Annotated in this window: 49 protein-coding genes, 1 pseudogene and 1 riboswitch (1 of these 51 only partly in view); of the genes and pseudogenes, 31 read left to right on the top strand and 19 right to left on the bottom strand. The window is 33.7% G+C overall.

Annotated features, from left to right (window positions below):
- Nucleotides 1-143 precede the first annotated feature (143 nt).
- From SBL16_RS09550 to SBL16_RS09520, 7 genes are all read right to left on the bottom strand, one after another.
- Nucleotides 144-2,108 carry a fructose-1,6-bisphosphatase gene (locus tag SBL16_RS09550; RefSeq protein WP_317953860.1) on the bottom strand — a complete coding sequence of 655 codons (1,965 nt, stop codon included), beginning with the start codon at nt 2,106-2,108 and terminating at the stop codon, nt 144-146.
- 188 nt (nt 2,109-2,296) lie between these two features.
- A complete protein-coding gene (locus tag SBL16_RS09545) occupies nt 2,297-2,911 on the bottom strand; it encodes a DedA family protein (protein ID WP_053016422.1) in 615 nt (204 codons plus the stop codon).
- A 113-nt stretch (nt 2,912-3,024) separates the two neighbouring features.
- Entirely contained in the window at nt 3,025-4,023 is a 999-nt protein-coding gene (locus SBL16_RS09540; protein ID WP_317953857.1) for a ThiF family adenylyltransferase, read from the bottom strand.
- Complete coding sequence (locus tag SBL16_RS09535) at nt 4,023-4,790, bottom strand: thiazole synthase (protein ID WP_037538909.1); 768 nt, start codon at nt 4,788-4,790, stop codon at nt 4,023-4,025. Before SBL16_RS09535 ends, SBL16_RS09540 begins: the two co-directional genes overlap by 1 nt.
- Before the next feature lies 1 nt (nt 4,791).
- Nucleotides 4,792-4,992: a sulfur carrier protein ThiS gene (thiS, locus tag SBL16_RS09530; protein ID WP_037550281.1), complete on the bottom strand. Its 201-nt coding sequence runs from the start codon at nt 4,990-4,992 to the stop codon at nt 4,792-4,794.
- Entirely contained in the window at nt 4,976-6,091 is a 1,116-nt protein-coding gene (gene thiO / locus SBL16_RS09525; protein ID WP_107611499.1) for a glycine oxidase ThiO, read from the bottom strand. The genes thiS and thiO overlap by 17 nt, the downstream gene beginning before the upstream one ends.
- Nucleotides 6,084-6,674 (bottom strand): thiamine phosphate synthase, encoded by a 591-nt coding sequence (locus tag SBL16_RS09520; protein WP_182703538.1) that lies wholly within the window; start codon nt 6,672-6,674, stop codon nt 6,084-6,086. The genes thiO and SBL16_RS09520 overlap by 8 nt, the downstream gene beginning before the upstream one ends.
- Before the next feature lie 63 nt (nt 6,675-6,737).
- Nucleotides 6,738-6,847: riboswitch (TPP riboswitch) on the bottom strand.
- Nucleotides 6,848-7,186: 339 nt separating this feature from the next.
- On the opposite strand from SBL16_RS09520, the gene SBL16_RS09515 reads away from it, so the two are divergent.
- The 17 genes and pseudogenes from SBL16_RS09515 to SBL16_RS09435 all read left to right on the top strand — a co-directional run bounded on the left by SBL16_RS09515 (nt 7,187) and on the right by SBL16_RS09435 (nt 25,759).
- A complete protein-coding gene (locus SBL16_RS09515; protein ID WP_016930787.1) occupies nt 7,187-8,467 on the top strand; it encodes an MFS transporter in 1,281 nt (426 codons plus the stop codon).
- Between the two features lie 241 nt (nt 8,468-8,708).
- The gene (locus SBL16_RS09510) at nt 8,709-8,993 is read left to right on the top strand and encodes a putative quinol monooxygenase (RefSeq protein ID WP_037550272.1); all 285 of its coding nucleotides are present in this window, start codon (nt 8,709-8,711) and stop codon (nt 8,991-8,993) included.
- A gap of 167 nt (nt 8,994-9,160) precedes the next feature.
- Complete coding sequence (locus tag SBL16_RS09505; RefSeq protein ID WP_107611502.1) at nt 9,161-11,098, top strand: FUSC family protein; 1,938 nt, start codon at nt 9,161-9,163, stop codon at nt 11,096-11,098.
- Between the two features lie 71 nt (nt 11,099-11,169).
- The gene (locus SBL16_RS09500) at nt 11,170-11,589 is read left to right on the top strand and encodes a DUF2188 domain-containing protein (protein ID WP_053016436.1); all 420 of its coding nucleotides are present in this window, start codon (nt 11,170-11,172) and stop codon (nt 11,587-11,589) included.
- A 164-nt stretch (nt 11,590-11,753) separates the two neighbouring features.
- Entirely contained in the window at nt 11,754-12,452 is a 699-nt protein-coding gene (locus SBL16_RS09495; RefSeq protein ID WP_037538902.1) for a GTP pyrophosphokinase family protein, read from the top strand.
- Between the two features lie 141 nt (nt 12,453-12,593).
- Complete coding sequence (locus SBL16_RS09490) at nt 12,594-13,469, top strand: alpha/beta fold hydrolase (protein WP_107611503.1); 876 nt, start codon at nt 12,594-12,596, stop codon at nt 13,467-13,469.
- Between the two features lie 92 nt (nt 13,470-13,561).
- Nucleotides 13,562-14,284: a MerR family transcriptional regulator gene (locus SBL16_RS09485; RefSeq protein WP_107611504.1), complete on the top strand. Its 723-nt coding sequence runs from the start codon at nt 13,562-13,564 to the stop codon at nt 14,282-14,284.
- Between the two features lie 137 nt (nt 14,285-14,421).
- Nucleotides 14,422-15,102: a GntR family transcriptional regulator gene (locus tag SBL16_RS09480; protein WP_317953846.1), complete on the top strand. Its 681-nt coding sequence runs from the start codon at nt 14,422-14,424 to the stop codon at nt 15,100-15,102.
- A gap of 21 nt (nt 15,103-15,123) precedes the next feature.
- Complete coding sequence (gene gntK / locus SBL16_RS09475) at nt 15,124-16,662, top strand: gluconokinase (protein WP_107611505.1); 1,539 nt, start codon at nt 15,124-15,126, stop codon at nt 16,660-16,662.
- Between the two features lie 40 nt (nt 16,663-16,702).
- Nucleotides 16,703-18,061 carry a gluconate:H+ symporter gene (locus tag SBL16_RS09470; RefSeq protein WP_107611506.1) on the top strand — a complete coding sequence of 453 codons (1,359 nt, stop codon included), beginning with the start codon at nt 16,703-16,705 and terminating at the stop codon, nt 18,059-18,061.
- A gap of 165 nt (nt 18,062-18,226) precedes the next feature.
- Entirely contained in the window at nt 18,227-18,658 is a 432-nt protein-coding gene (locus SBL16_RS09465; protein WP_223197202.1) for a hypothetical protein, read from the top strand.
- A gap of 129 nt (nt 18,659-18,787) precedes the next feature.
- Nucleotides 18,788-19,654: a UTP--glucose-1-phosphate uridylyltransferase GalU gene (galU, locus tag SBL16_RS09460; RefSeq protein ID WP_011274904.1), complete on the top strand. Its 867-nt coding sequence runs from the start codon at nt 18,788-18,790 to the stop codon at nt 19,652-19,654.
- A gap of 864 nt (nt 19,655-20,518) precedes the next feature.
- The gene (locus SBL16_RS09455; RefSeq protein WP_016930782.1) at nt 20,519-20,914 is read left to right on the top strand and encodes a (deoxy)nucleoside triphosphate pyrophosphohydrolase; all 396 of its coding nucleotides are present in this window, start codon (nt 20,519-20,521) and stop codon (nt 20,912-20,914) included.
- Entirely contained in the window at nt 20,914-23,778 is a 2,865-nt protein-coding gene (locus SBL16_RS09450; RefSeq protein ID WP_142813476.1) for a DUF3427 domain-containing protein, read from the top strand. Before SBL16_RS09455 ends, SBL16_RS09450 begins: the two co-directional genes overlap by 1 nt.
- A 115-nt stretch (nt 23,779-23,893) precedes the next feature.
- Nucleotides 23,894-24,481 (top strand): annotated as a pseudogene (locus SBL16_RS09445) (MrcB family domain-containing protein); the annotation flags it as partial.
- On the top strand, nt 24,467-25,162 hold the full coding sequence (locus SBL16_RS09440) for a DUF3883 domain-containing protein (RefSeq protein ID WP_317953863.1): 696 nt from the start codon (nt 24,467-24,469) through the stop codon (nt 25,160-25,162). The pseudogene SBL16_RS09445 and the gene SBL16_RS09440, both read left to right, overlap by 15 nt.
- A 405-nt stretch (nt 25,163-25,567) precedes the next feature.
- A complete protein-coding gene (locus tag SBL16_RS09435; RefSeq protein WP_011274908.1) occupies nt 25,568-25,759 on the top strand; it encodes a hypothetical protein in 192 nt (63 codons plus the stop codon).
- A gap of 151 nt (nt 25,760-25,910) precedes the next feature.
- Here the strand turns inward: SBL16_RS09435 and SBL16_RS09430 are convergent, their stop codons facing one another.
- Entirely contained in the window at nt 25,911-26,177 is a 267-nt protein-coding gene (locus SBL16_RS09430; protein ID WP_053016455.1) for a DUF1413 domain-containing protein, read from the bottom strand.
- Between the two features lie 189 nt (nt 26,178-26,366).
- Here SBL16_RS09430 and SBL16_RS09425 point away from each other — a divergent pair, with 189 nt between their 5' ends.
- Together SBL16_RS09425 and SBL16_RS09420 are read left to right on the top strand one after the other, a co-directional pair.
- Complete coding sequence (locus SBL16_RS09425) at nt 26,367-27,062, top strand: SDR family oxidoreductase (RefSeq protein WP_037570697.1); 696 nt, start codon at nt 26,367-26,369, stop codon at nt 27,060-27,062.
- Between the two features lie 120 nt (nt 27,063-27,182).
- Nucleotides 27,183-28,415 (top strand): acetylornithine deacetylase, encoded by a 1,233-nt coding sequence (locus SBL16_RS09420; RefSeq protein WP_107611511.1) that lies wholly within the window; start codon nt 27,183-27,185, stop codon nt 28,413-28,415.
- A gap of 56 nt (nt 28,416-28,471) precedes the next feature.
- Here SBL16_RS09420 and SBL16_RS09415 read toward each other — a convergent pair whose 3' ends face one another.
- The 3 genes from SBL16_RS09415 to SBL16_RS09405 all read right to left on the bottom strand — a co-directional run bounded on the left by SBL16_RS09415 (nt 28,472) and on the right by SBL16_RS09405 (nt 34,033).
- Nucleotides 28,472-30,637, bottom strand: coding sequence for an RNA degradosome polyphosphate kinase (locus SBL16_RS09415; RefSeq protein ID WP_107611512.1), 2,166 nt, complete (start codon nt 30,635-30,637; stop codon nt 28,472-28,474).
- A gap of 96 nt (nt 30,638-30,733) precedes the next feature.
- Entirely contained in the window at nt 30,734-32,275 is a 1,542-nt protein-coding gene (gene ppx / locus SBL16_RS09410) for an exopolyphosphatase (protein ID WP_107611513.1), read from the bottom strand.
- Nucleotides 32,276-32,488: 213 nt separating this feature from the next.
- Nucleotides 32,489-34,033, bottom strand: a complete 1,545-nt coding sequence (locus tag SBL16_RS09405; RefSeq protein ID WP_119472128.1) for an AbgT family transporter — start codon at nt 34,031-34,033, stop codon at nt 32,489-32,491.
- Between the two features lie 268 nt (nt 34,034-34,301).
- Between SBL16_RS09405 and SBL16_RS09400 the strand changes: the two genes are divergently transcribed.
- Nucleotides 34,302-35,120 (top strand): SDR family oxidoreductase, encoded by an 819-nt coding sequence (locus tag SBL16_RS09400; protein WP_107611515.1) that lies wholly within the window; start codon nt 34,302-34,304, stop codon nt 35,118-35,120.
- A 192-nt stretch (nt 35,121-35,312) separates the two neighbouring features.
- Here the strand turns inward: SBL16_RS09400 and SBL16_RS09395 are convergent, their stop codons facing one another.
- On the bottom strand, nt 35,313-36,389 hold the full coding sequence (locus tag SBL16_RS09395; protein ID WP_107611516.1) for a M42 family metallopeptidase: 1,077 nt from the start codon (nt 36,387-36,389) through the stop codon (nt 35,313-35,315).
- 167 nt (nt 36,390-36,556) lie between these two features.
- Between SBL16_RS09395 and SBL16_RS09390 the strand changes: the two genes are divergently transcribed.
- Nucleotides 36,557-36,991 (top strand): YehR family lipoprotein, encoded by a 435-nt coding sequence (locus SBL16_RS09390; RefSeq protein WP_317953835.1) that lies wholly within the window; start codon nt 36,557-36,559, stop codon nt 36,989-36,991.
- Nucleotides 36,992-37,094: 103 nt separating this feature from the next.
- Here the strand turns inward: SBL16_RS09390 and SBL16_RS09385 are convergent, their stop codons facing one another.
- On the bottom strand, nt 37,095-38,381 hold the full coding sequence (locus SBL16_RS09385; protein WP_107611518.1) for an O-acetylhomoserine aminocarboxypropyltransferase/cysteine synthase family protein: 1,287 nt from the start codon (nt 38,379-38,381) through the stop codon (nt 37,095-37,097).
- 274 nt (nt 38,382-38,655) lie between these two features.
- Nucleotides 38,656-40,233 carry an FMN-binding glutamate synthase family protein gene (locus tag SBL16_RS09380; protein WP_317953861.1) on the bottom strand — a complete coding sequence of 526 codons (1,578 nt, stop codon included), beginning with the start codon at nt 40,231-40,233 and terminating at the stop codon, nt 38,656-38,658.
- A 188-nt stretch (nt 40,234-40,421) separates the two neighbouring features.
- On the opposite strand from SBL16_RS09380, the gene lnsB reads away from it, so the two are divergent.
- The 4 genes from lnsB to SBL16_RS09360 all read left to right on the top strand — a co-directional run bounded on the left by lnsB (nt 40,422) and on the right by SBL16_RS09360 (nt 43,686).
- Nucleotides 40,422-41,204, top strand: a complete 783-nt coding sequence (gene lnsB / locus SBL16_RS09375; RefSeq protein WP_107611519.1) for a CPBP family lipoprotein N-acylation protein LnsB — start codon at nt 40,422-40,424, stop codon at nt 41,202-41,204.
- Between the two features lie 55 nt (nt 41,205-41,259).
- The gene (locus SBL16_RS09370) at nt 41,260-42,060 is read left to right on the top strand and encodes a CPBP family intramembrane glutamic endopeptidase (RefSeq protein WP_016930767.1); all 801 of its coding nucleotides are present in this window, start codon (nt 41,260-41,262) and stop codon (nt 42,058-42,060) included.
- Between the two features lie 176 nt (nt 42,061-42,236).
- Nucleotides 42,237-42,899 carry an ATP-binding cassette domain-containing protein gene (locus SBL16_RS09365; protein WP_317953831.1) on the top strand — a complete coding sequence of 221 codons (663 nt, stop codon included), beginning with the start codon at nt 42,237-42,239 and terminating at the stop codon, nt 42,897-42,899.
- Nucleotides 42,892-43,686: an ABC transporter permease gene (locus SBL16_RS09360; RefSeq protein ID WP_037550211.1), complete on the top strand. Its 795-nt coding sequence runs from the start codon at nt 42,892-42,894 to the stop codon at nt 43,684-43,686. Before SBL16_RS09365 ends, SBL16_RS09360 begins: the two co-directional genes overlap by 8 nt.
- 54 nt (nt 43,687-43,740) lie before the next feature.
- Here the strand turns inward: SBL16_RS09360 and SBL16_RS09355 are convergent, their stop codons facing one another.
- Nucleotides 43,741-45,117 (bottom strand): sensor histidine kinase, encoded by a 1,377-nt coding sequence (locus SBL16_RS09355; protein ID WP_233641571.1) that lies wholly within the window; start codon nt 45,115-45,117, stop codon nt 43,741-43,743.
- A gap of 79 nt (nt 45,118-45,196) precedes the next feature.
- On the bottom strand, nt 45,197-45,877 hold the full coding sequence (locus tag SBL16_RS09350) for a response regulator transcription factor (RefSeq protein ID WP_107611523.1): 681 nt from the start codon (nt 45,875-45,877) through the stop codon (nt 45,197-45,199).
- A gap of 151 nt (nt 45,878-46,028) precedes the next feature.
- Here SBL16_RS09350 and SBL16_RS09345 point away from each other — a divergent pair, with 151 nt between their 5' ends.
- Both SBL16_RS09345 and SBL16_RS09340 read left to right on the top strand, forming a co-directional pair.
- Nucleotides 46,029-46,259 (top strand): hypothetical protein, encoded by a 231-nt coding sequence (locus SBL16_RS09345; RefSeq protein WP_107611524.1) that lies wholly within the window; start codon nt 46,029-46,031, stop codon nt 46,257-46,259.
- Between the two features lie 117 nt (nt 46,260-46,376).
- Nucleotides 46,377-47,552: an MFS transporter gene (locus tag SBL16_RS09340; protein ID WP_107611525.1), complete on the top strand. Its 1,176-nt coding sequence runs from the start codon at nt 46,377-46,379 to the stop codon at nt 47,550-47,552.
- A 56-nt stretch (nt 47,553-47,608) separates the two neighbouring features.
- Here SBL16_RS09340 and SBL16_RS09335 read toward each other — a convergent pair whose 3' ends face one another.
- Together SBL16_RS09335 and SBL16_RS09330 are read right to left on the bottom strand one after the other, a co-directional pair.
- Nucleotides 47,609-48,958 carry a carboxylesterase family protein gene (locus SBL16_RS09335; protein ID WP_317953826.1) on the bottom strand — a complete coding sequence of 450 codons (1,350 nt, stop codon included), beginning with the start codon at nt 48,956-48,958 and terminating at the stop codon, nt 47,609-47,611.
- A gap of 127 nt (nt 48,959-49,085) precedes the next feature.
- Complete coding sequence (locus SBL16_RS09330; RefSeq protein ID WP_107611527.1) at nt 49,086-50,750, bottom strand: APC family permease; 1,665 nt, start codon at nt 50,748-50,750, stop codon at nt 49,086-49,088.
- A gap of 185 nt (nt 50,751-50,935) precedes the next feature.
- On the opposite strand from SBL16_RS09330, the gene SBL16_RS09325 reads away from it, so the two are divergent.
- Nucleotides 50,936-51,535: a YdeI/OmpD-associated family protein gene (locus tag SBL16_RS09325; protein WP_107611528.1), complete on the top strand. Its 600-nt coding sequence runs from the start codon at nt 50,936-50,938 to the stop codon at nt 51,533-51,535.
- Nucleotides 51,536-51,631: 96 nt separating this feature from the next.
- On the opposite strand, the gene SBL16_RS09320 is transcribed toward SBL16_RS09325, so the two are convergent.
- Nucleotides 51,632-52,675: a 2,3-butanediol dehydrogenase gene (locus SBL16_RS09320; RefSeq protein WP_317953823.1), complete on the bottom strand. Its 1,044-nt coding sequence runs from the start codon at nt 52,673-52,675 to the stop codon at nt 51,632-51,634.
- 431 nt (nt 52,676-53,106) lie between these two features.
- On the opposite strand from SBL16_RS09320, the gene SBL16_RS09315 reads away from it, so the two are divergent.
- The 3 genes in view from SBL16_RS09315 to SBL16_RS09305 are tightly spaced (at most 24 nt apart) and all read left to right on the top strand, a layout consistent with a single transcriptional unit that may run on beyond the window.
- The gene (locus tag SBL16_RS09315) at nt 53,107-54,414 is read left to right on the top strand and encodes a betaine/proline/choline family ABC transporter ATP-binding protein (RefSeq protein WP_107611529.1); all 1,308 of its coding nucleotides are present in this window, start codon (nt 53,107-53,109) and stop codon (nt 54,412-54,414) included.
- A complete protein-coding gene (locus tag SBL16_RS09310; protein WP_037535693.1) occupies nt 54,414-55,049 on the top strand; it encodes an ABC transporter permease in 636 nt (211 codons plus the stop codon). Before SBL16_RS09315 ends, SBL16_RS09310 begins: the two co-directional genes overlap by 1 nt.
- Nucleotides 55,050-55,073: 24 nt before the next feature.
- Nucleotides 55,074-55,472 carry the start of an osmoprotectant ABC transporter substrate-binding protein gene (locus SBL16_RS09305; RefSeq protein ID WP_037535696.1) on the top strand. The gene runs 549 nt beyond the window's last position, so only the first 399 of its 948 coding nucleotides appear in the window; it begins with the start codon at nt 55,074-55,076; its stop codon lies off the right edge, out of view.

The raw sequence follows: 55,472 nt of genomic DNA, 5'->3' as shown, positions 1-55,472 counted from the left end.
TATAATACGGATTTAAAATCCAAGGGAGCCTACAGTCTACTTCTCTCTACAACTATAAAAAATAGCTGTGAAAAAATTTATCGTCATAGATTTCTTCACAGCTAATCTTAGTATGTTTATTTAGGTTGTCATAAATATTTGTATTAATTTAAGTATCTATCATGCATTAATAATTTTAAGATGCGGATTTGTTCTTGAAGTACTTTACCGTCATTGGTATCTCTGATTTTTTTGCGTTGTAATTCTTCGTCTACAACACGACGTACTGATAATTCATCTGCACCGTCTGATAGTACTTTATCTCTTGAGTCAAAATGTTGATGTGCGACTAATTGCATGCCAAATGAATTGTAAAGTAATGTATAACCCGCAATACCTGTCGTTTTTTGATATGCTTTTGAGAATCCGCCATCGATAACTAACATCTTGCCATCTGCTTTAATAGGGTCTTCACCATTTATTTCTTTAACGGGTGTATGACCATTGATAATTCGACCTTCATCTGGATTGAGACCGAAGTCTTTTAACATTTTGCGAATCATATCAACATCTTCTCTTAAATAATAATATGGATTCTTAGGTTCTTTATGAGAAGCCTTATCTTCAATAAAGTAACGTTCAAATGTTGTCATCGCTCTTTTTCCGAAAAGTGAACTATATTTACCAGTCCATAAATACCACACTAAATCTGTTGATAGATCATCAGTGATTTCTTTGTAGTCGTATGCATAGCGTACATGTCTTTCAAACACGTCTAAAAGGTCACGACCTTTATGTTGTTCTCCTTCAATTTCGAATGATTCCATTTCTCCATTCTCATCAACAGGGATACAACCATGAATAAGAAGATTGCCATTATACGGAAGGTAAAGTTTCCCTTTCTTCATCAAGAACGACATGTGACGTTTCAATTTCTCAGATTGCTGGAAAGAAAGTAGCAGTTTGTTCATAACTTCTTCTTCCTCAGGTAATAATTTACCAGGATCTTGTGGGTCCACAGTACTGAAACATGTATCTTTTAAAGGATATGTTTTACCGTAAATTGTGATTTCATTCGTATCATAGTTGACCTTTTCCAAGACTAAACGGTCTTCCATTTCGAAGGTAGGACGACGTTTGATAATTGGGATTTCTAGTTTGAATTGAATCATCGCAATGGCTTGATGAATCTTAGTGATTTGGCTTTCTTCAAGTTTAGATAGCCCGACTGGTTTATCAGGGCGTTTCTTAGGTTTAAATGCAGGATTATCGCCACTATAATGTTCTTCGGCAAGCGTTAATAACGGACGTAAATTAATTCCGTAAGCATCTTCAATAATATCTAAATTATCGTATCGTGCACATATACGAAGTAGGTTGGCTAAGCATGCTTTAGACCCAGCATATGCACCTATCCATAAAACATCGTGGTTTCCCCATTGAATATCAACAGAGTGATAATTGATTAACGTGTCCATAATCTTATCTGGTTGAGGACCACGGTCGTAAATATCACCAACTACATGGAGATGATCAACTACTAGACGTTGGATACTATAAGATAAACCAATAATTAAGTCGTCAGATTGTTCTAACTCGATAATTTGATTTACTAGTGTTTCATAATATGATTTTTTATTGTTGAATTCATTATTCTTATAAAGTAGCTCTTCAACGATATATGTATATTCTTTAGGTAACGCTTTACGTAATTTTGAGCGTGTATATTTTGATGAACAATAAGTAATTAAATCAATTAATTGTTCAATTGTAGTAATATACCAAACATTTAATTTTCCCTTCGAATCGAAGTTATTTTTCACAAGTTTTAATTTTTCTTCAGGGTAATAGACGAGGGCAGCTAAGTCATCGATTTCTTTTTGGGATAATGTCTTTGCATAAAGGTCATTTATTTTTGAACGAACATTACCTGATCCATTACGCAATACATGTTGGAACGATTCATATTCACCATGAAGGTCACTGACGAAGTGTTCAGTACCTTTTGGTAATTCTAGAATAGACTCTAAATTGACAATTTCTGTTGCTAACTTCTCAGGACTATCAAATTGTTGTGATAATAAATCTAAATATTTCTCTCGTAATTCACTTTCAGTCGTTTGTGTCATCTAATTTCACTCCTGTTTGGAATTGATATTCATATGGGTAGATATGTCATAAAACCGCTTACATTAATTATCTTTAAAAAGCACCACTTTTTCAATGCTGATGCTTAAAATGTCAGAATTAATTCTTAAAGTTTAAATATATATAAGATAAAAGCCTCAGTCATCGAATGATTCTGAGGCTTTAAATGTTATTTAACTCGGTTTCTATTTTTAAAGAATATTCTATACAGTAAGTAAAGCACTGCAAGAATAATAATGACATACATAATATATGAATAAGTGTGTAAACCAGCCATTAGGGCATCGAAACTACCACTTAGCATACGGCCTAATAAGATTAGGGCGAAGTTCCAAATTGTAGTACCTAGTAATGATAATACTGCGAACGTTACGACATTCATTTTATTGATACCAGCAGGAATTGTGATTAATACACGTAATACTGGAATGAAGCGACATAATAATACTGCCCATGCACCATAACGCTTAAACCAGTCATTTGCGCGCCTTACATCTTTACCCTTAAGTTTAAACCATTTACCATGTTTATCTACAAAACGATAAATACTTTCTTCGTTAATTAAACGGCATAAATAATATAGGATTAATAATCCAATAAATGATGCGATTGTTGATATAAGGAATAAAATTGGTATTGATAAACCCGACTTAACTGACATTAAACCAGCAAAGGTAAGAATGATTTCAGATGGGACAACAGGTAAAACATTCTCTAATAAGATGAGAATAAAGATTGCTGTATAACCCCACTTACTTATAAAATCAGTGATTAATTGTTCCATTTATATTCAAGAACTCCTTTTATTAAAAGCATTATTTGTGAAATTAAAAATTCATAGTAAATTTATTATAATAAAATTTACTATGAATTGCTTGTATAAACCTATGTGTATTTTTATTTAAGAGCTTTTAAATAAGAATGATACAACTTAAATGCTTCTTCATCATCTTCGATGCCATAAACATTCATACGTCCATCTTTAAATAAGGTAATTTCATAATCGTCATCTTTAATTAATTTTGCGAAAGAAGTGGATTTCACAATTTCACCGGGAAGGTGATGTGCATGTTCAAATATGCTTGATTGATATCTAAAGAGATACGTACGTCCACATAAGCTTTCAATATGCTGCTGGTGTTTCGTTTCTAAGAGTGAGTAGTGTTGATTCGCACATACCTCACACGTGTGATCTTTCAATATATCGACGTTCATCGCTTTATAATCGATATGCCACGTATCAATAGTGATTAATTTTTTTGAAAAGCCTTCCCCAGATAGGTAACGAAGCACTTCTGCAACTTCATAACTTGCAACTTGATTAATAATAGTTGGTAGTACGCCATTAATCGCACAACTTTCGCCACTTGATGGCATTTGTTTTAAGAGGCATTTTAGACATGGTCCTTTGAAATCAATGCCATAAACCGTTCCTTTATTGCCGACAGCAGCACCATATACCCAAGGAATTTGATGTTTGTGACACACTTCATTGATGAGATAACGAATTTTAAAATGATCCATCCCATCGATAACGATATCTGGTTTAACTTCATCTAGTATATCTTCAATATTGTTTGAAGTTATTTCTTGATAATACGTTTGTACGTCTACATGATGATTGATACGTGCAATATGTTCTTTTATTGCGTGTACTTTTGGTACCATATTTAGAGCGTAATCTTCAGTATAAAGCGCTTGTCGATGTAGATTAGACGTTTCAACAATATCCATATCAACAATTGTGATGTGATGTGCCCCCATACGAGCAAGTAGCTCGGCAACATGACTACCTAATGCGCCGGCACCTAGAATAAGTAGCTGTGCATTAGAAAGGGCATGCTGTCCTTGTTCACCAAAAGGAGAAAATCTCATTTGACGATTGTAACGTTGCATTATAAGAATCCTAAACCTTCAGTTGGGCTTGATGCTTGGGCAGTATATTTTACTGGGATTCGTCCAGCTTCATAAGACAAGCGACCAGCATGAATACCTAATTTCATTGCTTCTGCCATCTTCACAGGATCTTTCGCACCTGATACAGCTGTATTGAGTAGAATACCGTCAGCTCCTAATTCCATCGCATGACATGCATCTTTCGGAGAACCAATACCAGCATCAACGATAACTGGCACATTTGAGTTTTTAATAATGTAACTTAAATTAAGTTGGTTGTTTATGCCGCGACCAGTTCCGATTGGAGATGCTAATGGCATAACGGCATGCACACCTAAATCTTCTAAACGTTTAGCTAAAACAACGTCATTAGAAATATATGGACATACAATATAGCCACGCTCTAGCAATACTTTACAAGCTTCATATGTTTCAAATGGATCAGGTAATAATGTTTCATCATCACCGATAACCTCAACTTTAATCATGTCACATACACCTGCATGTTTAGCGATTTCTGCAATACGAATGGCTTCTTCAGCAGTTTTTGCGCCAGCAGTATTTGGAAAAGTTATAAAGTCTTTTAAATTAATGTTTGCGAGTGGATTAGGTAAATTCTTGTCATACAAATTCATACGTCTTACTGCGAAAGTAAGTACATTTGTTTCTGAAGCTTTAATCGCTTCTGTTTGTATGTCTTCATTTTCAAACTTTCCTGTACCTAGTAATAAACGAGATTGTAATTCTAAATTTCCAATTTTAAACATTTTATCCGCCTCCAACAAATTCTAATAATTCTAATTGATCATCTTCACGTACCGTGTGTTGATGATAATCTTCTTGTTTAATTAATGTTTTATTATGTTCAACAATGACACGTTCTGGGTCTAATTCTAGAGAGATGAGCACTTGATGAATGGATTGCTCAGTGTCGAACGTGAATGCATCCCCATTAATAATGCATTTCATGATTTAACCTCCTTGAGACATTGAAAGATTCATAGCGAGTTGGTTTGACTCCAGTTAATAGCCAGTTTGCAATGTCACGACCAATAACAGGGGACAATAAAATACCGTTACGATAATGACCGGTAATGACATATAATCCATCGTCAACTCGGTCCATAATTGGTAATTCACCGTCCGTATATGGACGTACGCCAGACCACTGCTTCATGATACGTGCGTTTGCAAGTTCAGGTATACGTTCTGTCGCATAGTGTTTTAACCATGAGACGCCTTGTTCCGTATTACCCACAGAATAATTATCAAATTCGCTAGTAGCACCAATTAAGTAGCGATTAGGCGCTTTCGGAACTATATAGCATCCATTTGTCATAAATACCGTTTGCTGTAAGTTTAAATCGTCATGTTCCATAAGAAGCACTTCACCTTTAACGCCGACAACCTCACGAGGCAATTGATATTGTTTTAACAATTGAGATGACCACGCACCACCTGCGACAATGACTTTCTTCGCATATAAATCACCTTGAGATGAAACGATTTGATAGTAACCATTCTGACGAATAATATCTGTTACATTTGTATTGAAGTAGCGTGAAATACGACGCTGTTGTAAGGATTTAAACAGTGCTTTCGTATAATGATTTGCATTGATTTGTCCATCATTTGGAATGTAGATTGCCATTTCAGATGCAACCACACTACCACTAGTTAAATCTGCTAATTCATCGTCTGATAGTTCAATTACATTGTTATCTAAGGCATGTAAGAATCGAAATTGTGAGCGCAAATGCTCCACATCTTCAATTTGATTTGCGATTTTAATCAATCCTGATGCTTGATATTGAATATCTATTCCAGTTTCATCTTGGAGTGTTTCGCATAATTCAGGAAAACATTCACGTGACTCTAGAGCGAGACGAAATAAGTCGCTGTCTTCTGTAAATTCATTTTGTGCACCTAACATGCCTCCAGCTTTATATGAAGCATGTTTACCAGGTATATCACGGTCGACAATTGCAATGTCGAGTTGCGTATGACTGAGGTGTCTCGCAATGGACATTCCGATAACACCAGAACCAACAATAAGTACGTCATGCATCTTTCAACCACTCCTTTCGTAGATGTTGAATTTGTTGTAAAGATGCGTTCATAAAATAAGAAATTGCACAAATTCCTGCAAAGCCATTTGGAAGCCGTTGTATCGTATCTTCAGTTATACCTCCTATGGCATAGACTGGAATCGGAACTTGTAACACGGCTTTGATTTCAGTCATTGATCTAGGCTGCTGATTTGGCTTAGAAGCCGTGGTAAATATATGACCATAAAAGACATAATCTAATTGATGTTGATAAGCTTGTTTCACCGAGTTAATAGTGTGCGTCGACATGCTTACTTCAACATCAGGATGTTGTGCTTTATAATCGAACGCTAATGTGTCCATTTCGCGACAGTGCAAGCGTTTAAGTTTTAAGGATTCTAATAAATTAACATCGCTATGGATAATAATTTTGTTTCTTGGAAAGCCAGCAGCAATTAATTTTTTTAAAAAGGAAAATAAATCATCATTAGACATAGGCGTACGAAAGAGTAAACCATCGATGCCTTTACTAATTTCAATGAAATGTTGTAAGTCTGCTTCTGTTAAATGTTTATAAGTTGTTATCGCAATAAAGATGTCTATCACCCCTAATAAATGAAAAAACGCTATCTCCTTCGTATGAAATAGCGTTAGTCTCTATGTAACGATATGTGTAAGCCACTTTCCTACGCCAGTACAAACTGGATCAGGTTCCAGGAATTATAAAGTTCTTTCTTTACTCTCAGCCTTAAACAAAGGCACTTCCAGTGGATAAATTATCTATTTAATTTTAAATAATAATAAGTCGCGTTTCATTTCAAGTTCATTCTACAATTTTTTTAAATGGAGTTCAAATTTTAATGAATATTGAGATTGCAAAGCGTAAATACGAATTTAGTGAATAAAGTAACCAACGATGTACAATTTAATAAAAGAACTTTTAAACAAGATGTTGAAAACGATTTCAAAAACTGGTAATATTATTAAAAATAAATGCTGAAACCTTATGATGGTAAGGGTTTTAAGGGAGTTATTTTTACAAATAGGGAGTCTCGTGATTATATTAGACAACATATTTAGAATCAACAAATTAAAGGAAGTAGGAAAAAGAGGATATGGTACAAAGACAAAAGAAAAGTAGTGTTCGTTGGTTTTTCGCATTAGCATTTTTTATCATAGGTGTTATTGCCTACATGGATAGATCTAACATCTCATATATTGCCCCACAAATGATGGAAGATTTACATATGACAAAGCAACAATTTGGTCTGTTAGCTTCATTCTTCTCATTAGGTTACGCGTTAATGCAAGTACCTTCTGGTATGTTAGCTGAGAAATTTGGACCTCGTAAGATGATTACAATCGCTTTAGTATGGTGGAGTGCTTTCACTATCTTTACAGGTATGATTAAACATCACGGTTTATTATATTTAGTGCGTTTCTTATTCGGTATTGGTGAAGCGCCAATGTATCCATCAAACGCTGTGTTTAATGCAAACTGGTTCTCTAAAGATGAGAAAGGTAGAGCATCTAGTATGTTACTCGCTGGTTCTTATTTTGGACCTGTATTAGCGCCTGTGATTACTATTGCTATTGTAAATGCATTTAATTGGCAAGCTGTATTTTACATCTTCGGTGCTGTAGGTATTTTAATTGCAATATTATGGGGAATCATTGCGAAAGACTTACCAGAGCAACACCGTATGGTTAATGACGCTGAGAAACATTTCATTATGGAGAATCGTGACCTTGTTCAAACAAGTAAATCACTACCACCTTGGAATCAATTCTTCCGTCGTGTAAGTTTCTATGCGATTGCAGGTCAATACTTTGTAGTACAATTCGTTATTTCATTATTCTTAATTTGGTTACCAACTTATTTAACTGAGCAATATCATGTTGAATTTAAAGACATGACAATTAGTTCATTACCTTGGTTTATCATGTTTATTTTAATTTTATCTGCTGGTGCGATTTCAGATAAAATTTTACGTAGCGGACAATCAAGATTCGTTTCAAGAGGTTTAATTGCCATTGTTGGTTTCATCGTGTTCGCAGTTTCAATTTTCTTTGCAGTACATACTGAGAATTTATACGTAACGATTTTCTGGTTATCACTTGGTTTAGGTGGTATGGGTGTATCAATGGGTATGAGCTGGGCAGCAGCGAATGACATTGGTAGAAACTTTGCCGGTACAGTATCTGGTTGGATGAACTTATGGGGTAACATTGGTGCATTATTAAGTCCGTTCTTAGCTGGTGCGTTGGTTGCATCACTTGGTTGGACAATGACTTTCCAATTATTAATTATTCCAGCAGTCATCGCAGCAATTTTATGGTTGTTTGTATCACCAGACAAACCACTGATTAAAGATGAAAGTCGTGAATTAAAATAATTTCATAGAAGCTAGGACATCATTCCTAGAATCTAGCCAGTAAGTGGGTTTTAATTAATTCATTTACTGGCTTATTTAATTACATTACTTGCTAAGTGCTTTGGAACATAGATTCACTAAATGTCTATTTTGACGAATTATATTAAAATGTGATTAAAGCTTAAAGTCACATTAGTGTTTTATGTATGAGTGAAAATGGTAAGATAATATTAAATTAATCACAAAATTGAGGGTGAAATGTATGATTATTATTAATGCCAAACTTAAAGTAAGTGAAGAACATCGTGAAGCATATTTAGATTTAATGACGAACTTAGTTAAACATGCACGTGAAGAGGAAGGAAATACATTTTATAGCCACTATGAAGATGTAACTGAACGTAATACATTCGTAGTCGTAGAGAACTATAAAGATCAAGATGCGGTTGAAGCACATAACCATTCAGATCATTTTAAAGTGTTTAGCGAAAATATCGGCAAATATATTACAGAAAAACCAGTCATCGATGTTGCGGAAGCCAAATAATTAAAGAAATTTGCATAATAATATACATTACTAAGGTAGGATTTGAAATCTATGTCACAGATATGATTTCAATCCTACCTTTTTGTAAATTAGACAATGGTCATCATATAACTTAATAAAAAGTGTTATCATTGAATATGTATGTTTTATAGAAAGGAAAGATAACATTGGGAAATGTTTTAAAATCACTTATCACATTTGACACAAGTAAAGTTGACCCGATGAAGGGTGTCAGACAAGGCTTGTTATTAATTATCCCAGCACTATTAGGTTATTTCCTAGGCAATTTCGCATTAGGATTGCTTGTATCGACTGGGACATTGGCACATATTTATGTGTTCAAGAGTTCACCTCGCTCAATGATTAGAACTGTTATCTTATGCTCATTGTCATTTGCAGTATGTATGATACTGGGCACACTTACGGTTACTGAGCCGATATTATATGGCGTAACATTATTATTAGTTACAGTCATCCCATATTACATCTTCAGTGCATTGAAGATTGCAGGACCATCTTCAACATTCTTTCTTGTAACGTTTTGTTTACCAAGTAACTTGCCAATAGCACCAAATGAAGCGTTATACCGTGGTTTAGCAATTCTTGTTGGTGGTGCGATTGCTACATTAGTAGTCATCTTGACAATACTTTTCCAAAAACAAAAAATCGAAAATAGAGCGATTAATTCGGACTTTAACATGATTAAAGAATTAATGCACAATTATAATGATGTCGATAAATTTAAAGAAAGTGCAAAAACAGCGGTAACACAGTTCAAAAATTCAGATGAATTGTTAATCACTGCAACGGCTGGAGTGAACCAGAAATTGAGTCCGCGTTTCCAAAGACTGTTATTACTCCACACATCAGCACAGGGGTTATATTCAGAGTTATTGGAACTGCATGAAAAAGGTATTCGCCCTATACCAGACGAATTAGTTGAAATGATGGATGTTGCGATACGTAATGCATATCGAACAACAGCCTCTCGTGAAAAGTGGACAAAAGAAGTTCATGTAGATGAAGCGTTTGATGATTTATTACAATATATCTTGAAAATCGATGAAATTACAAACTTAGATTCTAGTCAAATTGAACATGAAGCAAGTGTTCGTAAACCGTTATATAGTCAACGTATCATTCATAATTTAACATTAGATTCAATTGTATTTCGAAATACATTAATTTATGCCGTCATTATGGCAGTAGCAATATTTATTTCGTTAGCCTTTAATATCCAAAAATCTTACTGGATACCATTAACAGCACATACAGTCTTATTAGGCATGACAACTCGACGTATGTTAGACCGTTCTGTTGCTCGTGGACTAGGTACTATCTTAGGAACACTTGTCTTATCAGCTATATTGTATTTCAATCCACACTTAATCATTGCCGTTATCATAATGGGTATTGCAGCAATGGTCACTGAAACATTTGTAGGTTCAAACTATGCGTTCGCAGTTATATTTATCACGATCCAAGTTATATTATTAAATGGTTTAGCATCAGATAACCTTTCAATTTCAATTGCCTACACACGTATCTTTGATGTATTGATCGGTATAGCAATCGCAGTTGTCGGAATTCTTCTTATTAACCGTCAAACAGCGTCTGCCATGTTGCCACGAACGATTGCAGAAGTGGTTCGTAAGGAAGCGGTCATCTTCCAATATTTATTCTCAGAGAATCACTACCAAGATGATTTACGTGAAAGAGATGAAAGTTTAGCACTTTCAGTGAAAATGAGTAACATGACTCAAATCAACAATTCAGCAAGTGGTGAATTGTTCTCTAATCAAGAAGTGATTCGTTATTATTATCCAAGTATATTTGCCTTAGAAGAAATTAACTTTATGTTAATGCGTGCGATGCAAGATCATCAACGTCAACGTATTTCAGATCAGCAAATGGGGGAATACCTAGTTACTTTTGAAAATTTAGCGAAACATTTCGAACTTCAAAGCCGACTTGAAATTAATGAACTTTCCGATTTACCTCAATATAATTACATTAAATCGGCATTAATGAGACTTCAAAACAATTGCGTGCATACGCGTAAAGATATAGACGATGTTGAAAATGGTGTGGCGATTAAAGCATAGTCCGATAAACAAGTTTCACTCGGAACGATAGTGGTAAAGCAAACTATCAAGTTAAAAAGGAGTTTGATAGGATGCCTTGGACGATGGATGATTATCCGAATACGTGGAAGAACTTCGATGAATTAGAACGTAAGAAAGCAATTGATATTGGTAATGCTATGTTAAAAGATGGTTATAAAGAAGGCGATGTTATACCGATTGCTACACAGCAAGCTAAAGATTGGTATAAAGATGCGACGAAAGATGAGCTAGATGAATTAAAACATAAACACATTACCCAACACCAAAAAGATCAATCCGCAAACCCAAAACTAAATGACGAAAATGTACATGTCTATTTCGAAGATGATGAATGGAAAGTGAAAACAGAAGGTGCGAAACAAGCGTCTGATACGTTTGAGAAGAAAGCAGACGCCACTAAACGCGCACAAGACATCGCTGATAATCGTGGTACTAAAGTCATCGAACATAATAAGAATGAAACATCATAATTAATAGTTGCAAACCTTTATGTCTGGACGCATTGTTCAATATAAAGGTTTGCATTTTTAATTATAAATTTAATTGTTAAAAATAATGTGAAATCAAAGAGTATTATTTTTAGTTCATTTTGCAATTCGCTATAATATACAGTGATGATTAAGGAGGAAATACTATGTATGTAGAAAGAAAACCATCATTGTATATAGAAGAATTACGAAGTGAATTTAAAGATAACTTACATCATTTTAAAGATGGAGACGAAGCCTTCGATAGACTTATTGGCTTCGTAGAACTGGACCACTTATACTCCTCAGCCTTAAAAGAAATCAGTACAAAATTAGATATTCTAGATGACAACTTTAATCACGTTTATAAACACAACCCTATTCACCATATGGAACGCCGTGTGAAAGAGATGAACAGCTTAATTAAAAAGTTGCACCGCAAACAACTAGATATTAGTGCAGAAAGTGCTCGTGAACATATATTAGATATTGCAGGTATTCGCGTTGTTTGTAACTATTTAGAAGATATTTATGTCATTGAAAAGATGCTATTAAAACAAGAGGATGTCAAACTTCTTAAACGTAAAGACTATATTAAAAATCCAAAAGACAACGGTTATCGTAGCTTACATATTGTTGTGTCTATCCCAGTATTCTTATCAAATAAAGTTGAAAAGCTTCCCGTGGAGATTCAAATTAGAACCATTGGCATGGATATGTGGGCAAGTTTAGAACATAAAATTCGCTATAAAAATAATGCGAGTACGGATGATTATAGCGATATGTTAAAAGACTGTGCACTTGAAATTGCAGATGTAGAATCTAAAATGCAATCGATACATTCTGCGATTTCAGATAATAACTAAGCGATTAGTTTAGAGTATAACTTGATGAATTGTACGTAACTTGCAACAATTCTATAAGTTATACTTTTTTAATTTGACTCAGTTTTGATAATTTTGTGATAAAATAATAATTTAGTAATATAGCAATTTTTGAGGTTGATTATGAACAGAAAACATTTCAAAACACAAATTTATCAATTGAAAAATTATCATAACGAACAAGTCGAAGTAGCATTTGCCGGGAATCAAACTTCAAACAGGGCAATTGTCTTTTTACATGGGGCAATCATGACCTATCGCATTATGACGATGTTTGAACCGTACTTTAGAGAATATAAGATGATCTTTATTAACTGTCCAAGTCGTGGCAAAAGCTCAAGTATCGATCGCAATAATCACACATTAGATGATTACTCTGAACGAATTGAAGACGTTTTGGAACAAATTGTTTCGTCACAACATCTTGAAAAGGTCATGGTCATTGGTTACTCGATGGGTGGTATGATTGGTACACGTTTGTTGAAATATAATACATTGCCCATATCGCACCTTGTTTATTTAAGCAGCGCAGCTAAAATTACGCCAAACACAAGTATGCTAGCACGTTTGTTCTCGACAGATAGTAAACGTGATCACTTTAAAGATGAAATTACCGCAATTAAAAATTTGCCACAATATATATTAAAAAAGACGGTCTACGCACGAAAAGAAAACGGACTAGATATCTTATCATTTGTCGCCCCAATTAAAACTATCATTACAGATTTAATATATACGATAAAAGCTGATTATCTTCCAGATATAGAAGAAATTGAACAATTTCCTAAGTTACTATTTATCTCTGGCAAAGATGATGAAATCATTCCGTATACTGATTCACAAGCGACAATGGAGCAGTATAAACGCTATGGAGGAGAAACGAAAGAAATCGTCTATCCAGGTATCGGCCATATGGACTTTCCTTCTGTCCTTGAACAATTACCAAATGGTACGGTAGGCATCGTAGATCATATTAAAGATTGGATAGAAGACAAATAAGACATCCTTCAGACTTACTTTAAACTATATGTAAAAATGTCTTGCTCGTGACGTAGCGTCATGAGGTAGATTCAATGTAGGAGGTGGACACTATGTCACATTATACAGTTGGAGAGCTTGCCAATCATTTAGGAGTTACAGTTCGAACACTACAATATTATGATCGTAAAGGCTTATTGACAGCTGAACGTGCATCAGAATCAAATCGTAGATATTACAATGATGATCATATACAGCAACTACAGTTGATAGTTTTGTTGAAGCAATTTGGTTGTACATTGGATGAAATTAAAACGCTACTTTACGAAGATAGCGATATGAAGACGCTTAAAGCAATGTTGCAACTTCATAAGAAAGAATTAGAGACAAGCATACATGATCAAACAAAAGCACTAAAACATTTGAACAACGTTGACCAATATATTTCAAATCACTCAAGCGCTCCAATAAATCATTTATCTGACATAGATAAAGCAATGAAACAATCGACTACATTGAAATCGTTTAAAAGTAAAGTATTGATTAGCGCAGGTATCATTGGCATTATTCAATACACAGGGTTAATCACAAGTTTAATAAGAAGTTCGAGTAAACCATTTATTGCGATAGTGCCTGTCTTAGTAACCTATGCCGTTGGATTAACAACATATTATTATAAAAATATTTCATATCTGTGTCCCAATTGCCAACATACGTTTAAGCCATCATTGAAACAGTTCATCTTGGCACGACATACTATGCAAACACGTAAATTAGAATGCCCTAAGTGTCACGAACCACATTACTGCATCGAAGTTTCAGATGAGAAGAAATAGAATTTTAATCATGGTTTTCCCGGTCCATCTGTGGCCGGGTTTTTTAAATTTATAAAAAGAAAGCGTTTGCAAAAACGTAACTTATATATTAATATACTTGTATACAAGTTGTAATTGAGTCAATAGGAGTGAAAGATGTGAAAGAAGGTTATCCAGAACAATGGCTTGGTGGCATGTCTAAAGGAGAAGGTGTCGCAGCAGAAATACGATTGCAAATTGTGAGTGGGGAAATCGAAGTAGATACGCTACTTACTGAGAATCAAGTCGCAAAACAATTTGATGTTAGTCGTTCCCCTGTTAGAGATGCATTCAAATTATTACAGACAGATCAACTTATTCAATTAGAACGCATGGGCGCTAAGGTATTACAGTTTGGTGATCAAGAGAAGAAAGAACTCTATGATTTACGTTTAATGTTAGAGTCATTTGCCTTCTCTAAGATCAAACACATTGATAGAGCACCTATAACTAAAGAGATGCGTAAGCACCTTGAAATGATGAAAGTAGCAGTTAAATTCGAAGATGCTGAAGCATTTACACAACATGACATTCAATTTCATGAAGCCATGATTAACGCATCCAATCATCAATATTTACAAACATTCTGGAATCATTTGAAACCTGTAATTGAAACACTCGTATTACTATCTATGAGACATCGCATGGAGCAGGATAAAGCGGATTTTGAACGCATTCATAGTAACCATGAGGGGTTTATTGAAGCGGTAGAACAATATGACTCTACAAAATTAAGAGAAGCTTTCCACTTAAATTTCGATGATGTTGGCGAAGACATTGAAAGTTTCTGGCTAAGATAAATAGAAGAAAGAAGGAATAATATGAAATACATGATTGGTGTTGACATAGGGACAACAAGTACGAAATCAGTATTATACGATGAAAATGGACAATTCATCATGAAACACAACATTGGCTACCCCTTACATACACCCAATGTAGATGTTTCTGAAGAGAACCCTGACGAATTGTTTGATGCAGTACTAATGACTGTGAAATATGTTGTCAGAGAAGCAAATATAAAAAAAGAAGACATCAAACTAATTTCATTTAGTGCACAAATGCATAGTCTGATTGCACTCGATACACAACATCATCGTTTGACTGAAAGTATTACATGGGCAGACAATCGCGCGAGTAAATACGCTGAACTAATTAATAAAGAACATCATGGCTCAGATATATACCAACGCACAGGAACACCAATTCATCCGATGTCACCACTATCTAAGATATTCTGGATGAAGCATGAACAATCAGATATTTATAAACAAACTGCCATGTTCGCAGATATAAAAACTTACATATTCTATCAACTATTTGAAAAATATGTCATCGATTACTCAATGGCGTCAGCTACTGGCATGTTCAATCTTAAAGAACTTGACTGGGATAAAGAGGCACTTGAATTGTTGGGTATTACTGAAGCACAACTACCACAACTGGTACCTACGACACATATTCTTAAAGGTATAAAGAAACGCTATGCAACTTTAATGGGCATTGATGAGAATACACCTATTATTGTAGGTGCAAGTGATGGTGTTCTCTCTAACTTAGGAGTGAATAGTTATAAAAAAGGCGAAGTCGCTGTCACAATCGGTACATCTGGCGCGATTCGAACAGTCATTAATAAACCTCGCACCGATTATAAAGGACGTATCTTCTGTTACGTACTAGACGAAGAACATTATGTCATTGGAGGACCAGTAAACAACGGTGGAGTTGTTCTGAGATGGTTAAGAGATGAACTCCTTGCAAGTGAAGTTGAAACTGCCAAACGTTTAGGCGTTGATCCATATGATGTACTGACTAAAATCGCAAGTCGGGTTAAGCCAGGTGCAGAGGGTCTCATCTTCCATCCGTACCTTGCAGGTGAACGTGCACCATTATGGAACGCTGATGCACGTGGTTCATTCTTCGGTCTTACACTCTCGCATCAAAAGGAACATATGATTCGTGCTGCTTTAGAAGGTGTACTCTATAATCTCTATACAGTTTATCTTGCACTTATAGAAGTAATGAACGAAACACCAAGTACAATTAAAGCAACAGGAGGATTTGCTAAGAGTGAAGTCTGGCGTCAAATGATGGCAGATATCTTCGACACAGACCTTATCGTGCCTGAAAGCTATGAAAGTTCTTGTTTAGGCGCTTGTGTACTAGGTTTGAAAGCATTAGGGGAAATTGATGACTTCTCAATTATTGAAGAAATGGTCGGGACAACGAATGCACATCAACCTGATTCAGAAACCGTTCAAGTGTATCAACAGTTAGTTTCAATCTTCATTAATTTAAGTCGCTCATTAGAAGAACGTTATGCAGAAATTGCAGATTTTCAACGTAAGCACATGGAGTAAATTAATTAATTAAAAAAAGAAAACATTGGGAGGATTTACTATGTTTGGAGATATTTGGCCACTTATCAGTGTTGTTATCGGGATTTTATTACTATTATCATTAATTATATTCTTGAAATTGAACACATTTATTTCATTAAACGTCACTTCTGTCGTGACTGCTATACTACTAGGTATGCCATTAAATAAAATAATGGAAACTATAGAAGCGGGAATGGGAAGTACGCTTGGCCACATTGCATTAATCTTTGGGTTAGGGGCAATGCTTGGTAAATTACTTGCAGATGGTGGCGGTGCGAATCGAATTGCCGACACATTGATTGCTAAATTTGGACCTAAACACGTGCAATGGGCAATGTTGATTGCAGCATTTATCGTGGGTATCGCATTATTCTTCGAAGTAGGTTTAGTCTTATTAATTCCGTTAGTGTTTACGATTGCTAAACGTGCAAAAGTATCACCACTTAAATTAGGTTTACCAATGGTGACAGCTTTATCAGTAACACATGGTTTCTTACCACCCCACCCTGGACCAGTCGTTATCGCTAAAGAACTAAAAGCGAATGTGGGAGAAGTATTACTATTTGGAATCATCATTGCAATTCCAGTGACGATTATTGCTGGACCTGTATTTAATAAAATTGCACAAAAAATTATCCCTTCAGCATACACTCGTGAAGGTGATATATCAGCATTGGGTTCTCAAAAAGAATTTAAAGAATCTGAAATGCCAGGTTTTGGATTAAGTTTATTTACAGCAATATTGCCAGTGATCTTAATGTTAATTTCAACTATCGTTCAATTAATCACTGGCCATGAAGAAGCTAAAAATTTATTTGAACAAATTGTTTACTTCATAGGTACGGCTGGTACTGCAATGTTAATTTCAGTTATCTTCGCTATTTTCTCAATGGGCTTGAACCGTGGCAGAAAGATGGACGACATTATGAAGTCAGTTACAAATGCCATCTATCCAATTGGCATGATGATCTTAATCATTGGCGGTGGTGGCACATTCAAGCAAGTATTAATTGATGGTGGCGTGGGTGATACAATCGCAAAAATGTTCGAAGGTTCTACAATGTCACCTATCTTACTTGCTTGGATAGTAGCAGCAGTATTACGTATTGCATTAGGTTCAGCTACAGTAGCTGCAATCTCTACAACAGGTATCGTTTTACCATTATTACAACATTCTGACGTTAATGTCGCACTCGTTGTACTTGCAATAGGAGCCGGAAGCGTGATCCTATCTCACGTAAATGATGCAGGATTCTGGATGTTTAAAGAATACTTCGGCTTAACCGTCAAAGAAACATTCCTAACTTGGTCACTACTTGAGACAATCATCTCAGTATCAGGTATCATCTTTATATTATTTATTAGCTTGTTTGTATAGGGTTAATGTTGAATGCAAAATGTAAAGCCACTCCAACGAGTGGCTTTTTTTATTAACACTGATATGACAAGTCTAGATTGCAATAAGAAAGTAATTTATGATTAATATATTATCTGTTAAATGATATATTATTCTATGAAATAAAAATTTACTGAGGGTATTTGAATGTCAAAAGTTAAAAAGATAAATGTGAGAGATATTGATTTAGATTTGTTACAAAACTCTAGAATTGATGATGTAGAAAAAGAAATAGATAAATTTAAAATGATAGATAAATTAGATCTTTTAATCATCGCACTAATTTGGGGTATGATTTTCATCATTGATTTTCAATATAGTGAATACGTTATTTTAATCGTATCATTCATCGGTTTAATCTATGCTTTTTATGTAACGAGTATATTAAAAAAAGCAAAATATAACATTGCACAATTATTGATGCATTATAGCAATCCACCATTATTTGATAAGCATACACAAATCAAAGTCGTTCAAAGTAAATTTACTGAGTTCAATATATATATGATGTTTGGGGTATTCGGGTCACACTTTATCGTAAGTATTTTAAAAATAATCGATCATGTGTTTTTAAGTTGAAATTGAATAGAACTTAAACGCAAACTTCAAACAATTGGTTATCACAAGCTATCACTAGGAAAGAAATAAAAAGAGTGATAAACTAACAAATGATATAAAAGACAGAATGTGCAAAGGAGTTACTTGAGTTTGAAACAGATAAAAAAAGCAATCATACCTGCTGCTGGTTTAGGGACGCGATTCTTACCAGCTACTAAAGCGATGCCTAAAGAAATGCTTCCTATTCTAGACAAACCTACAATTCAATACATAGTGGAAGAGGCTTCTCGTGCAGGAATTGAAGATATTATCATCGTAACTGGTAAACATAAACGCGCAATTGAAGATCATTTTGATAATCAAAAAGAATTAGAAATGGTTCTTGAAGAAAAAGGAAAAGATGACCTACTTGAGAAAGTACAATATTCTACAGACTTAGCAAACATCTTCTACGTTCGACAAAAGGAACAGAAGGGATTAGGACATGCGATTCATACAGCACGTCAATTTATTGGAAATGAACCATTTGCAGTCTTATTAGGTGATGACATTGTTGAATCAGAGACACCAGCTATCAAACAATTGATGAACGTTTACGAAGAAACAGGTCATTCAGTCATTGGTGTTCAAGAAGTACCAGAGAGCGTTACTCATAGATATGGTATTATTGATCCATTAGAAAAAGAAGGCCGTCGTTACGAGGTAAAACAATTTGTTGAGAAACCGAAACAAGGTACAGCGCCTTCAAATCTAGCCATCATGGGACGTTACATCTTAACACCTGAAATATTTGACTATCTTGAAACACAAAAAGAAGGCGCTGGAAATGAAATTCAGCTCACTGATGCGATTGAACGTATGAATAGTGATATTCCAGTTTATGCATACGACTTTGATGGCGATCGTTACGATGTTGGAGAAAAATTAGGCTTCGTTAAAACAACGATTGAATATGCACTTAAAGATCCAAAGATGAAAGATGAACTCATTAAGTTTATAAAAGAATTAGGATTTTAATATAATGATACAAAAGAAGACCCCATAAGCACTTAAGTGATCAGCTTAAATGTTTATGGGGTTCATCTTTGATGTAAAAAACATCGCACCTATACTTCTTTAGAGACATTTCGACTTAATTAATACTTAGTTAAAGCATCAGAGAGTAAGTATTAATTAAAAATTTTGTAATAGCTTATTTCCTAAAAATATAGTTCATAATACACCTGACATATGGTAAAGAATTATGGGTTCTTCTTTGGATTACGTAATCTTGGCTGTTTGATTCATGTTGAGTTGACTGACATGTCACGAGCATTATGAACATATATCAAGAAGTATAAATTCCACTCATCTCAGTTTCCGCTAAGATGAGCTTTTTGGGAAATATAATATGTAATGGTTATACTTCCCAACCTCCTCAAAAACTCTATGTATTAGATGTATATCTAATACACTTAAATTGTACAATATATTATTCAGATAGAATACCTGTCGTAATATCAAATCTTTAGCTAAAAATATCAATCTTTTTACTTCATTTAAAATTTATTGAAAAAGAAAGAGACCCACCTTACTCTCCAGTTAAGATGCGCCTCTAACGAATTTTATCAGTTGAGAGCTTATTATCCCCCTCATGCATCAGATCGATCTAATGTGAGTTAATTATACTGCAAACATAATGGCGCCCGTTATCAAAAGATGGACAGAAAGTATCAATAATTGGTGGATTTCTTAAAATGCAAATTTGCTTTAAAATTCTAACTAAATATGTTCAATTTAAGTTTTAAAAAACTTATACATACTTTTAGATAAGAGGATTGATGAAAATGTAAGTTTTGATAAAATTATAATTAATAAAATAAAAAGGTGTGGGTCTTTTCTATGAAAAAGGTTATAAATGTTGTTGGCGCTATAATTTATTCAGAAGGGAAAATCTTATGTGCACAACGTAGTGAAAACATGTCATTACCATTAATGTGGGAATTTCCAGGTGGCAAAATTGAGCCTGAAGAATCTGAAAAAGAAGCTTTAATCAGAGAAATACAGGAAGAGATGAAGTGTGATTTAGTTGTCGGTGACAAAGTGACTACAACTGAACACGAATACGAATTTGGCATTGTAAGATTAACTACTTTTAAGTGTACATTAAATAATCAAATGCCTACGCTAACGGAACACAAAGAAATCAAGTGGTTACATGCTGGTGAATTAAAAACACTTCAATGGGCACCAGCAGATATTCCAGCAGTAGAAATGATTTCAACTGGTGAAGAATAATGGCTAATAATATAGTAGATAGTTTAAAGCAGTCATTGAATAAAGGTTTTATAGATAAAAACGTTGTTCACGAAGGTAATTTGAATCCCAAAATATTAATAAATAATAAAAATCAAAACGTATTAACAACTATTTTAAATGAGTTAAACAAATGTAATACATTTTATATATCAGTAGCGTTTATTACTGAAAGTGGGTTAGCAAGTATTAAATCAGCACTCTATGATTTAAATAAAAAAGGAATTTCAGGAAAGTTAATTACTTCGAATTATTTAGGATTTAATACCCCTAAAATGTATAAAGAATTATTGAAACTAAACAATGTTGAAGTACGCTTAACAGACATTGAGGGTTTTCATGCGAAAGGATATATATTTGACCATGATAATTATTCTTCTATGATCATTGGGAGCTCTAACCTGACATCAACTGCAATGAAAGTAAATTATGAACATAATGTTTTGTTGTCAACTCATAAAAATGGCGATTTAATACATAATGTAAGGTATCAATTTGAAGAATTATGGGATAACAGTATACCTTTAGATGAGAAATGGATTGAAGACTATGAATTATCATTTAGTCCGAAACTCTATAAAAATTTATTTGAAATCAATAGTGAGCAAAACACATTATTAAACAAATTTAATAAAACCAATGAAATAAAACCAAACATCATGCAAGAAGAAGCTTTGATGTCTCTAAGACAATTAAGAGAATCAGGTGAACATAAAGGGTTAGTTATATCGGCTACTGGAACTGGTAAAACTATTTTATGTGCATTGGATGTAAGGAATTATAAGCCTACTAAATTTTTATTTATTGTTCATAATGAGAGTATTTTAAAGAAAGCTCGCCAAGAATTTATAAAAGTATTTCCCCATGAAAATCCGCAAGAGTTTGGTTTATATACAGGTACTCATAAAGAACAAGAAGCAAAATATGTTTTTGCAACTATTCAATCTTTAAGTAGAAATGATAATTACAAAAACTTTAAAAAAGACGCATTCGATTATATAGTTTTTGATGAAGCGCATCGTACTGATGCTAAAACATATCAAATTATTTTTAATTATTTTAATCCTGATTTTATGTTAGGTATGACAGCAACTCCGGAGAGAACAGATGATGGAAATATATTCAAATTATTTGATAATAATATTGCATATGAAATTCGATTACCTAAAGCCTTGGAAAGCAAAATACTTTGTCCATTTCATTATTATGGAGTTACCGATTATGTACATAATGGCATAGAAAGTGATGATTTTACTGATTTAAAAGATTTAACTTCTGAAGAAAGGGTTAGTCACATAGTTGAAAAAGCAAACTATTACGTTTTTTCAGGTGATACATTAAGAGGGTTAATATTCGTTAGTAGAAAAGAAGAAGCTATTGAAATAGCAGAAATGCTGACAGCTAGAAATATTCCAAGTAAGTCACTGATTGGTAGTGATAGCCCTAATAAAAGAATGAAAGTAACAAATGAACTAATTAATGGTGAAATTAATTATATCGTTACAGTCAATTTATTCAATGAAGGTATAGACATTCCAGAAGTGAATCAAATTTTAATGTTAAGAGGTACACAATCTAGTATTATATTTATTCAACAGTTAGGTAGAGGATTGAGAAAAAGTTCTGAAAAAGAATATGTTACAATCATAGATTTTATAGGTAACTATAAAAATAACTATCTTATTCCAATAGCTTTGTCAGACAATCAATCTCAAAATAAAAATGCATATCGTGAGTTTTTAAGTAACCCTAATAAAATAGAAGGTATATCTACGATTAATTTTGAAGAAATCGCTAAGAAAAAAATCTATGATTCTATAGATAATGCTAAATTAAATAGTGTAAAAATTATTATTGATGCATATAAAACTGTTGAAGAACGAATAGGTCATACACCAATGCTTATGGACTATATTGAACAAAATTCGATTGACCCTCAGGTTATTTTATCTAAATTTAGCAGTTATCATGAATTTTTAAAGAAATATAAATATACGCAAATGGAACTCTCAGATGATGCAACAAAAAATCTATGTTTCTTATCAAGAGAAATATCACCTGGATTAAAAAATTCGGATTATTTAGTACTTGAATATATAATCAATAAAGGTCAAATAGGTGAAGAAATATATGATGAATTGAATTATCTTAATAATGAGGATATTAACACTTCTTTAAAAATATTAACATTAGAATATTTTGGTCAAGCAGAACATGCGAGATATGGTAGTCCAATTATAACTAAGAATGGAAATAAATATAGTTTGAGCGCTTCATTTAAAAAACATTTGGCAGATATGCAATATCAATTATATGTAGACGATTTAATTAGTTTAGCTAAATATTATAATGAGAAGTTTCAAAATTCAGGGAATGACTTAATCCTTTATAATCAATATTCGAGATTAGATTTTCTAAAATTAGTAAACTGGAGAAATGATGAAAAAAATATGAGTAATAACATTTATGGTTATAGAGTGTTAGATGATCATATTCCAGTATTTATTACATATAAAAAATCTGAAGATATAGAAGATAATATTAAATATGAAGATCATTTTATAAGTCAAGATGAATTAGCTTGGGTTTCAAGAGCAAATGCATCATTAAAAAGTAATGAAATACAAGATATTATTAACCATAAAGAGAAAAATAAAAAAGTTTATATTTTTGTAAAGAAAAGTGATGCTGAAGGAAGACTTCATTATTATTTAGGAGAAGCAGAATACATCCAAGGAACAGCTAAAGAAGAAATTCGAGATATTGGTGATAGAGTAGTAACAATGAATTTTACTATGAAGACATCAATTAGAGATGATATATATAGATATATTGTAGAAGAATAAAATTAACGATCACCATAGTGTAATTAGTCAGATTTTAAATTGCACTATGGTGTCTTTTATTATTTTGAATATATAATAATATATGTAATATACATAATGATTAGAGGGATTCAAGATGATAAAAGATATAAAAAATGTTTTGAATTTGATAAAAATGAAAAATAGTGAGGATGTCAGAACGAATAAAGATTGGGACCTAAGTGACAAGTATTCATCAATTATTGAAGAATTATTGCCCAAACAGCTAGAAAATTTATCTAATAATAAAGACCTTTTAACTACTGGAAGTGTTGGAAAGGGAAATTATAGTATGGTTCCATGGGTTACTACCTTTAACACTAATATAACTAAAAGCACTTAAAAAGGTTACTACATTGTTTATTTATTTCACCCCGAAGGCAAAGGGGTATATCTCTCTTTAAATCAAGGTTGGAGCGAAATTAAAGAAAAAACTTTTGGTGTGAAAAAAGCTAAAGAAAAAGCACTTGCCCTTTCCAAGTATTTAGCGTCATATCTGGATGATAATAACTTTGAAGTAGGTAGATTTTATTATTCAAATAATAAGGATAGTAAATATGATAAATCGGATTTGCCAAGTGGATATGCTCACGGTTCAATTATTTATAAGTATTATGATTTTGAGACTGAAGTGTATACCGAGGATATGATGATTTCAGACTACAAAGAAATGATTAAATTACTTAACGGATTAGTAAATAAAATTAATATAAATGAATATAACGCTTTATTATTAAATATTAATGAAATAGTTACAATAATAGAGACTAAAGAACTTAATGAAAGTATTAATGAAAATAAAAATATTCAAATGTCTCAAATAGATAAGCCCAAAGCTTCCACATATGCAAAAAAATATAAGACCTCTACTAAAAAACAAACTGATGACGACATTGAAAAAGCCCATAAAGAAAACAAAATAACGGGACAAATTGGAGAAAAATTAGCTTATCAATATTTTATGAATTTAATTGAAAAAAATATATCTGATAAAAATTTACAAGAACAATTTATTAATACAATTGATACATCTATGGGTGAACTGCACGGATATGGATATGACATGACTGCTTTTGATCCTCAAAATTTAGATAGTCCAGTTGAAAAATATATTGAAATTAAAGCCACTAAATCTAAAAAAGAGGATGAACCTTTTTACCTATCATTAAATGAAATATATGCCATGTATGAGAACCCTCAAAAATATTTGATATTCAGAATTATAGGATTAAATAGTAAAACACCTAAGTTTTATATTATTGATCCATATGAAAACCATGATGAATTTGAAAGTGTAGAGGATTTAATAGAGAAAGTCTTTAATGCCGAGTGTATTCAATTTAAAATATTTAATGTTAAACCATAGAATATACATCATAGTTAAGAGGGATAACATAAAAGTATAATTACCTGAACCTAAGTGCTTTAGCGCATTGTGAGTAGTTCTAAGATAGATAACGTAGCGAAGTTATAAGACTCCTAGCGGAAAAGAAAGTGTCTCAAGACTACAGGCTTGAGCCTTTCCCGCAGGAAAGCGAAATAACTTAAGCAAGTGAATATCTATCTAAGAACTACTTTATAGCCCCCTAGGCAAGTATATCGACTTAAGTGAAATATAAATCCTTTTATATTCCACATACATAAATTCCTTCAATAGCTTTCATTTTCAAAAAAGTGAACTATTTGTGAAAAGTATCACAAAAGACTTTAAAAATTTTTAAAAGGGTGTATGATAAGAATTGTAAGGAATAAGTAATGGGAAGTGATACTGATGAGAAAAGTAATTGAAGAAGTTGTTTTTTCTGATGAAGGCAGTTACGACATTTATTTGAAAACTGGTGTTAATCAAGGAATGATCGGTGATATTAAAGATGGCTACTTGACTATCGATTCAATTCCATATATTGATGCAGAACGACTATATTACTATGGACTCGAACGTAAAACACTCGTTACAAATTAATACAAATTGAATGGCCTCCTATTAACATTCAAGAACCTTATATGCCTTCGTTGGTGAGCAGTCGAAGTCATACCATAAATATACCCCTAATCATTCTGGAATAATGTGTTGAAAGCCCGTATCTTACCATAGAGATACGGGCTTCAGTGTATTATAAATCTTTGAAATTCTTCTTAACTTCATTATATTGATATTCTTGATTATATAACTTAAACTTGTAGCCTTCTTGACTAGAGAATGGCATTCTTACACGTGGAATTTGGTCCAATTGTGCGATAAATTCTCTCTCTTGGCGTGTACGTTGCTTCACACTCATATTCATCCATTCTTCTTCACTATATAAATCGATGAAATGAAACGAGAAACTTGTTCTACTCTTTTCAGCACGTAACGCTTGAATACGTTCTTCAAATGTCATTGTGTATCCTCCTATCTTTCTATATGCCCAATGATTTAATTACATATATTAACTTTAATACGTTTTCTTAAAGATTACAATTCATCTTAGTATTTTCATAATAATATTTCCTGGGAATTGTCTTAAAGGTTTAATGCATTTTAAATAAGGTAATGTATTTTATGAATCTAAAGTAAAGGATGAAGTGAAATGACAGAATTAAACGGACGCGTAGCAATTATTACCGGTGCAAGTAGTGGTATCGGAGCAGCAACAGCAAAAGCACTTGAGAAGCAAGGTGTTAAAGTCGTATTAGCAGGACGTAGTCATGATAAATTGAATACGGTAGCGAAAGATATGAATGAAGACAATATACATATTGTACCTACAGATGTGACAAACCAAGTAGAAGTAGATGCATTAGTAGCAAAAGCCATCGATGTATTTGGACACGTGGATATCTTCGTAAATTGTGCAGGTGTCATGCGTTCATCAAAAATCACAGACTATCAAGTTGAGTCATGGGATTCAATGGTTGATACGAATATTAAAGGACTTCTATACAGTCTCAATGCGATATTACCTAAGTTTGAAGCACAAGGGTCAGGACATGTGGTAAATTTAGCATCTATATCTGCGAATGAAGTATCTAAAGAAAGTGCATTATATAGTGCAACTAAATCCGCTGTACTGATGATTTTTAATGGCTTAGAAAAAGAATTAGCAAAAACAGGGATTAAAACAACAAGCATATTACCAGGAATGGTAGATACACCAATGACAGAACGCAGTGACTTTGGTGGTCGTAAGAAACTAGATCCTGAAAATATAGCTGATGCGATTGTTTATGCACTAACACAACCAGCACATGTCAATGTAAACGAAGTGACTGTGCGACCAGTATAATAATAGTCATAGGTGTTTCTTGTCATTTGGCAAGAAACACCTTTTTTGTAATCTTTATCGTGATACACTGGTAATGAAGGACGATAGTGGGGATAACTAAGATTTAGAGGAGTGACAAAGATGGAGAAACGTCTTTATAACTTATTAGAATTATTAGTTAGCTATAATACGGAGAGTCCACCTGGACGTAATACAGACCCTTTGCAAGATGAGATTGAAGAATTATTAAAAGCACTTGGATTTAGTATTCAACGGGAACAACTTTATAAGAATGATAGTGTCATTGTCGCGACTTTGAAGGGGAGTGACCCTTCCGCACCTAAACTTATATTAAATGGCCATGTAGATGTGGCATCAGTAGATGATGATTCAAACTGGACGTATTCACCATTTGAATTAACCCAAGTGGATGACTGGCTTTATGGTCGTGGAGTAAGTGATATGAAAGGTGGTATGGCGTCATTATTTTATGTTCTTGAAAAGTTACATCAAGAAGGACGCCAACCTAAAGGCGATATCATTGTACAGTCTGTCGTAGGAGAAGAAGTAGGTGAAGCAGGTACGAAACTTGCTTGTGAAATTGGACCTAAAGCTGATCTAGCACTTGTGTTAGATACAAGTGAGAATATGGTGCTTGGTCAAGATGGTGTGATTACCGGCTGGATTACCGTGAAAAGTAAGAATACCATTCATGATGGTGCGCGTAGTCAAACCATCCATGCTGGTGGTGGGCTATTTGGTGCGAGTGCCATTGAAAAAATGACAAAAATTATTCACGCACTAAACGAATTAGAACAGCACTGGGCTGTAATGAAACATAGTCCTGGTATGCCTCCAGGTGCAAATACCATTAACCCGGCAGTGATTGAAGGTGGACGCCATCCAGCATTCATTGCAGATGAATGTCGTTTATGGATAACGGTTCATTATTTGCCAAACGAGCGATATGAAGATGTAGTTGCAAAAATAGAAGATTACTTGAATCGTGTGGCTGAGGCTGATATTTGGCTTCGAGAGAATCCATTGAAGTTTGAATGGGGCGGTGAATCAATGATTGAAGATAAAGGTGAAATCTTCCCTAGCTTCACCATACCTACTGAACATCCTGGATTTAAACAATTACAGTCAGCACATCAAACTGTTCATGGAACGGATTTAAAGCATGGTATGAGTACGACTGTAACTGATGGTGGTTGGACAGCACACTTTGGTATACCAACTATTTTATACGGGCCTGGTAGTTTAGAAGAAGCACATAGCGTAGATGAGAAGATAGAAGCATCAGAACTACAAACCTATAGTGATGTTCTCTACCAATTCTTAAATCATTGGTACGATTACCCTAAGAAATAAAATTGTTTACAAAAATAAAGGCAATGGTCATGAGCGACCATTGCCTATTTTATATGTTATTTCTTTAGAGAACGACGGATACGATTCATCCAATTCGCACGACGTTTAGACACAACTGGCATACCTGATGGTTGAGCTGAACGTTTTTTAAGTTCTTGTCCATATTTAATTGCTTCTTGCATTAAATAGACTTGTGAATTTAACGGTGATAAGTTATTTCCCACATAGTGATAATGACCATGTTCATCTTGGTAGCGTCCTTTTTGATTATCAGATAATTGTAAGTCCATGAAGTCGACTAGGCGTTTTCCAATTTCTTTATCTTCAACTGGGAATAAGATTTCTACACGTTTAATCATGTTACGTGTCATTACATCAGCTGATGATAAATAGATGCGTTCATCTCCATTGTTATGGAAGTAATAAATACGAGAGTGCTCTAGTAAACGACCTACGATACTTACCACTTCAATATTCTCACTTATACCAGGAATACCTGGTTTTAAGCAACAGATACCACGAATAATGAGTTGAATCTTCACACCGGCTTGTGATGCTTCGAATAACTTTTCAATGATGGCTTTATCCGTAAGTGAGTTCATCTTCATCATAATTTTACCGTTGCCATGTTGAAGGTGACTGCTAATCTCTTTATCAATGCGATCGATAAAGACATCACGAATATCAAATGGTGCTACGATTAATTTATTATATTCTGGTTTTACTGAGTACCCACTTAAATAATTGAAGAAGTTAATGGCATCTTCTGCAATTTGTTCATTTGTAGTGATAATACCCATATCTGTATAGAGTTTCGCAGTCTTGTCGTTATAGTTACCTGTTCCTAAGTGAACGAATGATGTTAATTCGCCACCAATACGTTTAACGACTAAAGCGATTTTACTGTGTGTCTTAAGATGTGTCATACCATATATAACGTGACAACCTGCATCTTCTAACATGCGTGCCCAGTGTACGTTGTTTTCTTCATCGAAACGTGCTTTCAATTCTACAAGTACGGTTACTTGTTTACCTTTTTCAGCAGCTTCTTTTAAACTCTTAATAATAGGTGAGTCTTTACTAACACGATACAATGTCTGTTTAATCGCTATTGTATTTGGATCGTCCGCAGCTTCGCGAATAAAGTCAACAATCGGTTCGAAAGATTCGTATGGGTGATGGAAGAAGATATCACGTTTTAATGCAAGTTCATATAAATTATTATTGCCTAAAGAACGTGGAATCTGTGGTGAATATTTTTCATAAGTTAAATAATTTAATTTATGAGATAGGTGATCGACTAAGCCGAAAATAAATGTTAAGTCTAATGGTCCATTTAAGAAATAAACATCTTGCTTATCAACTTCCAATGTTTCGATAAGCCAGTCTAAATCATCTGGATTTGCAGTACGACCATCAACTTCTAGACGTACAGCTGAACCACTCTTACGTTCTTTAAGGAAACGTTCGATTTCGATAAGTAAGTCTTCAGCGCCATCCTCATGTATCGTTAAATCGGCATTTCTTGTGATTCTGAATGTGAAGGTATTTAATACTTCATAACCAGTAAATAAATAATTGATAAAGTATGTGATGACGTCTTCAACCATGACGACATATTGTTTAGCACCTTCATTATAAGTTAAGAATCTTGGAATGAGTGACGGGATTTGCACAATTGCTGAATTAATCGCATCTTCAGTATCAATGTCTACGAAGATGTTTAAACTTTTATTATTAAGTTTAGGGAAAGGATGATACGCATCAATGCCAAGTGGTGTTAAAGTTGGCAGAATCGTTAGTTTAAAATCTCTTTCTAATTTGTTTAATAAAGGTTCAGATAATTCATGTGGTTCGCACATCACTATTTCATAATCTTGAAGTTCAGTCATTAATTCGTTATAACGTTCATATTGTGTATCAACATATTTTTTAGCTTTTTCTTGGATGGAATCAACTTGTTCTTGTGGTGTCATTTGTGCTTTGTTTTCTGGTTTGTCATAGCCCATCTTAACTTGGTCTTTTAAACCTGCAACGCGAACCATGAAGAATTCATCTAAGTTAGAACTAAAAATAGATATAAAGTTTAATTTTTCTAGTAGCGGATTGTTTTTGTCATATGCTTCTTGAAGTACGCGATAGTTGAAATCAAGCCAACTTAATTCGCGGTTGTTGTAGTATTGCGGTAAGCTAATATCATTTTCTCCCAATTGAGTTTGCATTCCAAATACACCTCGTCATTTCCTCAAATATGCGTTATTCTTTTCAATTAGTAAGTAAAAGGCATAATATCCTAACTTTAAGATAGCATACTTATTTTAAGATTTTGTAAAGATAATGGAAACATTTCCTTTAAGTATCTTTTCAATATGTTTTTTCTGTCTGTTTGCTTGATATTCTTCTGCAATGGGCTCGCCTTCAGTATAGTAAACAGTCAATTGATAGTCCTCGTCGCCTTTTTTCTTTTTCTTCAATTCAACATCGATTACGAAGCTCGTTTGTGAAATGTTTAATGCGTTGATAAATTTAATGATGCCGCCGAGCGCTTGAATCGTATCTACTTCTTTATTGCTAAACCAATCTGTTTCTTTGCAATAGAATTTCAATAGTGATTTATTTTTGAAACTAGCGAGTAACGCTAATTTAACACGGTCTTTATGTGTATAACCGTTAATCATAGAGTTAGCAATGATGTAGTACGTGTGTGGAGAACTTGAATCTGAATCGATAAAGCTACCTAGGTAGTAAATATAAGCGCCTTCTTCAAATAGACGTTGATCGTTATCACTAATGTCTAAATCAGCGATATCAATTAATTGTGATAATAAGGATTTAGCTAATTTAAGACGTGCTTGTGAACTAACATCTTCAATCTTATATTCACGTGCTAAGAAGTGAATGGATTCTTTACGTACATTATTTTTATCGAAGACATCAGGGTAGCGTTCACGTACTTGCTTCATGACATATCCCTCACGTAAACCGTTTCTAGAGAATGTGAACTGTTTAGCGTCTACAATTTTATACAACGTTTTAAACACTGATACAGCTGGTAAGATGATGTCTACACGGTCACGACTTAGGCCGTCAAGGTTGGTTAAATCATCGCGATCACTTTTACGAATGATATCAAAAACTTCATCAATATCTTTATTCGTCATTGTATAATTGTGTACACCGCCAATAGGGTATGAATGTTCGGCTTGATGGATTCGAGCTACATTTCGTGCGGAACCACCGACACCTACAAGTGCAACCTCTTGATCTTTCAACCACTCTAAAGATTCAAATTGTTGAGATAGGAATTTCTCCATATCTTTAATAGCACCTTTATCGTTATGATTTTTGTCGTTGAAGAACTTTCTTTTAAGTGTTACGACACCGAAAGGGAAACTATGTGATTCAAATAGTTCTTTATCTTTAAATAACGTTACTTCAGTTGAACCGCCACCGATGTCGACGGATACTCCGTTTTCAATTTCAGTAGTGTGAGTAATTGCGTAATAACCATAGTAAGCTTCGTCTTCTTCGGGTACGATTTTAATATCAATACCAACTTCATTTTTAACTTCATTGACAATTTCATCATTGTTTTTAGATTGACGGATTGCGGCAGTAGCAATCGGATGTAATTCAGTTACATTGAATTTATCAGACACAGATTTAAAGCTGTGTAATGCATCAATGAGTACTTTTATGCCTTCTTTACTCATTTTATTATCTTTAGTGAGATATTGGCTTAGTCGTGCAGGCGTCTTAATGTTGAGCAATTCATTAATTCCTGATTCTTTATTAAAGTTAAAAATAACTAATCTGATAGTATTTGATCCAATATCTACTAAACCTATTCGTTCTTCCATCGTGTCCTCCTAAATGACTAGAATAATGTTGATTAAAATACACTTCTATACCTTTATTTTACCGTAATATAACACTTTGAAAAAGGGAGACTGCTATAAATATTTAGTAATAAGTAAAAATTTTGTAAGGGATTACATAAAAATAAACCTCCTCGAAGATAGAGGAGGTTTGTGCACATTTAAAAGGCTAAAATATTATGTTTAATTGTTATATTATTTCGGAATTTTAACAGGTCCACCTGGTCCTAATGGAATACCTAGTAAGTACCAAGCGATAACGAATAATGTCCATACGAAACCTAACGCAAAGGTGTATGGCATTAAACTTGAAAGTAGGGAACCTAGTTTCATATTTTTATCATACTTTTGCGCGTAAGATAGAACGAGTGGCATATAAGGCATCATCGGAGTGATTGGGTTTGTAATTGAATCACCAACACGATAAATCATTTGAGTAAATGCAGGATGATAACCTAGTAATATCATCATCGGTACGAAGATTGGAGCAAGAATACCCCACTTAGCCGATGCACTACCTATAATTAAGTTAATCAAACTACTAAGAATAATGATGCCTATAATAAGCACGATACCATTTTGATGTTGAAGTAATTTGGCGCCATAGACTGACACAATAATACCAAGATTACTCCATTGTAAGAACGCTAATAATTGAGCGGCAAAGAATACGATTAATATGAAAGACCCCATAGAACCAAGAGAGTCACTAATCATACTACCTAAATCTTTCGAGTTCTTGATTTGTTTACTCAAAATGCCATAGACCATCCCAGGAATTAAGAAAATAACAAGAATCACTAAACCAACACCATTAATTAAAGGTGAGTCGTCAATGAGACTGCCTGTTTTAGCATTTCTTAACCAACTTCCTTCTGGAATACAACATACGATTAGGGCAACAATCAGTAAAAGAAATGACATGTTCGCCCAGAATAATGCTTTCTTTTCAGTTGGCGTAATATGAGATGATGTTTCCTCGTCTTCATCATAATTAGCTTGACTCGCATCATATTCACCTAAACGTGGTATAACAACCTTTGTTGTAGTGAAATAGATAACAGGAAGTACTAAGATGACACTTGCGGCAATAAAGTACCAGTTCATAGCCACATTAATCTTGACGCTATCTGAAACAATCTTCGTTGCTGGTTCAGTAAATGCATAGACTAATGCATCTTGCATACCAATTAAAAAGTTTGCGCCAAAACCACCTAATGAAGAAGCATAGGCCATTGCAAGACCGGCGATTGGGTGATAGCCAATCTTAATAAAGATCATTGCAGCAAGTGGGGGTAAGATGACTGTTGCTGCATCCCCAGCTAGACTTCCTAATATCCCAATTAAAATGATAGTCGGTACAATGATTCGCTTTGAAGCTCGGTTAACAACTGAAATCATTAACTTATCAAAATATCCTGATTTCTCAGCAGCACCGACACCAATCATCACTGCTAATACAAGTCCTAGTGCAGGAAATTCAGAAAAGTTCTTAACGGCATCATTCATAATCATAGCGATACCTTCAGTACTAAGAATACTCTTTATATGTATGGTTTCTCCATTTCCTGGATGTTTCACTGATACGTCAAAAAGAGACACAATCCAAGTGATAATAGCTAAGCCAACACACATTAAGAAGAAAAGCATTGCAGGGTCTGGTAATTTATTACCAGCTTTTTCAACACCATTTAGAAATTTATTAACTAAAGATGTTCTTTCTTTTGTATTAGTGGTCATAAAATGGCCCCCTTTGTTAGTTAACTCAAAGTATAACAAACTAATTTTTAAAATATAGCAATTTTCAGAAATTTAAGTATAAGAATTGGTTATTAATGTGATAAGTACAATAATAATTACTTATTAAATAAGATTGGAATTAAATTGTGTGATGAAGCGCTATCATTATGAGAATAAGGTTTGAGGGTGTTTGAAGTGTGGAAGATAAACATTGTATAGATGAGTTAAATTTCATTAAAGAAATTTGAAAATAGGAGTGAAAGCCGTTATGAAACGTTTAGAAAATAAAATTGCAGTCATCACTGGTGCAAGTACAGGTATTGGTCAAGCATCAGCAAAGACCTTGGCTAATGAAGGTGCACATGTACTCGCCCTTGATATTTCGGATGAATTAGAAAAAACGGTTGAAGAAATAAATCATAATGGAGGTAAAGCTACTGCGTATAAAGTAGACATCTCAGATGATAAACAAGTCCAAGACTTTGCGGATAAAGCTAGAGATGAGTATGGGCGTGTAGATGTTATCTTTAATAATGCGGGTGTAGATAATGGCGCAGGCCGAATCCACGAGTATCCTGTTGAAGTATTCGATAAAATTATGGCAGTGGATATGAGAGGTACATTCTTAGTAACCAAATTCTTATTACCGTTAATGATGGAACAAGGCGGTTCTATTATTAATACGGCATCATTCTCAGGACAAGCTGCCGACTTATATCGTTCTGGATATAACGCTGCCAAAGGTGCAGTCATTAACTTTACGAAATCCATCGCTATTGAATATGGTCGTGAGAATATTCGTGCGAATGCTATTGCACCAGGAACAATTGAAACCCCATTAGTAGACAATTTAGCTGGTACTTCAGAAGATGAAGCGGGTAAAACGTTCCGCGATAATCAAAAATGGGTCACTCCATTAGGTCGATTAGGTAAACCTGAAGAAGTAGGTAAACTTGTTGCATTTCTAGCATCTGACGATAGTTCATTTATTACTGGTGAAACGGTTCGAATTGATGGTGGTGTTATGGCTTACACTTGGCCAGGAGAAATGTTAAGTGATGATAGTTGGAAGAATTCAGTAGAATAGCAATAAATTGTAATAGTTAAAATTAAAATGAAGGTTAATATTATAACCCCAGTCTATGGCAGTAGACTGGGGTTAGTGACGTCAAATGACGTTAATCTTCATTATATTAAGCACACCACACACTAGTGTGAAAATGCGATATTTTGATGATATGACTTAAACTATCAAATTCATAATATTTTAACTAGTAACTTACCATTTTATTCTCTCATAAGCATCATCATTTAGTGAACGAACGATTTCAGTTACAAGGTGCACTGAATTTTCATAATCATCTGTGTGGAGTACTGACACATTTGAATGCATATAACGTAAGGCAACGCCAATAGAAATTGTAGGTATACCTTCATTTGCAACATGGATACTTCCTGCATCTGTACCACCGCCAGCTGTTGTATCCCATTGCACAGTAATGTAATGTCTTCTTGCAACTTCTTTAATATGTTGACGTAAGCCTTGATGTGCAACATTAGATGCATCCATTAAGATTACTACAGGCCCATTTCCTAAAGTCGTCTCACTTCCAAGGTTGTTCATTCCTGGTGTATCGTATGCGACTGCAACATCCACTGCAATAGCGAGGTCAGGTTTGATTTTATTAGCAGCAACTTTAGCACCACGCAAGCCAACTTCTTCTTGCACAGTTGCCCCTGCATATAAATCTACACCGATTTGTTCATCTTTAAGTCTTTTTAATACATCGATTGCAAGTGCACAACCGTAGCGATTATCGAATGCTTTAGCAGTTAAATATTTGCCATTCGCTAATTCTTCAAATTCACTATAAGGTGTAATCATATTGCCAACTTCGATACCGTGATTTTCAGCATCTTCTTTACTTCGAACACCGATATCAATGTACATATCTTTAATTTGGACAGGCTTCTTACGTTCTTCTGGGTCAAGTACGTGTGGTGGTTTTGAACCGATAAGACCACGGATTTCAGTACCATCATCTGTTGTAATGGTTACTTTTTGAGATAACATGACTTGATTCCACCAACCACCAATAGGTTGGAATTTAATAAATCCATTATTATCGATTTTAGTCACGATAAAGCCAATTTCATCTAGGTGGCCAGCTACCATAAGTGATTTTGTTCCATTGTCACTTGCTTTTTTACCAAATATGCCACCCAAACCATCTTCTATAATTTCATCACTTACAGGCTCTAAATATTCTTTCATCTTTGCCTTTACATTGCGTTCATATCCAGCAATGCCATTCACATCAGTCAATGATTTTAATAATTCAATTGATTCTTTCATATGCACACACTTCCTAACGTCATTATTTACTAACATTGTAGCATGTAGATTTTTGTTTTTCTGAAAAAATTGTTTCTAATCAAAATTATCTGGTAATGTTATACATAATAAGATAAAGTAAATGCTATAATTTAATTGAAAAATGACACAGTGGGAAGTAGATGAGTATGATGAAAAAGTTCTTTGTATTGACGATATTAATGGTGTTAAGTGTAAGTATATTAGGCGCGTGTAGTAAGGAACGCTCTAAGACATATGAAGGGGACATGGAAGGGAAGCATGTATTAACGACATTGTCTTATAAAAAGAATAAAGTAGTAAAACAATCAACGGTAACAACATTGAAGTATAATGATTTCGGTATGTCTAAGAAAGAAGCTAAGAAGACGTTCCATGATCATCATCAATTGAAAGACCTTAAAGGTGTATCTTATAGCTTAGAAAATAATCATGAAAAATGGGTTGAAACAATCGATATAAACTATAAAAAAGCAGATATTAAAGAAGTCGAGAAGTACTTCTCTTTAATGTCAACATCTAAAAATGATAAGAAGGTCAATATGGAAGGGACCGTTAGAGAATTAAAAAAAATTAGACTTTAAACAAAAAAGTAATATGACAGATGAATAATGAACCAGAAAAGCTGTAACGGAGCCGGGGACATAAATTAATGTCTCAAGATTCGTTACAGCTTATTTATATCATTTAAATAATGCTAAGTGCATCATTTAAGTCGTTAATAATATCTTCAGCATTTTCAGTACCTATCGATAAACGAACCATTTCTGGAAGTACACCTGATTGACGTTGTTCCGCTTCAGTCAATTGTTGATGCGTTGTACTTGCAGGATGGATGACGAGTGATTTGGAGTCTCCTACATTTGCGAGTAATGAGAATAGTTGCAATTTATCGACGAAGCGAGCGATGTCATCAACTGATCCGTCTACGCCAAATGTCAGAATTGCACCTTGACCTTTTGGTAGATATTTTTTAGCTAAGTTATGATATTTGTTGTTTTCAAGACCAGGATAATTTACCCAAGTGACTTTAGGGTGTTGAGCTAAAAATTGAGCAACTTTTAAGGCATTTTCAGAGTGACGTTCCATACGTAGATGTAATGTTTCTAAACCAATTAAAAATTCATGAACATTATAAGGCGATACAGCTGAACCTAAATCACGTAATAATTGAACACGTGCTTTAGTGATGTATGCAGCTTCACCGACATCATTCGTATATGAAATGCCATGATAACTTGGATCAGGTTCGACTAATCCAGGGAACTTACCGTTATCCCAATTAAACTTACCGCTATCTACTATAATGCCACCTATTGATGTACCATGGCCTCCTATAAATTTAGTAACTGAATGGATAACAATATCAGCACCATGTTCAAATGGACGACATAAATAAGGAGAAGCAAATGTATTATCAATGACAAGTGGTAAACCATTATCGTGAGCAATTTGTGCTACCGCTTCAATATCTAATACATCTATAGCTGGATTACCGATTGTTTCAGCATAAATCGCTCTTGTTTTATCATTAATCACTGCTTTAAAGTTGTTAGGATCACTAGGGTCAACAAAGTGAACTTTAATACCTAGTTTTGCAAAGGTGATGTTTAATAAGTTATAAGAACCGCCATATAGGTTAGACGATGCTACAATCTCTGAACCAGTTTCCACAATATTGAGTAATGCCAATGTGATAGCAGCTTGACCTGAAGAGGTAGCTAATGCACCAACACCACCTTCTAATTGTGTGATACGTGCTTCAAAGACATTCTGAGTTGGGTTCATGATTCGTGTGTAAATATTACCTGGTTTAGCCAAAGAGAATAGGTCTTGTGCATGTTGCGTATCATCAAAGACATAACTTGATGTTTGGTAAATAGGCACAGCACGTGATTTTGAGAATTCATCGATAACTTGTCCGGCATGAATCGTTTGTGTTTCAAATTTCCAATTTGGATGATTGTCTGTCATAAATATTACCTCCAATTAATAGAATATTCTGATAATTTATTTTTAATTATTATACAGCACTTTAGAATGAAATCAAATTGAATTAGTAAGAATTAAAAGGTAGGGGATAGAATTTCCGAGAGTTTATTTAATTGGTGCTCGCTTAATTCAAGAAATTACAAAAAAGAGAAGGTACTTGATATGAGTACCTTCTCTTACTAGTCAGCTATTGGGTGGTAGCGATATAGCTTCAAAGTATTATTTTTATCCAACCTTAACTCTCTTTGCCATCGAGTTAACTTATTAATTTCAATTTATAATCAATGATATTTTCTATTGAACCATCAATACGTTTAATTACAATATGGTCACTTGTAATTTCATTCGGACTTTTGACACCAACTGCGGCCGCAATGTTAAATAGTCCCTCATGTAAACTAGTAATATAGTTCGTTACTCGATATTGCTTTTCATCGACAATTAATGCTTTTTCCTTCTTAGGATCTGTCGTCGCAACACCTACGGGACACGTGTTCAAGTGACATTGTTGACTCATAATACAACCTACACTAATCATCATGCCACGAGCAATATTAACTAAATCGGCACCTAATCCTAAAGCAATCGCTACTTTATCTGGCGTAATTAATTTACCTGAGGCAAAGATTTTCATTTTATCTCTAATTTGATGTTGCTCTAACATACCAGTTACGATAGGTAGTGCTGTAAATAATGGTAGACCGACACCATCTTGCAACTCTTGGAATGTCGCACCTGTACCACCTTCACCGCCATCAATTGTGATGAAATCAGGATATATATTCATATCAATCATTGATTGAACTAATGCTTCAATTTCTTCAACTTTACTCACTACTATTTTAAAGCCGACTGGTTTTTGACCTAGATGACGTAATTTATCTACAAATTGTAATAAGTCTTCAGGTGAGTCTATAAAATCAAAGCGGTTAGATGAGTTCACGGTTTTATAAGGTTCAATGTTTCTGATTTTGGCAATTTCTTCTGTAACTTTATTGCCCTCCATATGACCACCGCGAGTTTTGGCACCTTGTGCGAGCTTAATTTCAAATGCTTTGACCTCTTTATGATTTGCCGTCTTCAGAAATTGATCGTCGCTAAAGTTACCATCTTTATCACGAACACCGAAGAGACCAGGTCCAATTTGGAAGATAATGTCGCCTCCACCTTTAAGGTGATATTCTGACAATCCACCTTCACCTGTATTCATCCATGTGCCTGCACGGGCTAACCCTTGTGATAATGCAGTGATTGCACGACCACCAAGTGCACCGTAGCTCATTCCTGATTGACCAACGAGTCGTTTGATTTTAAAAGGATGTTCTAAATTGTTTCCGAGAATAATAGCATTATCGTCTGTTAAGTAGTACGGATCAATAACTGTTTGATCTCGATGTTCATCACGTTGAAATAAGCGTTCATTGTCCACTTTATAGACGAATGTTGAAATCATAGTTTGATTATCAATTTGTAATTCATTACGTTGTAAAGGAAACATTGTATTTCGTATGTAAAAACCATCCTTATACTCTCGTTGTGTTCCAAAACTAGACATTCGAGAGTTGTATTTACCTGCTAGTACAATATTTGTGTACTGATTTCTTGAAAATGGTTTCCCCTCTGTATCATTAGCAAATAAGTATTGACGTAATTCTGGTCCAATCTTTTCTGCAAGGTAACGTACACGTCCTAGAACAGGATAATTACGTAAGACACTGTGTTGATTCTGCCCTTTATCTTTAAATAGCAACACAAGTACTAAGCCGATTATTGAAAGAATCACAATAAATATCATGATGTTAACAATAAACTGCATAACTGTAAGTATAGAAATCAATTTTATTTCTCCCCCTTTGAACTTTCTACAATTAAAATCATACACCAATGTAAATCTTTTACAATTTAAATTAGGAAGAAATTTTCAATTTCTTAATATTAATAATCTGATAGAATAACAAATGATATATGACATACATGTATTTCGATGATAAAGTATGATGTACAAGATGTAAGAGGTGACCTATGGAAAAAGAGGGAAAGTCATTGAAACAAGAGGGTTTAAGAAATCAATGGGGAAGTCCTGAAGTAGTAAAAAAAGATTTCTTATTAATACCCATTTACATCGTTTTTCAAATTTTAATGCCAATTATTATTGTTTTCGGTGTTCTAGGTGTTCATGCGATGATAACGCAAGACCCACCACCGCTCTATTTATATAATTTGATGTTGAGCGTCAGTTTCGTTATAGCGCAATTTATTGTTATCGTATCATTTTTTGCATTACATAAACTCTATATTGCTGATGTGGCATTTAGACAACTTCGCATTGCTAAACGTAATTACTTACCATTAATAGTTAGTGTGAGTATCAGTGCAATATTGCTATATTATACTTTTAATTTTGTAGCGCAGAAACTACCTAAACCTTTAAGTTATGATGTAACTCAAGCGCAACTTCGTCTTGAAGGTCTATTCAATCATCCAATTGCAATCGTGTTTACTTTTATTACAGTGGTTGTATTACAACCTTTAATTCAAGAATTAATTTATCGACACTTAATCATTCATGAACTCGGAAAAAAGCTGAATTTGATGTTAGTTATTGTATTGAGTATAGTGATAGAAGTAAGTGTACAGGTATATGACTTGATATCCATCATGGAAGTGATACCGTATTTAATATTATCAATTGGCTCTATCATTATTTACATAAGAAGTGGAAAGAATTTAGCAGCATCATATCTTTATCATAGCTCTGTACATTTGGTGATATTTATTACTACAATGGTAGAGAAGTTCTTTTAATTTTTGATAATAGTTGAAATTTACATATTCAAAAAGAATAGATAGGGAGAGACTTATGACAAATGAATATGAACATTCGCAAGAAACATCTAAGCATTCACAACTAAACAATGAATTTGCATCAAAACGAATTGTTAAACGTGATTTCTGGCTTATACCAGGCTACTTAATTATTAATATTGTTTTGCCATTGATATTAACAATAGTTGTAATGATTACGATTGTAGCTATTACGGGTCAGACCTCACAAGATCCTTTCATAAAACAATTAATGGGGATTAATCAAATTTTTGTCTTATTAGGACAGTGTCTGTTATTACTATTATTTTATTTAATGCATCGCAAATCGCTTATTCCATTAGCAATTCAACGCTTTAAAGATTTGAAAAAACACATCATACTGATTATTGTTGTTCTCATTGCGATGTATTTGGCACAATTTTTATACGGAAATTTAATAGAATTGCTACCTGAAAAATATCAGTTTAATAATACTGAAAATAATAAACAAATTGAGGAACTCTTTAAGACGAGATGGATTTGGCCAATATTATTTTTAGATATAGTAATCGTTACGCCAATCGTTGAGGAATTACTCTTTAGACATCTCATTATTCATGAACTCGGTAAGAAATTAACATATGGTGCAATGTACGTTGTATCAGTATTAATCTTTGCTGGATTACACGTACTAAGCGCATCATCTCCATTTGAAGTTGGACCATATTTAATTATGGCGATTGGATTTGTTGTTGCGTATCACTATAGTGGTCGTAACTTAGCAATCACCATTACGTTGCATATGATAAATAACTTAATTTCATATTTCTCTATTATTATTTCGATTATTTGGTAATAGATTTACACGGATTGAAGTGAGATACAGTGAATCAAGAAATGTTAACTTGAATTCGCTTATCTTACTTCTTTTTTTGTTATTATAGATATAAATGATGCTAGAACAGATTAAATAAAAAAGTATTTTAATTTATTTTCCAATAAAAGTAATAGTTAAGAGGAGGTTAGTAACAGATGTTATTAAACATCAAAAATTTATCATATAAAGCGGATAGACGTATGATACTCAAAAATATCAACTTTCAATTAAATGAAAGTGAGGCAGTAGCAATCATAGGTCCATCTGGTAGTGGGAAGAGTACATTTTTAAAGCAGATTAATAATCTAATTAGCCCGACAGATGGTGAACTTTATTTCAAAGATAAGCCATTCAATGACTATCCTCCTGAAGAATTGCGTATGAAGATAAGTTATCTCATGCAACAGAGTCAACTTTTTGGTGAGACGATTGGGGATAACATGTCATTTCCAGCGTTAGCTCGTGATGCGCACTTTGATAAGGAAAAGGCACTCGATTTATTGAAGAAAGTGAACTTAGGTCAGTATGATTTAAACTCTAAGATTGAACATCTATCCGGAGGTGAACGTCAAAGGATTACGATTGCACGTCAACTTATGTATCGTCCGGATATATTATTGCTAGATGAATCTACAAGTGCACTCGACACGCAAAATAAGCACATTATTGAAGAAATGATTTTTGACATGGTTAAAGAAGGTGTCGCAGTCTTATGGATTACGCACAGTGATGACCAGAGTATGAGACATTTTCATAGAAGAATAACAATTAGTGATGGTGAGATAACGAAAGAGGAGGCGTTAAATCAGAATGAGTAATACAGCCCTTTGTTTAACTGCATTATTATTATTAATTCCAATCTTTATTTCGTATAAAGAAGGGTTACATATTATTAAAGATTTAGTAGTAGCTTCCGTACGTGCAGTTGTACAGTTAATCATATTAGGTTTTATATTGCACTATATTTTCAAAATAGATCAAGCATGGATATTAATGTTAGCAGTGCTAATCATTATTATAAACGCATCGTGGAACACAATTAACCGTGCTTCTCCTGTTATGCATCATGTCTTTTGGATTTCATTTATCGCTATATTTATTGGAACTGCTTTACCGCTAACTGCTACTGTATTAGCTGGAGCGATTGATTTCAAAGCAAATGAAGTTATCCCGATAGGTGGTATGTTAGCGAATAATGGCCTTATCGCGATTAATTTGGCTTACCAGAATTTAGATCGAGCATTTGTTAAAGATATTACCGATATTGAATCTAAGCTTACATTAGCGGCCACACCTAAATTGGCTTCTAAAGCATCAATTAGAGAGAGTATACGACTTGCTATCGTACCTACGATAGACTCGGTTAAAACATATGGTCTAGTTTCTATTCCTGGTATGATGACAGGCTTGATTATTGGTGGCGTACCACCACTACAAGCGATTAAATTTCAATTACTTGTCGTATTTATCCATACCACAGCTACGATAATGTCAGCGTTAATTGCGACATATTTAAGCTATAACCAATTCTTTAACGTGCGTCATCAATTAGTGGCGCGTAATAGTGCACTCAATGCACCCGATGAAGAAGCGAAAGATAATTAAATTAAAAAGTCAGCTTTCACTTGATTCTCCAAATGAAAGCTGACTTTTTATTTACTATGCTGTATCCACCAATATGATATGGAAATGTACACCTTGCTTAGATGGTAATAGTGTAATTGAACCATGATGATAATTAACAGCGTCTTTTATGATAGATAAACCGATACCATGTTGAGCTTTATTCGCTTTCGACGTATACGACTGTTTAAATAATGCATCAATATTAGCGTGAGGCAAACCTTGACCGTCATCCTTATAATCAATCATCAAGTTATTTTCAATTTTAGAAAAAGTTATTTTTATGCTAGGGTTGATCTCATTATGATCAATACTATTATTGATTAAATTTATCAGAAGTCTCTCGAAATACAATTTATTCCCATAAAACGTTGATTCATCTTCAAAATGAAAGTCGCATGTTAGGGATTGGTAACCAATAATCTGAGCAATACGATTAACTGTTGATTGAATAGGAAAGTTCTCTTTATCATGCTTCATCTGATTGGTTTCCATATCAAACGTTTGATTCAAACTATCAATCAAATCACTCATAAACGTTGCTTTCTCCGAAATAAGTTGAACATAAGATTGTGACGCTTCATCAGCTTGTATTAGTTTAGAGTAACCATAAATCGTTGTAAGTGGTGATTTTAAATCATGAGAGATTTGACTAATCCACTTCGATTTATAATATGACATTTGATTATGATAAAATTTATCAGACAACATTTGTTCATTCAATTTCGACAAAGATGTGTCCAGTTCCGGATATGTTCGACGATTCTTAAATCGCTTACGTTTCGACGTAGGCTGATGTAGTTTGCCCAAAGACAAATTGCCAATCCAATCAATGTAAAAGGACAACGGTCTTGTCAGACGTTTTGAAATTAGAATGGCAGTTAAAGTAATTAAGATGATGTTAGCAACGATGAACGAAATGAAAAGTACAATATACGTATTCTTGCTATCATTAAAGGCTTCGCCAAAGTTATCATTCCACAGTATAGTTCTTTGACCTGGATTCTTCTCAAATTGAAGTTCATTGTTTGAAATCAAATAGTTGTAATGATTGAAATCTAAAGATGATAAACTATCAAGTAGTTGTGATGTTTTGATTTCATCGCCATTTGTTATTTTAGGTTGTTTCATTTTATTTCTATAAATATAAACAAGATACGTGCCTTTTTTTGATACAACAGAATTTGTATTATTTATGTTTTTTAATAGTGTTGGCTTTATATTTGTATTACGTTTCGATTTTGGGTAGAGAATGTCACCATTTTTACGGACGAAATATAAATCAACGTTACTCTTCTTGGCTAACGATTTAAGATTGTCATTTGGTTCTTTGGTAACTCCGTATGTTTCTAAATAGGTTGGTTCAATTTCGTTAATATCCCAATAAATATTAGGTAAAACTTTGAAAAACAATATTATTATTAATATACACGTGATAGTGAAATTTAGAAGTACAAATATAGTCATATATTTAAGAAACTTTAATGTAAATTTATTGATCATTGCCATCTTCCTTGAACATGTATCCTTTGCTGCGTACAGTTTTAATCATCTTAGGTGAATTAGGAGCCGCTTCAATCTTCTTACGCAAAGTTCTAATATGTACCATCAAAGTGTTATCATCGACACCTGTATCGTATCCCCATACTTTAGCGTAAAGCTGATCTTTCGTAAGTACTTGGTTCTTATTTTTAACAAGATACGTTAATAAATTATATTCACGATTCGTAAGGTTGATTGGTTTATCATTAATACACACTTCCATACTATTGAAGTTAATAGTTAAATCATTATAACGATACATCGACTGATCTTTATCATTTAAATGTAAAGACACTCTATAATATAACTCCATAGGATCAAAGGGTTTCTTAATATAATCAACTGCACCTTGTTCGAAGCCTTTATAAACATCTAAATGTGTTGTTTTAGCAGTAACTACGATAACGGCTGTATCATCTAAATCAATATATTTCAATAACTGATAACCATCTTCAGACTTTAAATTTAAATCTAATAATATAACTTGAAAATTGAAGTTCAATAATTCAAATTTTGCATCTTCAATATTATCAACGGATTTAATGTGTTGTATCCCTTTTGTACTTAAAGATAATTTCATTAACTCATTAATATCTTTATCATCTTCAATAATAAGTACTTCGCCGTTCATTTAAACCACCTCAATACCTATCTTATACAACTTTTTAACATTTAACTATTCCGATAATTATTATTTAAGGAAAAATTAAGATTAAACTAAGTAGTATTTAATTTGAAAATTTTACTATATAACTAAATCATTGAACGAAGGAGCAAATTATATGAAAGTTATATCTCATCTGCTTGGAATTATGATTACACTACTTGCACTATTTAATATATTTAGATTTTTAATAAGCCTAGTTGAAAGTTATTTTAATATGAATTTTGGTTTTGATTTTATATTGCATAATAATTATGTGACTTACGGCGCAATTGCATTACTTGTTCTTTCAGCATTTCTACAAGAACTTATTGAACATCAATACAACAATAATGAAAGTCTCTTTTAAAACATTGGGGAAGAAAAATATAAGTGAATATTATATAATGGAACAGTTACGAAACTTGAAGAACAGTGCGTAGCTGTTTTTTTATGTAAAAATGATTAAATGAAAGGAGTATGAATGATGTCTGTTATGCGGATAGCCACATTTATCATCAGCGTATTTATTGTAGGTATGGTTGAAATGATGGTCGCTGGTATCATGAATTTAATGAGTGATGACTTAGGTGTTTCAGAAGCGATTATAGGACAACTTGTCACGCTTTATGCATTAACCTTTGCAATATGTGGACCTATACTTGTTAAATTAACCAATCGATACCCTGCACGTCCCGTATTATTATGGACTTTAATTGCCTTTGTAGTAGGGAATGGTATTATCGCCGTAGCGCCTAACTTTACGATTTTAGTCATCGGACGTATATTATCATCAGCCGCTGCATCATTAATTATCGTCAAAGTCTTAGCACTGACAGCAATGCTAACGATACCTAAGAACAGAGGTAAGATGATTGGTGTTGTCTATACTGGATTTAGTGGGGCAAATGTCTTTGGTGTGCCAATCGGTACGATGATTGGTGATTGGATTGGTTGGCGTTTCACATTCGTATTTATTATTGTTATTAGTCTTATTGCCGGCTTATTAATGCTGAAATATCTTCCAACTACTACGGAACTCAATCAAGCCAATAGAATGTATAATAGCGTTTCCGATGATAATCAAGTTACATCTCATATTGTTCGACCAGTTGAGGTCGTTAAGTTTTTAGCAATTACATTGCTTATTCTAATCGCTAATTCAGTGACGTTTGTATTTATCAATCCACTTATTTTAGAGAATGGTCACTCCATGGGCTATGTATCATTAGCGCTACTCGTTAATGGTGTTGCCGGTGTTGTTGGTACATCAATGGGTGGTGTACTAGCTGACAAATTGACTAGTAAGCGATGGTTAATTATTGCTTTCACAGTATTTATTGTAGTTATGTTAGCCATTAATTTAATTTTATCTACAACAGTACTATTATTAGTTGGACTCTTTATTTGGAATATCGTGCAATGGAGTACGAACCCTGCGATTCAAAGTGGTATTATCGAACATGTTGAAGGTGACACAAGTCAAGTTATGAGTTGGAATATGTCTTGTCTTAATGCAGGTATTGGTTTAGGTGGTATTATCGGTGGCCTTGTTGTTTCAAATATGAATGTTGAAGCGGTCACGTTTGTAAGTGCCTTTATAGGTTTGTTAGGACTGATTATTGTACTTACATTAAAGAACGTACATTATGCTAAAAATTAATATCATATAACCATTTTAAACCCGTGATGGATGCATGCATCTATCACGGGTTTACCTTATTTATATACATGTGGTTCTAAGTGATTTATAGAGTAAGGTTCATAGGGCATGGTGCCTGTTCTAGCGTAATGAACTAAGTCACTTATCATACGTTTGCTTAATTCGAACTCATTGTTCGAAAGTTTAATAGAGTGACCCTGTAGTATATCCATCTTACCGAACCAGAAGACTAAATCTAAAATATGATAAGCACTTGCAAAATGAATATGTTCAGCTCGAGCCCAATCAAAGCGTAACAACCAACGATAAGAATTATTACTCATTTGTTGAAGTAACATGAATGTTGGCTGTTTAAAATATAATTCCGTCACGACATGTGCTTGTTGTTTTCCAGTTTGAACACGACTGAAATCGACGTGAATATGATTTAATTTCATGACATCAACGAAACGTTGAGGGCTCAGTTTTCGTGATTCATTTCGGATATAACAATCGCCTTCATCTTTCGTATAGCTTAATACAATGGGTTTGTTGAATTCAGTTAGAGGCCTACACATCTTGCTATCTTTAATCGGTTGATATATTAATTCTAAGCCTTTGGATTTGCCACGTGCTTCCGCGTCATATGCCATTAATTGTAGAATGGCTTGATCATCTAAATCATTTATACTTTTTCCGGAAAAGTGTTGTTGCATTAAATCATCAAAATGTTGTGCTTTCATCATGCCAGTTTTTGCTGAATCTAACTGCAATATGCCACTTAATAACATGACTTGATGATAATAGTGGTCAAGTTGTGGTTGCTGCATCAAAGCTTGAATACTCATACTGCCTGCTGATTGACCCCATAATGTAACATTGTCAGGATCTCCACCAAAATACTTAATAAAATGTGCAACCCACTTTAATACCGCAATTTGATCAGACAGACCGTTATTTTTATCGTAGTGCGCGTTAAAGTAAGACCAATCTAAAAATCCCAATGCACCTAATCGATAGTTGAACGTAATCACAATGACATCATGTTGCTCAACAATATGTTCTGGAGTATATAATTCTGCTGAACCATGACCATTTATAAAGCCGCCACCATAAAAGTAAATGATTACAGGTTTCTTTGCTTTGCCAGTCGATTGACGCCAAATGTTTAAATGTAGGCAATCTTCATTGGGTTGAAATTTCTGTTTCGTAGTTGAAAAGAACGTTTCTAATTTATTGAATGGTTGTGGAGGGATTGCTCTAAATTGTGTAGCATCAACAAATGTATCATAACTATATATAGGACTAGCATGTTTAAAACGACGATGTCCAATAGGGGGATATGCATAAGGAATGCCTAGAAACAAATCTAAATTCTTATGTGTGAAACCTTCAAAAGCCCCATACTTCGTATTAATTATTACCATCAGATCATCACCCAACATTTATCAATTACTTTAACTATAGCATTATTTTATGAGTTGAAAGATATTGAATGCTGTTCTATTCTAAAAAAACCTAAGTATGAACGTAGTCACACTTAGGTTTACTGTATTAATCATTATGTTGTTGGATTGCTTCTTTTCTTTCAGCTTCCTGTTGTTCTGCTTCTATTGTATCTTCTTTCATTTGTTTATTAATCTTCTTAGCACGTTTGTAATACACACTCTTGAAGTGGTTTGTAATACCAATTCTATAAAAGACAAGTGCTATAACAATTATAACTAGGAAATCGTAAGGGTAGTGTATTAGGTTAATACCTTTAAACTCTTTACTACCGATAAATGACATACAAGCTAATAAGATTAAGTAGACAATAATCCACATACTTCCGCCGATTTGTTTTTTAGTGTTTTTCCAATTCATTTTATATTCATAGAAGAAATAAATTGGTAATCCTAAAATAATAATCAATATAACTTCAGCTGTGGTTGGCCACATCGCCCAATAAATTGCTAATGAAGCAAGTACAAATGATAATGGTGCCATTACTTTTAACATCGTGCCACGGAATGGTCTGTGTAATTTAGGTCCCATTTCACGTAATGACATTACCGTAGTTGGTCCTGTTAAGTAAGCGACTAATGTTGCTGTTGAAATAACAGCGGCTAATACACCCCAATCACGGAATAACGTCACCATAATCATACTGATAATCGCATTAAATACGATGGCTACACGTGGAATATTATAAGTTGTATTAATTTTACCTAAGAACTTAGGAATATGACCATTACGTTCCATTGCATTTAATACACGACCAGTAATCGCAACAAATGATACGCCTGTACCAAATGGTGAAACAACCGCTTCGATGTATAGCAAAATAGCTAACCAGTTGATACCTAATAAGATTGCCATGTCTGCGAATGGTGAATTGAAGTTGATACCACTCCATCCATGCTCATGAATCATTGATTGTGGCATAGATGTAATAAATGTACTTTGTAGTATGATGTACAGAATTGCGCTCAACGTTAATGAAATTGCAATGCCACGTGCAATATTCTTTTCAGGATTTTTAATTTCAGATCCCATATTAATGATTGTTTGGAATGCATTAAATGAGAAGATGATTCCTGATGTTGTTGTTGCTGCAAAGATTGGTGCACTACCGTACGGCATAAATTCGCCAATAGATGAACCGTAGTTACTAGTGTCGAAACCTGAAAGCATTAACATGATGATTGTTAGTAACGGTACACCTAATTTAAAGAACGAAATTAAACTAGTGAAAGACGTTAATAATTTAACTGACCAATAGTTTAATAAAGAAAAAATAATGATAATGACATAGACAGCGAATAATCCTGTCGTACTGATTGAACCATTATGCATTAATGCAGAAGTTGGTTTTGCCCAATCCCATGGCCATGAACTGATGTATTGTACAGCAGATACTGCTTCAATTGGAATGATAGTAACTAATGATACCCAGTTTGCCCATGCGGCAATAAATCCTAACAATGAACCGTGTGAGTATTGAGCATAGTTACTCATACCTCCAGATTGCGGAAACATTGTTCCTATTTCAATATAGTTATAAGAAATCGTTCCTATAACTATAAACCCGATAATCCAAGATAAAATGGCTGCAGGACCAGCTGCAGAAGAAGCTTCCCATGCACCAAATAACCAACCTGAACCAATTAAACTTCCTAGTCCTAATAATACAAGTTGGACCAGATTGATTTTACCTTCGTTATGATTTTGTCCCATAAATACTCCTTTATGTTGTTTTAATATTCATCAAAAATGATACGTTATAATTATACGCTTATCATTTCATTAGTCAATTTATGATTTTGTAAACTTACAAATGATTGTGTAATTAATAGTTATTTATTGACTTAAATAATATAATGATTGTATTGTTATCAAACTAACGATATGAGGTGACTAAGGTGCCAGAGAAACAATCCGATAAACAGGTATTAGCTTTTTTAGAAAAAGAAAATCAATGGAAGGAATCTTATCAATATTTAAGAAATTTAATATTTGATGAGTCAGAATTAGAAGAAGCATATAAATGGATGCATCCAACATATACCATTAATGATAAAAATGTTATAACGATTCATGGTTTTAAACATTATGTAGCGTTACTATTTCATAAAGGTGCAATTTTAGAGGATAAATATAAAACGCTAATTCAACAAACAGAACGAGTTCAAGCAGCAAGACAATTACGCTTTAAAACACTAGATGAAATTAAAGCGCGTCGAGATGAAATTTTATATTATATTAATGAAGCCATTGAAGTTGAAAAGGCCGGCAAGAAAGTTGAAATGAAGAAGACAGAGGACTATGAAATACCTGAAGAATTACAGCAAGCATTCAATGATAATCCTAAGTTAGAAGAGGCATTTTACAAATTAACGCCTGGTAGACAGCATCAGTACATATATCACATTTCACAAGCTAAACGCAGTCAAACAAGACAAAGCAGAGTTGAAAAATATATTGACCATATACTTGATGGTAAAGGCATGTATGATAAATAATTGTTAAGAAAAAAGCTTTTAATCTTCATCTGTAGAGATGTCGATTAAAAGCTTTTATTTAAATCAAGTTAAAATGTATCGATGTGTTAATTCAAATTAGCCATTTAATTTAACTAAAATTTTAGCTTGAGATTTATCGTTTACTAATTGTTCGAATCCAGATTTAACAATGTTTTCTAATTCAATTTCATCTGTTACTACGCTCTTAACATCTAAGCTACCGTTCGCAATTAAATCAATTGTTTGTTGGAATGTAGTAGGTGAGTATGCAATTGTAGATGTTAATTGAACACCTGAGTTAGTTAATAACATTGGGTCGAAATCTACTGCATGAGCAAAGATTGATACGATGACAACTGTACCTCTTGGACGTGTAACTTGTACTGATTGAGATAATGTTACGCCAACACCAGCAACTTCAAATGTAACATCTACACCATTTTCAGTATGTTCGTTAATAAAGTCTACAGGATTTGTATTACCAGAGTTAACTACATGCGTAGCGCCGACTTCTTTAGCTTTAGCTAAACGTTCTTCAGATAAATCAAATACGAAGATTTTACTTGCACCAGCTGCTTTAGCTGCAACAATTGTTAATAAACCAATTGGACCAGCACCAAATACTGCTACTGTATCACCAAATAATAATTTACCTTCTTTAACTGCTTGAACTGCAACCGCAGTTGGTTCTACTAAAGCACCTTCTTTATCAGATACACTTTCAGGTAATGCATATACATTTTCTTCTGGTGCATTTGTAAATTCGGCAAAGCCACCATCAGAACCTAAACCGATAAATGAATAGCCATCATATAAGTCAACGCTTTCATCTTTCTCATGTTTAGATACAGTTGGGTTAACAACTACGTGGTCACCTTTTTTATATTTAGTAACGTCTTTACCAACTTCTTCAACAACACCAGCAAACTCGTGACCTAAAGTAACAGGTGCTTTTTGTCCAAGTAGTGGATCAGGTTTATCTGTAGAGATGAAGACTGGTCCTTCTAAGTATTCATGTAAATCAGTTCCGCAAATACCTGCCCATGAAACTTTTACTTTTACTTCATTGTCTTTTAATTGCTTAGGTTCACGATCTTCCACGCGAACATCTTTTTGACCATACCATACTGCTGCTTTCATTATTACAACATCCCTTCAATAAATACTTATTACACCTATAGACTAATACTATTAATTTCGTAACGCAATTTTGAATTCAGCTTTATATTATTTATTTAGAAAAGTTTGACAATTTCATGAATTTTATTGCAAGCAACTTTATTTTCTGCAGTTTTTTAACTTGATCATGCTTGAAACAACTTTAAAAAAATGCAATTGTGAATTTTTTTAATCTTTTCATATAAGAAATGTTTCAAAAAATTATATAGGGTATATAGATATAAAAGATGGAAAAAGCTCGAATTATATTGAAATTGAATTAATTAGAATTTTATGAAGCAAAGGCCATGAGGCTCTTGTTTAACTTATTACGTATTTGTTTAACAATGGGACTACTGGCCTTTTTGTTTTATGAGCTTTTTTATCTGGCAACAATAGGAAGGAGCAATCTAATGACGCTAAGTATTAAAAACTTAACAAAAATTTACTCTGGCAATAAAAAAGCAGTAGATAACATTTCATTAGATATTGAATCTGGTGAATTTATTGCCTTTATTGGGACAAGCGGTAGCGGTAAAACGACAGCTTTACGAATGATTAACCGAATGATTGAAGCCACTGACGGCACAATTGAAATGAATGGGAAGAATGTTCGAAATATGAATCCAGTTGAATTACGTAGAAGTATTGGCTATGTTATTCAACAAATTGGATTGATGCCTCATATGACCATTAGAGAAAATATTGTTTTGGTACCAAAGTTGCTTAAATGGTCTAAAGAGAAGAAGGATGCTAAAGCAAAAGAATTAATCAAGTTAGTAGACTTACCTGAAGACTATTTAGATCGTTATCCATCAGAATTATCAGGTGGTCAACAACAACGTATTGGTGTTGTACGTGCATTAGCTGCAGAGCAAGATATCATCTTAATGGATGAACCTTTTGGTGCATTGGATCCAATTACGAGAGACACTTTACAGGATTTAGTTAAAGATCTTCAAAAGAAATTAGGGAAAACATTTATTTTCGTGACACATGATATGGACGAAGCAATAAAGCTCGCAGACCGTATTTGTATCATGTCTAAAGGGAAAGTTGTTCAATACGATACACCGGATAATATTCTTAGAAATCCTGCCAATGATTTTGTTAGAGAATTTATTGGACAAAATAGATTGATTCAAGATCGTCCGAATATGAGAACGGTTGAAGATGCGATGATTAAGCCTGTTACGGTAAATGCCAACGACACTCTTAATGATGCAGTCAATGTTATGCGACAAAGACGTGTCGACACAATATTTGTAGTCAACAATCATCATCATTTACTTGGATTCCTAGATATTGAAGATATTAACCAAGGGTTACGTCAACGTAAGGAATTAATCGATACAATGCAACGAGATGTTTACAAAGTCCATATTGATTCTAAATTACAAGACTCCGTACGTACGATATTAAAGAGAAATATTAGAAACGTACCAGTCGTTGATAATGACAATGCACTTATAGGTCTAATTACACGTGCTAATCTTGTTGACATTGTCTATGACTCTATTTGGGGTGAAGAAAATGATGAGATGACATTGTCTGATTCGCACATGAATGATGTCGAACGTGAAAATGAGTTAGGTAACATCGAAAAAAATGAACATGCCGAAGACCGTCCAAATGACGCTACAACTAAGCAAAAAGATGTTACAGATAGATTAGATACGCATGATGTGATGAATTCTAATCATTCGGGAGTTGATCGTTAATGCGCCAATTTTTCCAAGAATATGGAAGCCAACTTGTATCGAAAACGATAGAACACTTTTACATATCAATTATCGCGTTATTAATTGCGATTGTAGTTGCGGTTCCGTTAGGCATTTTATTATCTAAGACGAAACGTACTGCAAATGTAGTGTTAACGATAGCGGGTGTGCTTCAAACAATTCCGACGTTAGCAGTATTAGCCATTATGATTCCAATCTTTGGTGTAGGTAAGACGCCAGCGATTGTCGCATTGTTCATTTATGTATTGTTACCAATTTTAAACAACACAGTTCTAGGAGTACAAAATATTGATAAGAATATCATCCAAGCTGGAACAAGTATGGGTATGACAAAGATGCAGTTAATGAAAGATGTCGAATTGCCATTAGCCTTACCACTTATAATTAGTGGTATACGTTTATCAAGTGTATACGTAATCAGCTGGGCTACATTAGCTAGTTACGTTGGCGCTGGTGGACTCGGTGATTTAGTCTTTAACGGATTAAATTTATATCAGCCACCAATGATTATTAGTGCTGCAATTCTTGTAACGTGTCTGGCTTTACTTGTCGATTTCATACTTTCTTTAATTGAAAAGTGGGCCGTGCCTAAAGGGCTTAAAGTATCTAGATAAATACAAAGGGAGGATTTTAAAATTATGAAAAAGTTAAAACTTACTTTCATACTTCTTGCAATGTCTCTCATCGTATTATCTGGATGTAGTTTACCAGGTTTAGGCGATGGTGACGGTAAAGATAGTGTGAAGATTACTGCCACAGAAACTAGTGAAACAAAAATAATGGCAAATATTGAAAAATTAATGATAGAACATTATACAAATGGGAAAATTAAACCTACTATTATTGGTAATTTAGGTTCCAGTATTATTCAACACAATGCGTTACAACGTGGAGATGTGAATATGTCAGCTGTGAGATATACAGGAACAGAATTGACGAGTGTACTTGATGCGCCACCAACAAAAGATACTAAAAAAGCAATGTCAGAGTCGCAAAGATTATTTAAAGAAAAATATAATCAGAAATTTTATGACTCA

The organism is Staphylococcus sp. NWU MK-U1, assembly GCF_033283505.1.
GTDB classification, from domain to species: Bacteria; Bacillota; Bacilli; order Staphylococcales; family Staphylococcaceae; genus Staphylococcus; species Staphylococcus haemolyticus.
Note: the sequence above shows the minus strand (reverse complement) of the source record. Positions and strands in the feature narration are given on the sequence as shown.

Bases quoted from the DNA above. Each gene is read 5' to 3' on its own strand.
- SBL16_RS09490 (WP_107611503.1), top strand. From the start codon at position 12,594: ATGAACAGAAAACATTTCAAAACACAAATTTATCAATTGAAAAATTAT.
- ppx (WP_107611513.1), bottom strand. From the start codon at position 32,275: ATGGAAGAACGAATAGGTTTAGTAGATATTGGATCAAATACTATCAGA.
- SBL16_RS09550 (WP_317953860.1), bottom strand. From the start codon at position 2,108: ATGACACAAACGACTGAAAGTGAATTACGAGAGAAATATTTAGATTTA.
- SBL16_RS09470 (WP_107611506.1), top strand. From the start codon at position 16,703: ATGTTTGGAGATATTTGGCCACTTATCAGTGTTGTTATCGGGATTTTA.
- SBL16_RS09485 (WP_107611504.1), top strand. From the start codon at position 13,562: ATGTCACATTATACAGTTGGAGAGCTTGCCAATCATTTAGGAGTTACA.
- thiS (WP_037550281.1), bottom strand. From the start codon at position 4,992: ATGAAATGCATTATTAATGGGGATGCATTCACGTTCGACACTGAGCAA.
- SBL16_RS09315 (WP_107611529.1), top strand. From the start codon at position 53,107: ATGACGCTAAGTATTAAAAACTTAACAAAAATTTACTCTGGCAATAAA.
- SBL16_RS09330 (WP_107611527.1), bottom strand. From the start codon at position 50,750: ATGGGACAAAATCATAACGAAGGTAAAATCAATCTGGTCCAACTTGTA.
- SBL16_RS09320 (WP_317953823.1), bottom strand. From the start codon at position 52,675: ATGAAAGCAGCAGTATGGTATGGTCAAAAAGATGTTCGCGTGGAAGAT.
- SBL16_RS09360 (WP_037550211.1), top strand. From the start codon at position 42,892: ATGAGTAATACAGCCCTTTGTTTAACTGCATTATTATTATTAATTCCA.
- SBL16_RS09440 (WP_317953863.1), top strand. From the start codon at position 24,467: ATGATTAAATTACTTAACGGATTAGTAAATAAAATTAATATAAATGAA.
- SBL16_RS09425 (WP_037570697.1), top strand. From the start codon at position 26,367: ATGACAGAATTAAACGGACGCGTAGCAATTATTACCGGTGCAAGTAGT.
- thiO (WP_107611499.1), bottom strand. From the start codon at position 6,091: ATGCATGACGTACTTATTGTTGGTTCTGGTGTTATCGGAATGTCCATT.
- SBL16_RS09365 (WP_317953831.1), top strand. From the start codon at position 42,237: ATGTTATTAAACATCAAAAATTTATCATATAAAGCGGATAGACGTATG.
- SBL16_RS09465 (WP_223197202.1), top strand. From the start codon at position 18,227: ATGTCAAAAGTTAAAAAGATAAATGTGAGAGATATTGATTTAGATTTG.
- SBL16_RS09435 (WP_011274908.1), top strand. From the start codon at position 25,568: ATGAGAAAAGTAATTGAAGAAGTTGTTTTTTCTGATGAAGGCAGTTAC.
- SBL16_RS09500 (WP_053016436.1), top strand. From the start codon at position 11,170: ATGCCTTGGACGATGGATGATTATCCGAATACGTGGAAGAACTTCGAT.
- lnsB (WP_107611519.1), top strand. From the start codon at position 40,422: ATGGAAAAAGAGGGAAAGTCATTGAAACAAGAGGGTTTAAGAAATCAA.
- SBL16_RS09350 (WP_107611523.1), bottom strand. From the start codon at position 45,877: ATGAACGGCGAAGTACTTATTATTGAAGATGATAAAGATATTAATGAG.
- SBL16_RS09415 (WP_107611512.1), bottom strand. From the start codon at position 30,637: ATGCAAACTCAATTGGGAGAAAATGATATTAGCTTACCGCAATACTAC.
- SBL16_RS09515 (WP_016930787.1), top strand. From the start codon at position 7,187: ATGGTACAAAGACAAAAGAAAAGTAGTGTTCGTTGGTTTTTCGCATTA.
- SBL16_RS09400 (WP_107611515.1), top strand. From the start codon at position 34,302: ATGAAACGTTTAGAAAATAAAATTGCAGTCATCACTGGTGCAAGTACA.
- SBL16_RS09370 (WP_016930767.1), top strand. From the start codon at position 41,260: ATGACAAATGAATATGAACATTCGCAAGAAACATCTAAGCATTCACAA.
- SBL16_RS09385 (WP_107611518.1), bottom strand. From the start codon at position 38,381: ATGACAGACAATCATCCAAATTGGAAATTTGAAACACAAACGATTCAT.
- SBL16_RS09420 (WP_107611511.1), top strand. From the start codon at position 27,183: ATGGAGAAACGTCTTTATAACTTATTAGAATTATTAGTTAGCTATAAT.
- SBL16_RS09455 (WP_016930782.1), top strand. From the start codon at position 20,519: ATGAAAAAGGTTATAAATGTTGTTGGCGCTATAATTTATTCAGAAGGG.
- SBL16_RS09495 (WP_037538902.1), top strand. From the start codon at position 11,754: ATGTATGTAGAAAGAAAACCATCATTGTATATAGAAGAATTACGAAGT.
- SBL16_RS09340 (WP_107611525.1), top strand. From the start codon at position 46,377: ATGTCTGTTATGCGGATAGCCACATTTATCATCAGCGTATTTATTGTA.
- SBL16_RS09405 (WP_119472128.1), bottom strand. From the start codon at position 34,033: ATGACCACTAATACAAAAGAAAGAACATCTTTAGTTAATAAATTTCTA.
- gntK (WP_107611505.1), top strand. From the start codon at position 15,124: ATGAAATACATGATTGGTGTTGACATAGGGACAACAAGTACGAAATCA.
- SBL16_RS09345 (WP_107611524.1), top strand. From the start codon at position 46,029: ATGAAAGTTATATCTCATCTGCTTGGAATTATGATTACACTACTTGCA.
- SBL16_RS09335 (WP_317953826.1), bottom strand. From the start codon at position 48,958: ATGGTAATAATTAATACGAAGTATGGGGCTTTTGAAGGTTTCACACAT.
- SBL16_RS09545 (WP_053016422.1), bottom strand. From the start codon at position 2,911: ATGGAACAATTAATCACTGATTTTATAAGTAAGTGGGGTTATACAGCA.
- SBL16_RS09535 (WP_037538909.1), bottom strand. From the start codon at position 4,790: ATGTTTAAAATTGGAAATTTAGAATTACAATCTCGTTTATTACTAGGT.
- SBL16_RS09450 (WP_142813476.1), top strand. From the start codon at position 20,914: ATGGCTAATAATATAGTAGATAGTTTAAAGCAGTCATTGAATAAAGGT.
- SBL16_RS09390 (WP_317953835.1), top strand. From the start codon at position 36,557: ATGATGAAAAAGTTCTTTGTATTGACGATATTAATGGTGTTAAGTGTA.
- SBL16_RS09510 (WP_037550272.1), top strand. From the start codon at position 8,709: ATGATTATTATTAATGCCAAACTTAAAGTAAGTGAAGAACATCGTGAA.
- SBL16_RS09540 (WP_317953857.1), bottom strand. From the start codon at position 4,023: ATGCAACGTTACAATCGTCAAATGAGATTTTCTCCTTTTGGTGAACAA.
- SBL16_RS09430 (WP_053016455.1), bottom strand. From the start codon at position 26,177: ATGACATTTGAAGAACGTATTCAAGCGTTACGTGCTGAAAAGAGTAGA.
- SBL16_RS09395 (WP_107611516.1), bottom strand. From the start codon at position 36,389: ATGAAAGAATCAATTGAATTATTAAAATCATTGACTGATGTGAATGGC.
- SBL16_RS09310 (WP_037535693.1), top strand. From the start codon at position 54,414: ATGCGCCAATTTTTCCAAGAATATGGAAGCCAACTTGTATCGAAAACG.